Source organism: Nocardia sp. NPDC127606 (genome assembly GCF_042671725.1).
In the GTDB taxonomy this organism is placed as follows: Bacteria; Actinomycetota; Actinomycetes; order Mycobacteriales; family Mycobacteriaceae; genus Nocardia.
In genome coordinates this window covers 624,049-681,230 of record NZ_JBHXWQ010000002.1, presented here as the reverse complement: position 1 = coordinate 681,230, position 57,182 = coordinate 624,049, and the positions used below count along the sequence as shown (strand labels likewise).

Genomic DNA, 57,182 nt, shown 5'->3' with positions numbered 1-57,182 from the left:
CGGAGGTCCACATCGAGCCGGATGCCTTCAAACGGTCGACCCCTGAGACCCTCGGCCGGTCGGTCACCGAGGCGATCGCCGAAGTAGCCGCCCGAGCGGTCCAGACCCAACAGCAAGCCCTCGCCCCCCTGTCGGACCTGAGCGCGAACATGCCGGACCTCCCCGACCTGATCCCGGGCGCCCCCAGCATGAAAGACCTCATCGCCCAGCTGACGCCGCCACCGCCACCGGCCCCCGAACCGGTCGCGGACTCACCCCACAGCCTCGTCGATGACACCGACGACGAAGAAGGCGAATACTTCCGCAACCGCGGATACCTCCGATGAGCTCGCTGAAAGCCGACCCGCAAGCGCTGCGCGGCACTCAGCCGTCGTTCACCTCGGTCGCCGACACGATCACCACCGGCGCCCAGAAACTGGCGGCCGTGATCGCGGCGGAGGGTGAGTGCTGGGGCAGCGACGAGATCGGCCAGTCGTTCGCCAAGAACTACACCCCCGGCGTCGAGCCCGGCCAGAAGGCGGTGACCGGCCTGGCGACGGTGATGACCCAACTCGGCGAGAACATGGTCAAGGTCGCCGAAGCGCTACAGACCCAGGACACGACACGCGCCGGTGAGATCGACAAGGCCACAGGGTCGCTGTAGTGGGCATCGAGATCCCCGACGAGCTCGCCTGGGTAGCCAAATACATTCTCGGCGCGGGTGATTGGCCCGAAGGTGACGAAACGGCGATGCGCCGGGTCGCCGACGGGTGGACCGCCATGGCCAAAACCCTCGACACGGTCGACGACAGCGCCGCCCTCGCGCTGAACGCCGCCCTGACGGCGCTGTCCGAAGGCGAAACCCACACCGCCATCACCGCTTACCGCGACAAGCTGCTGTCGGGCGACGAAGCGACCTTCACCGCTGTTCGCAAGTGGTGTGCGAAACAGGCCGAACTACTCGAAGACGGCGCCAACGATATCGAGCACACCAAACTGGTGATCATCGCGACGATGGTCATCGCCGCGGTGGAGATCGGTGCGGCGATCGCGACCTCGTGGACAGGTGTCGGCGCCGTAGCCGGTGTCGCCGCCCGGGTGGCCGCCCAGGTCGCGGTGCGGGTGGCGATCAAGCAGCTCATCGCCCGCATGCTCACCCGCGGCGCCGCGAAGGCAGCCGCCCGGTTGGCTCTGCGCGGCGCCGCGTTCGAGGCACTCGAGGAAGGCGGCACCGATCTCGGCGCACGGCTGATCCAGGTAGCCAAGGGAGACCGCTCCGCCGACAAGTTCGGCTGGACCGATCTGGGCCTCGCCACTTTCGGCGGCGCGGTCGGCGGTGCGGCAGGCGGCCTGCTCGGCGGCGGCACCGGCGCGCTCGGCGATGTCGCCTCTTCTACCGCGGGCAAACTCGCGGGCAAGGTCGTCGGCGGCACCGTCACCGAACTGGGCGCCGACCTCTCCGCCCAGGTCGCCACCGCAGGAGTCGGTGCGGCCTTCCTCGGCCAGGAATTCAAGCTGGATGTAGGCGTGGACACCTTCACCAGCGCTGGAGCGGGTGGCGTCCAGAGCGCGCTGGAGTCCAGCAGCCACGGCGGAAACAGCACGGCCCCCACCGTTCCCGATCTGGGCACCGACGTTCCCGGGTCCACCACGCCCGCGGGGACCGATACCCCCTCCGGTGATCAGAGCCCGAACGCATCCGACAACACCGGCCCGAACGCGCCGGCAACGCCGAGCAACGGCGACACCGGCGGATCAACGAACCCAGCATCCACCGCTCCCACCGGAGACGGCGCAACCCCACAAAATGGTTCGCCCAACCCCTCGACACCGGGAGAATCCACACCTTCGAGCCCCAATGGCAACGGCGCGAACGAAACTCCGCCCACTGGCGACTCCGCACCGTCGAACCCGAACAACAACGGATCCACCGACGCCGGGCAAACCGCACCTTCGTCCAACGGATCCCCCTCCCCCGGCGACACGACACCGTCCAGCCCGAACGGCAACGGGTCCAACCCGACCCCACCGACCGGCGACACCACACCGTCGAGCCCGAGCAGCGACACCCCCACCGCGACACCCCAGACCGGCGAGTCACCATCGGCCCCGAACAGCAACGCCCCCACCGAAACACCGTCTACCGGCGACACCTCGCCCTCGAACAACCCCACGAACACATCGCCCACAGGCGACACCCCAACGCCCAACCCCACAGGCTCGTCGCTGGACCTCCCGAACCAGGATTCCTCGACCCAGCCGAACGCCCCCATTGATACGGCCCCGAATGCCGCTACCGGACAACAGAACCCGACTCCGAGCGACAATGCGCGAGCCGACACCACCCCCACATCACCGGCGAATCCCCAACCCACGACACCAGCCCCCACCAACACACCGGATTCGACCACCCAACAACCGACCACATCGACACCCACCACTCAGGAGTCGGCCCCACAGCAATCACCGACTTCGACCCCCGCCGCAACCACCGGTTCGCCGCTGTCCACAACCTCCCAACCGGCAACCCCTTCGAACAACCCCACCCACACCCCGGCCGACACCACTCGGCCGACCACATCAGAAACATCGACGGCCACGGCCACAGCCTCGACTACGCCCACGGTTCAAACCGTAAATACCACGCCCACAACAACTCCCACCACAGCCAGCACACCGCCCATCGCCACTCCGACGTCCACGCCGACACCCCCGATCAGCCCGATTCCAGCATCAGCGCCGTCATCACCCAGATCGAACACCCCCACATCGACCTCCACAACAACTCCGGCACAGGTCACCTCGACGCCGACCACCCAGACTGCGCTGCCAACCGACCAGACCCCGTCTCCGCCTAGACCGACAACTCCGCCAGCGGCGTCTGAAACACACACAGCAACCAGTCCCGACAGCCGACCTGGCTCTACCCCGACCACCGACCTCACTCGGACAACACCGCAAACCCTCACGCCCACTCCAACTCCGACGAACCAGGTACCCGACGCAGGTCACAGCCCTGACGCCCGCCCGCTGCGCGAGGCACTGCGTAACCAACCGCCACACGACGGCCGCACAACCACCGTCGACCGCAACCCGTCTCAGCCACGGCCCTCATACCGAATTCGCCGCTTCCAGGTCGGCAGCCGATGGGTCTCGGTAGCCACTATCCGCGCCCACATCCCGAACGCGCACCTGATGACACCGGCCGAGCTGAATCTGGAAATGGAATACGCCCAGAGCGCGGTTGATGCCGCCTTCAACCACGGTCAGGATCTCCTGAGCCGCGCCCCGTCGGTCGGCGACCAGTTCCTGGTCGACCTCGAATTCACCACCGACCCGAACGCAGCCGATCTGCGCCTGAACACCCAGCAACACCAGTTCGACCTGGCCAACGATCTTCGCGAACACATGGGCTTGCCTCGAAGCACGCCGGACACCCCGCTGAGTCCGGATGACCTCCGCACGATCAGCAACGACATCGCCCGCGCCAACACGCCGGCCCGGTTCGCCAACCCCTCCGACACGCGGGTTATGGCCCCGGGTCGCCTCGAGCCCGTCGAGCAGGCGGCTCACCAGCAACGGGTTGAGGACCAACTCCGCGATGGCAGCAGATTCACGATCGGCGCCGACCCTCGAACGCACCCATACGGCACGTCGGTCAACGACGGCGGCCCGACACGGGGCGGCCGAAGCAATAACTGCCTCGACTGTTCCCTCTCAGCGTTGTCGTCGTTCTACGGTGTGCCTCAGGTCTCGGCGCCACGGTGGCCCGACCCATTGCCGAACGGCTCTCGAGACAACCGCAGTGGCGAACGATTCGGCACCGCACGAGCTGAAAACTGGCTCGGCCGGAGTTTGAGCCATTTCCCTGGACTACCGATCCAAGATCAGTTCCGCGAATTGCACAACCATATCGCCGGCCTCGGTCCAGGCTCGGCCGCGTTGGTCATCAACTGCTGGCACGCACGCGACAGCAATGGAAACCCTCGATTCAACGCCGACGGTTCCCCCCTGATCCTTGCCTCGCACGCAACAGTCATTGTCTACCCGCCCGGCGCAGCGGGGCCCGTATGGTGGGATCCGCAGTCGGGCGCCACCTCCGACGTCCCGCCCCCAGACATGGTCGCCCGCTCGGCCGCGCTGGACTTCATTCCCATCGACGCACACGGAGGTATCCAGAATGCCGGAGCCAATTCTCACGGCGGAACAGGCCAACCAGCTGCTGACCAAAGTGTTCGGACCGAACCAGAAGTTTCAGATGATGGAGACCAGACACGGCTGGGTGGCCCAAGCGATTCTCTCCCAGGAGGAATTGGATCAGGGCATGGGCTTGGGGCTGGGGAACTACGTACTGAACAAACAAACGGGAGTCGTGACAGCTCACCGGAGCCTGCCGCCGGACATGATCGGGGAGGAATTCGACCAGGCGATCGAAACGGGTCAACCGATCCAGGGGGGCCAGGTGTATCCCCCACTCCGTCGAATCCACCTGCTGAAAACCTTCGAGGATCCGCAGACAGTCCAGTATCAAGTCCACGTGACCGACCTGGATCAACCGAGCAACCCGGAGACGACCGAACTGATCACGATCAACAAGGAAACCCTGTACTTCCATCCGAGCGGGGGCCCGCTCTCAGAAGCGACAGCATGGGCCGAGATGCTCAGCCGGACAACGGGAATCTGGCCGATGGAGGAAACGATCGAACGGTAACCGGCGCCCCGGACACCGACCCGGCGACCGCTTCTCCCGTCGCCACAACGCCGCCGCCCGTAATCGATCACAACCTGGCTGCACCGTCGCCTACCGGGACGCCGACCGCCGACCCCACCCCGGCGTCAGATATCGCTTCACCCGCGGAGCGATCACCGTACGTCGAGGCCGGTGGCGCGAGACGCCCTCGCAACGTCTACGACACCGAGGCGCAGGATGCCTGGGCCAACAACGCTTACGACCACATCCGCAGTACAGACAATGACATCGACGGAATGGTCGCGGCACTCGCCGGCGTTCAGCGCCACGATGGCTCCGTGGGATTCGATCGGGCCGAGCTGGAGCGGATCAAAGACCATCTCTTCAGAGAAGAGCATCCGCTGAGCATTACCGACGACGACGGTAATGACGTCGGGATCGAATATCGGCGATACGACGCGTACGCCGATATCGCCGAAGCCTGGATGCGGATGTCCCTCGGCCGAGCAACTCCCGACGACATCGTCTTGCTGGAGCACGAGCTGGCCGAAGCGCAATATTATGAAAGCCATCCAGGGGCGCCGTATCAGGAAGCTCACCAGTTCGCCAATCTGAGCTTCAACTGGGAAGCGATGCAGCACTCTCGTACCGGCGAGAACATCGATGAATGGAGTTCGATCTATGGCAATGTATCTGGTGTTCCGGCTGGAGTCGGAGACCGACCAGGAAGTGACGTACCGGTTCGGCGGGGCGGATCACAATCTCAATCGGTCCCTGACAATCAACAAGGCGGACTACTCGGTGAAGGTCGCGGACGGGAAGGAGGACGCGATGGCCGTGAGAACAGCAGGCACAGCGATGACTCGCCACCGGCAGGACGGAGTCTGGATCAAGGCGGGCAACTTCCAAGCCTGAACAACCCCCAGCCACGCCAATCCGGCGGTCACAACAACGCAAGCAATCAACCACCGAATTTCCCGTCGAGTCCCCCTGCGTCATCGCCGGATTCGGCGCCACGTCAGCGTCCAGCCGCTGTTCCACCTGCGACGGACAGCACAGGTGCCACTCCGGCTCAGCAGGGCCCAGTGAGGGTGACATCGCCCGCGCAACAAGCCGCGCTACCCCAACCAGTCGCCCCGCCCCAATCCTCCCCAACTACAGGCCTGTCCGCCGACACCTCCCCGCACGCGGTATCTACCAATACCGCGACCGCGCAATCGGCGAACTCAGCAGGGCGGCCACCGACCGATACCAGCGCGGAGCAGTCTCCTCGACCGACCCCGCCGCAGACATCACCGACACCGCAGCAGGTGCACGAAGCCAACCGATCGCGAGCCGCTCGCGAGAATTTGCGTCGCCAACGGCCCGATGGAGGAGTTCGGCCGGTCACCGACGCACGTGGCAACCGTCGCTTCACCCTGGGCAGATTCACTACCGCGTTCAGTCAGCCCGTGTCGATGCTCCGGATCGGCCTACACATATCCGGCGGCGGCAGCATCGATCCGGCACTCGTCCAGGCGCTGATCGAACGCGCCCAGTTCGCGGTCGACCTTCGCTTCAACCGAGGAAGCCGGCTTCCATCCGGCGATTGGATGATGTTCGATCTCGTCCCGGTCAGCGACCCCTCCGCGGCAGATATGAGCATCGATCTCGACCAGGCGAATCCGCACAGCACGCCGATCGACGCCGACCTCGACGCCCTCACCGCAACGTTGCGAGAACAGCTCGGGCTGGATCCGGCTACGGAGAACGAACTTTCACCCAGCGACGTTCAGCGGATCAACAACGAAATCGACCAGGCCGTGCCGACATCGCCGACTACGTCCTCACGAACCGCTCCCGGCCCTGTCACAAACGATTCGTCCCTGGATCTTCCCTCACAGCCCGCGAACCCGGCGAACCGTCCTGATTCAACGGTGAGCGCGCCCAACGTCGCGTCTCCTCATCCGACGTCTCCACGGACAGAATCGCCGAATCAGAGCCACCCCCAGCATGCTCCGACGGCAGCGAACAACCGCACCCAAATCCCTCCTCTGGCACCGGATCATCGCGCACCTGAATCAACCGCGAACCCACCCGGCTCGATGTCGCCGACAGGCGCCTCGAACCCCTCCGCCGACTCGAACAATCCTGATTTCACCCCCCAGACTCCCCAGTGGCATCAATCATGGGGAGCACCACACCCCGACCAGCGCTCGCCCGGAGCCATGCGACGAATTGTCCGCAAGCTCTTCGGAGTTCGGCCGCGTCGAACCATTCCGGCCATACCACCACCTACCCCGCCGATTCAGCGACCTCCCTCCGCTGCACCGAGAGCTCTTCCTGCCGAAAGCAGTCATCAACAATCGACGGCACCACAAGATTTTTCGGACCTTCCGTACAGTGTCGGTCCGCCGTATACGACGCAGGAAATGAATTCTACTTACCGAGGTGAGCACGAGGTCGGGAATTCCGTCTGGCCACACCCGCTACGAGTGGCGTATCTGGATGAATCCTTACGACAGAGAACCAGGCTCTATATAGTAGATGGAAAGATCTACACGGCCGACGGGAAATTGTTCGATACAAGTTCCGGCACTACCACATGGGGCGGTGCGGGTCGAGCGATTTTCGTCATGGACGAGCATGGCAATCTATATGCATCGAATTACCATGAGCCTGGACTTTTCCACCATTCCAGCTTCCTTGCTGGCGGAAATGTTGCCGCAGCGGGAGAGTTGGCGGCAATCGGCGGCGAACTCCAGATGCTCACCGACCGCAGCGGACATTACCGACCCTCTCGCGGGCATACGATGCAAGCCATCAATCTACTCAGAAACATGGGCATCCCAATTGCTCCAGGACAAGTCCATTTCGAAGCGCCACCACAATGAACGGAGCGACGTGAACCACTGGCAGGGTGTCATTAATTCGATACTGTACTCAGTGCAGTTCGAGCAGAAACTCGACAACAGCGTTGTCGACAGGATCGCGTATGCACTGGTAACCGAACCCCTCTCCACATTGACCCAGGATGAGGAGTATCAGGTGCTGTCCAATGGCCTAGCGAGCGACTCACCTATTCCGACAGTTGTACCGATGCGCCAAGAACCCGCGGAGCTGCGCGAATTCATCAGCAGAGTTCTGGCACGCATGGACAGTATGCGCCCCTGGCCCGCGTTGCCCTATCATCGATTGCCCGAAGACAGCATATCAGCCTTCAAGAATGCGACACCGATCGCACGAATTTCGTCGAGCGTCAACGACGTCGAGAGCAGCATATCCCGCGGATTCTATTGGGGAACCGAATTCGGCACCTTCATTCCATTGCGGATGAGATCCGGCAGAGTCATCGGCATGTTCACTCCATTTTGGGACGATAGTGATGACATTGTTCTGGTCGATGCCACGCACGAGCCCGACCGAAGCGATGTCATCGATGAATTACTGTCGGTAACGCGAATAGACCCCAGCACAGTAACACGCTTGACAGCTGAAGATTTAGAGACATTTACAGACGAGTATGCAACAACCCCGATTCAATCCAATTTTAGCGACGAGAACATACCTGGCAATTCCGTATGGGACGGCAAGCAGGTAGCCTACTTGACATCCGAAGAGCGGGAGGCCTATCGCCTTACTGTCCGCGATGGATTGCTCTATGACACAAGAGGCCAGTTGTACGATACAAGCAACGCTCGTACATTATGGTCACCGGAAGGCGGGCGGGCGATTTTCGTCATGGATAGCGGCGGCACCCTCTACTCCTCACCGCATCACGTCCTAGGCGAATTTCATCACTCCAGTTTCCTCGCGGGAGAACCTGCGGCCGGCGCCGGTGAGCTCGATGTCAGGGCGGGGCGCACCCGGCTGATCAGCGATCAGAGCAGCCATTACCGCCCAGCGCGACGGTTCACCGAACAAGTTGTCGACAGCCTCGCTCGGCAGGGCGTTCAGGTCGACGACTTGCAGATCGAATATCATTCACCTCCAGACCGGATCTAGACGATATACCGCAAATTGCAGCTGGGCCGACCGGAAGCCTCTACGCCCCAAACGGTGGACTTGCTCCCCGACGGCACTGTGCCAATCTTCTTTGTTCAGATTCATGACGATTGACCAGCAGGGAGCAACGAATGGCGCCGCCACAGCTGCGAACAGTGGAACAAGTGCGGGACTACTTGGCGCAGATATTCCCGGCGCGGGAATTCAGCCTCCTTCAGAGCCGACATGCCTGGATCTGCCGCGAGATTCTGACCCCGGCGGAGATCGCGGAGGGGACGGGTTCAGGCCTGGCGAGCTACGCGGTGGACAAGGAGACCGGAGTAGTCACCACACAGTCGAAGCTTGGCACTGACAACGATCGGCGAGATGTACGACTCGGCGATCGAGTCCAGGACTCCGATCCAAACCGAACAGATCTATCCCCCGCTGAATCGACTGACGCTCCAACAGATCCGGCAAGACCCGGAGACGGTCGAGTACCTGGTGACGGTCGAATCGACAGCGACAATCCCGCCGACCAGAGAAGACCTCAATCTGATCATCGACAAGGTGACCCTGGAAACCACTCCGTACACACCGTTGGCACCGATGGTGGCCGCGAGGGCGGCGTGACGTCGGCAGCGCAACGGCACGTGGCCGACAACGGAGACATTCGAGGTGTAGTCGGTACGTCGGACGCGACCCGCCTGGCCACCGCACAACCTGACCAGCGGGTCGGTCGAACTCTGGTCGATGCCCGTCGATACCCAAGGAGTAGCCAATGCCGGTTCCACCGCTGGTCACCAAGGAACAAGTGCGGGAATTCCTAGCGGAAGCGTTTCCAACCCAGACCTTCTCGGTGATCGAGTTCAACCACGGGTGGGTGTGCCGACCGGAGCTGAGCCCGGAACAGAAAGCAGCGGGCCAGGGACTCGGCCAGACGAGCTACGTCCTGAACAAACAGACCGGGATAGTGACAGTGCACCCCAGCCTGCACCCGTGGACGATCGGCGAGACGTACGACCAGGCGATCGAGACCGGTCAGCCGGTGAACGGGCGTCAGATCTATCCCAAACGCCGACGGGCGGCATTCCAGCGACTGACGGAGAACAGCGAAACGATCACATACCAAGTGACAGTGACGTCGTTGATCAATCCGCCGGAACCAACCGAGACGTACCAGCTGACATTCAACAAGCGAACCCTGAAACCGGACCGACGCGGATCGATGGACTCACTGGTGATCTCGAAAGCCCAATGGCTCAGCCGCAGGCAACAGAGTTGGCCGACGGACGGGACGATCGAGGACTAGTCAGTCCGACCGGATGCGGGAGACCCCGACACAGGTCGTTCAGACGATGACCTCGAACGCGAGCCCAGGTTGTGACGTACATACAAGATATTGCCCGACCGCTGACGGAATCCGGTCTCGTCGCCCCCGAAGCCATCAAAGGATGCACCCCGCAAGAGGTTGATTCCCTGATGGAGGCTCAACACGTATCGCACATACCCGAATCCTATAGGGAATTCTTGTTATTCGGCGGCCGCGATCCGTACTGGCTCAACCGTGGTGGCGAGTGGGACTACGACTGGCTGCTCGAAGGAAAGGAAATTGCCCGCGAAATTGTCGAGGACGACTACCACGAAGATTTCACACCGTTTGCCGAGTCGTTCATTTTCCAAACCCACCAGGGCTACATGTTCAACTTTTTTCGCCAGGAGGACCTGGAAGAACCTGACCCATACTTCTGGATCTACACCGGCGACAGACCTCTCCGAAAGAGCACGACCCGTTTCACCGCTTGGATCAACATTCTCGCCGAGGAGCTCCCCCGGGCGATCGAGCTGAGAAATCGAATGCATGGCAACTGAGATGAACCGGATAGATGCCGAACTCCAGGCGTTGATTTCCGCGGGTGCGGGTGGCGGGGATGGCGATACGGGGGCATCGGGCCGATGGGGTCTGGCCCAAGTCTGGTATTCACCAGGCGTGAGGGGTCGGGTGCGGGCGTAGGGTCGCGTTCATGGCTTGCAAGATCACCGAACTCGTCATCGATTGCGCCGACCCGGAACTGCTGGCGGGCTTCTGGTGCGAAGTGCTCGGCTATGTCGTGCTCGACCGGGACGAGGGTGATGTCCAGATCGGCGCGCCGGGAACCGAATTCGGCGGGCCGCAGCCCACATTGCTGTTCAGCCTCAGCACCGACCCCCGGCGAGGGAAATTGCCGATGCACCTCGATGTGAACGCGACCGACCGCGATCAGGACGAAGAACTACAGCGTCTACTCGCCGCGGGCGCCCGCAAGGTCGACATCGGACAGACCGGCACCGAAACCTGGCACGTGCTGGCCGACCCCGAGGGCAACGAATTCTGCCTGCTGCGTCGGCGAGTGGGGACAGTGTGAGCCATCCGGCGGTCGGGTCTACCGGCCTGCTCCGGCCGGCGACCATCGCTCAGGCGGGGATCGGTTCGGATCCGTCGAAGGGTGGGTAGGTGTCGCCGGTGGTGCGTTCGGCGGCGGCGATGTAGACGGCCAGGGCCTCGCGGGATTGCGTGAGACGGTCGATTTGGTCGTCGAGGCGGTGGAGGCGGGTTCGCATGGCGGACAGCAGGTCTGGGCAGGCGGGGAGGGTGGGGGCTTCGCCTTCCGCGCAGGGTAGGAGGTAGGCGATGTCTTCGGAGGACAGGCCGGCGCCGAGCAGGTGGCGGATCTGTTTCACGCGCAGCGGGGCGGTGTCGTCGTATTCGCGGTAGCCGTTCGGGCTGCGGTCGGCGGCGATCAGGCCCTGGGCTTCGTAGTAGCGCAGTTGGTGGGCGTTGACGCCCGTGCGGGTACTCAGTTCGCCGATTCGCATCGCAACCTCACTTGACCTTCATACCGGTATCAACGTTGATGATGCTGCCATGCACAACGCAACCGAAACACCTGTGACTGTCATCGGACTCGGCCTCATGGGTCGATCGCTCGCCGGCGCGTTCCGCGCGGCCGGGCATCCCACCACCGTCTGGAATCGGACACCCGCCAAGGCCGACCGGCTGGTGGCCGAGGGCGCGCGACTCGCGCCGACCATCGGCGACGCCCTGCGGGCGAGCGCGATCACGATCGTCTGCGTCACCGACTACCCGGCCGTGCGCGAACTGTTCGCCACGAGCGATGTCGACGGCACGACGCTGCTCAATCTCACCTCGGGCGACTCGGCCCAGGCCCGCGAAACGGCCCGCTGGTTCGAGCAGCGCGGCGCCCACTACCTCGACGGCGCGATCATGGCCATCCCGCAGGCGATCGGAACTCCTGACGCGGTGATTCTGCACAGCGGTCCACAGGCGGACTTCGACACACACCGGAAAACCCTCGAAGCACTCGGCACCGTCACCTATCTCGGCGCCGACCACGGCCTGGCCGCCCTGTACGACGTCGCGGGTCTGACCATGATGTGGAGCGTGCTGAACGCGTGGCTCCAGGGCACCGCCATGCTCCGAACCGCCGGTGTCGACGCCGCGACGTTCGCCCCGTTCGCGCAGATGATGGCGACCGGGGTGGCCACCTGGCTGCCCGGCTATGCCGAGCAGATCGACAGCGGTTCCTATCCCGCCGAGGTGGCGGCCCTGGAGACCGACGCGCGAACGATGGCGCACCTGATCGAGGAGTGCGAGGCGCTCGGCGTCAACGCCGAGCTCCCGAAGCTGTTCAAGGCCATGGCAGACCGCTCTATCGCCGCAGGTCACGGCGGTGAACAGTATCCCGTGCTGATCGAAGAGTTCGCCAAGCCGCGCACCGACTGACGCGCACCGTGTGAGCGAGAGGCAGCCCGGCTGACTCCGCGTGCCAGAAACGACGATGCGGCCACGCAGCACCGGCATCGCCCAGCCTCGGTGTCCTACCCGTTCACCACGTCGGCGAGCGTGATGATGGTCTGCTCCCAGAGTTCAGCGAAGCGCGCGGCCTGGTCTTCGGTGAACAGGGACGCGCTCCAGCGGAAGTTGGTTGTCAGGGCCGGACCTTCGGGGGTGGTGCCGATGCCCGCGATGACGTCGACCGCGTAGCGCAGGGGTAGGTCTGGTTCCGGGTCCAGCGGAAGTGCTGTGTCGTGTTCGCCGACGAGCAGCGACCAGGGGTCGGATTCGTTGCCGCTGAGATCGATTCGGCCGAGGTAGTTGAATTCGACCTGGGGTTCGGCGGCGGACCGGAGTTCCGCCGCGCGGTTGACGTAGCGCAGCAGACCGTAATCCAATCCCTGGTTGGGGATTTCGCGCAGGTGCGTCGAGACGGAGTCGAGCAGAGCACGGGCGGCAGCCGGGTCCGCTTGCGCACGTGCGATATCCACCGCGTTGTCACCGACGCCGAGGCGGACGGGGAAGACGCTGGTGAACCAGCCGAGGGTGTTGGCCGTGTCGGTGCCGAGGGTGGTGTCGGCGCGGCCGTGACCCTCCATGGCGATCAAGGCGCCTGCGGCCGGGTCGTTTCCGTTGTCGGCGTGCAGCGAGGCCATGGTCATGGTGAGGGCGGTGAGCAGGAACTCGCGGACACCCTCGTCCTTGCCGACGCGGTCGAGGAGACGGTCGGTGACCGCGACCGGCGTCGCGACCGTGCTGACGCGCAGGCTGGACCAGGTGTCGGCGGCCGGTGCCGGGTGCCGCGAGCCGAGGGCGGCATCGGGCCCTCTGACCTGCGTGGCCCAGTAGTCGCGCTGGGCAAGGACTTCCGGTGCGGACGCACGCTGCCACATGGCCTCGGACCACTGCCGGTAGGAGGTGAACTCGGGCAGCATCTTCGGCGTCACGCCTGCTTGGATCTGCTGCCAGGCGGCGGCGAGGGCGTCGAGCATGATGTGCCAGGACACGACATCGACCGCTAGGTGGTGCACCGCGAGCAGCAGGATGTCGTCACCGGAGCCGGAGACCGGCACGTCGGCAGCCGCGCCTGCGATTTCGGCGACGTCGACGGCCGACTCGGCACCCGCGAACCACACTGCCCGAACCATTTCCCCGGCCCGCGGGTCGATCGCGTCATTGGCGATCCGCGCGTATTTCGTGATGGCCGTGTCGAGTTCGGTGCCGCGGAGCCCTCGGGGTGCTTCGATGACGAGGTCGGCGGCGTTCACCACTCCGGGCGCGCGCGTGACCATGCGCGGTCCGTCCGGTGTATCGGTGAGCACCGCGCGCAGCGTGTCGTGCGCGTCGAGCAGCGCCTGGAGAGTGGATTCCAGTGCCGCACGGTCGATTCCGGCCGGCAGACGCAGTAGCGCGGCCTGGGTGAAGCGGCGGTAGTTGCCGTATTCGTACATCCAGGAGACCACCGGCAGCGGCGGGACCACACCGTAGGCGTCGGCGCCGGACTGCGCGGCGGCGGCCGGTGCGTCATCGACGGCGGCGGCGAGTTCGCGAATGGTCGGGCAGGCCAGCACCATGCGCGGATTGAGGGCGAGGCCGCGGCGGCGGGCCTTGTTGACCAGCGAGATCGCGACGATGCTGTCTACGCCGAGTTCGTAGAAGTCGGCGTCGATGCTGGGGGCGCGGCCGTCGAAGAGTTCGGCGAACAGCTCGCTGAGCGCGATCTCGGTGGGCGTCTCGGCGGCCGCGTTGCTGTCGGCGACCGACAGCGACTGCTCGGCGAGCTCGTTCAGCGCGGGACTGTCGAGCTTGCCGTTGACGTTCACCGGCAGCTGGTCCATCACGACGATCCGCGCGGGAATCATGTACGCGGGCAGGCGTTGCGCGAGATCGGCACGCACCCGGCTGACGATCACGGCGCGACCGGCCTTGCCGACGACGAAGCCGACCAGCGACGCGCCACCGGCACGGCGCACCACGGTCACCGCGGCGGTGTCGATATCGGCCGAACGCCGCAGCGCGGTCTCGATCTCGCCGACCTCGATGCGATAGCCGCGCACCTTCACCTGGGCGTCGGCGCGGCCGAGGTAACCGAAGCGGCCACCCGGGAGTCGACGCACGAGGTCGCCGGTGCGGTACATGCGCGCACCGGGGCGCGTCGGGTCGGCGACGAAACGGTCCGCGGTGATGGCGGGTTTGCCGAGGTAGCCCCGGGCCAGCTGCACGCCGGACAGGTAGAGCTCGCCGACGATGCCCTGCGGGACCGGTCGTAGCCGGGAGTCGAGCACGTAGCCGACCATGCCGCCGTTGGCGGTGCCGATCGTGGGGATCTCCGAGGTGGCGACGGGCGCGACCACCGCTTCGACCGTCGTCTCGGTGGGTCCGTAGCAGTTGTACACAGCCGTGCCGGGGAGCGCGCGCAACCGCGCCCACAGGGCGGTGTCGATCGCCTCGCCGCCGAGGGCCAGCACCGACAGTTCGCGATCGAGCAGGCCCGCTGCCGCCAGCTGGGCGAGCATCGACGGGGTCGTGTCGATCATGTCGATGTCGAATTCGGCCATGCCGGAGACGATTCGGTGCGCGTCGCGCATCTCCTCGGCGTCGAACAGGTGCAGCGCCTGCCCGGCGAAGAACCCGACCATCGGCTGCCAGGAGGCATCGAAGCCCAGCGACCAGGCGTGCGCGATCCGCAGGGGGCGGCCGAGCTTTTCCATGGCCGGGCGGTAGAAGCGCGCGAGGTGATCGGCGAAGTAACCTGCCAGGGCGGCGTTCGTGCCGACGACACCCTTGGGTTCGCCGGTCGAGCCGGAGGTGAAGATGATGTAGGCGCTGTGGTCGAGTTCGCGGTTCACCGCGGGGGCCTGTGCGGGCCGGGCCGCGACCCGCGCGACGACGGCAGGCTCGTCGAGCGCCAGTACCGGCACCGATCGGTGTTCGGCCGTGGTGTCGGCGGCCGGCTCGGTGGAGTTGTCGAGCAGCGTCCGGTCTCTGTCGAGGACGACGGCGAGGACCGGATTCGACTGGCGCAGAATCGAGGCGATCCGGGCGGCCGGGAGCGTGATGTCGACCGGGACGTAGGCAGCGCCCGCGGCGAACGTCGCCAGGATGGTGATGATCGAGCGCGTGCCACGCGGGAGCATCAGGGCGACAACGGTTTCCGGGCCGACGCCGTGGGCGCTGAACTCCCCCGCCAACCGGCAGGCTTCGTCGTGCAGCGCGCGGTAGGTGAGAACCTCGCCAGAGGTGGTGGTGAGGGCGATCGCGTCCGGGGTCGCGGCGGTCTGCCGCTCGAACAGTTCCCACGGGGTTGCGGTCGGTGCCGCAGTGGTATCCGTTGCGGCGCTGCGGAGTTCGGCGTGCTCGGCCTCGGTGAGCAGGTCGATCGCATCGGTGGTCGCGGTGGCGTCGAGGGTCGGCAGGGTGCACAGGACGGTCAGCATCCGTGCGCCGAGGTCGGCGGGGTCGAGATGACCCAGGAGCGCGGGAATCGCTTCGACGAGGACGAGGAGTTCACCGTCGCTCAGGTGGGAGACGACCGTGAGCGGGTAGTGCGCGAGGCTTTCCATCTCGATCGGCCGGAACCGGGCGCCGTCGGGGGCGGTGACCGTCTGGATGGCGTCGTCGATGGGGGCGTTCTCGAAGACGAACAGGGTGTCGAACAGGGCGCCGTGACCGGCCGCGCGTTGCAGGGTCGACAGGCTGAGGTACCCGATGTCGCGCATGGTGGCCGAATCGCGTTGCAGGCGTGCGCATTGCGCGACGACCGGCTCGGCGGAGTCGAGGCGGTGCACGACCGGGACGGTGTTGATGAACAGCCCGACCATGCCTTCGACGCCCGCGAGCTTCTCGGGGCGGCCGGAGATGGTGGTGCCGTAGACCACGTCGCGACGGTCGGTGATGCGGCCGAGCAGCAGCGTCCAGGCGAACTGGACGGCGGTGTTCAGCGTCATTCCGTTGGTGCGCGCCCACTGCTGCAGTCGCTCGGTTTCGGTGGCGGACAGCCGCAGTCGCGTGGTCCGCGGAACGGCGGAGCCGCGATCGCCGGTGCCGTCGGCCAACACCAGCGGCGCGCTGACCTGCTGTAGGTACTCTGCCCAGCGGCGGGCGGCGGCGTCGTGGTCCTGCGCGCCGAGCCAGCCGATGTAGTCACGGTAGGGCCGGGGCGCGGGCAGACCGTCGAGGGTGCCGCCCGCCCGGTAGACGGCGAGCAGCTCGGTGAAGAACACCGCGACCGCCCAGCCGTCCATCAGGATGTGGTGCGCGGTAAGGATCATCCGCTTGCGCGGCTCGGGCGCGTCGGTGACGTCGAGCAGCAGCACACGCAGCGCGGGACCACGGCTCAGCACGAACGGGACACGCCGCTCGGATTCGGCGATCGCCTCGAATTCCGTGGTGAGCGCGTCGCGTTCGGCCCATGGCAAATCCGCGCGCGAGGGGATGATCTGCACCGGCTTGGGCACGTCGGTATCCCAGAACGCGGCACGCAGGTTCGGATGACGGTCCAGCATCGCCTGCGCGCTACGACGCAGCAGGTCGGTGTCGAGCGGACCGTCGATATCGACCACGAACTGCATCGTGTACAGGTCGATCTCGGTGCCCGTCAGCCGGGACAGGGAGAACAGCCCCTCCTGCAGCGGGCTCAGTGCGAGTACGTCTTCGATCTGCGGCGCACTCATGCTGCGTCCCTTCCTAACTGCTGGGTCATCGGCGACGTTCTGCTCATCCCTGCGCGGACCAGGCGGCCGTCAGCGCGGACAGGGCATCGGATTCCAGGCCCGACGCGCTCATCGGCGCATGCGAAACCTGTTCGGGCTCATCGGCTTGCGTCGCGTCACCGGCGGCGGCGGCGTCGACGGCAGCGGCCAGTTCGGTGATCGTGGCGCATTCGAACACCAGCTGCGGCGACAGCGGCAGGCCGAGGGCATCGGCGCGGGCCGACCACTGGATGGAGATGACGCTGTCTCCGCCGAGGGCGAAGAAGTTGTCCTCGCCGACGACGTCGTCGATTTCCAGCAGTTCCTCGATCAGCGCGATCAGGGTCCGCTCGGTGTCGGAGTCGGTCGCCGCACCGGTGGCGACGGCGCTCGCGGCCGCCGGGGCGGGGGTGGCCAGCAAGCGCTCGAGATCCGCGGCGGGCAGCACACACAGGTCGGCGACCGGCAGGTCCGGCGTTTCGGCGAAGGCGCGCAGCGTGGCGGCGAGCGCGTCAGCGATCAGCGCGGCCGTGGCCGGGTCGTACAGATCGGCGTTGACGACGACGCGGACGTCCATGCCGCCGTCGGCGGTCACGTTCAGGCTCATGTTCAGATCCAGGAACGAGACGTCGAAGTCGGCGGGCAGCACGGTGACGGTGCTCTCCCCCGAGGTCGCGAACGGGAGCGTGGTGGGCGCCCAGTCGGCGCCACGGAAGTGGATCATGCTCTGGAACAACGGGTTCCGCGAGCGCGAGCGACGCGGGTTGAGCGCTTCGACCAGGCGCTCGATCGGAAGCTCCTGGTGGGCGTTGGCGTCGAGCACCACGTTGCGTGCCCGAACCACGGTGTCGCGCAACGTCGGCGCGTTCGACAGGTCGTTGCGCAGCACGACCATGTTGGCGAACAACCCGATCAGGGCGGTCGTCGCCGGGTCGGTGCGCGCCGCGACGGGAGTGCCGAGGGTGATGTCGCTGCCACCACCGAGGGCGTGCAGCAGGGTGGCGACCGCGGCCTGGCACACCATGAATTCGGTGGCGCCACTGCGGACCGCGAGTGATTCGAGCCCGGAGCGCACGGCGGCGGACAACGAGAAGCTCACCACTTCGCCGCGCTTGCCGAGCACCGGCGGACGCTGCCGATCGTGGGCGACCGCGATCTCCTCGGGGACGTCCGCGAGCGTGGCCCGCCAGTAGGCGATCTGGTCGGTGGCGAACGCGCTCGGCGCGGCCTGGTCGAACAGTTCACGCTGCCACAGCGCGTAGTCGGCGAACTGGACCGGCAGTGGCGCCCAGTTCGGGGCGCCGCCCTGTTCGCCGCGAGCCCGGTAGGCGGCGGTGAGGTCGTCGAGCAGCACGCCGAAGGACGCGTGGTCGGCGACGATGTGGTGCACCAGCAGCGAGAGCACGTGGGCGTCCGTGTCGAGCACGAGCAGTTCGGCGCGGATCAGCGGCTCACCGTCGAGGGTGAAGTGGTAGTCGGCGATCTCGGCGAGTGCCTCGGTGAGCTGGTCGGCGGCGATCTCGCGCACCGGCAGCGGGACCGGAGCGGCGGGGTGCACCACCTGGTAGGGCACGCCGTCGTGTTCGGGGAAGGTGGTGCGCAGCGACTCGTGCCGGGCGACCACGTCATCGAGCGCGGCACGCAGGGCCGCGATGTCGAGCGCGCCGTCGAAGCGCAGGGCCAGCGGCAGGTTGCCGACGGAGCCCGCACCCTCCATCCGGTACTGGAACCACATCGCCAGCTGCGAGTACGACAGCGGAACACGCTCGCCGCGCGGGCGCCCACCGATCGCGGGGCGAGTGGACCGCACCGGTCCGGCGGTCGCGGTATCCGCCGTCGCGGTTTCCGCGGGCGCGCTCTCGGCGGGGGCGTCCTCGAAATCGTTGTCGACGGCGTCGAGGTCGATATCGAACTCCGCCAGGAAGCGGGCGACCAGGTTGGCGGCCAGGGCAGCGGGGGTCGGGCTGTCGAACACGACGCGCACGTCGAGTTCGATGCCGAACTCCGCGCGGACCTGGGCCACCAGGCGGGCCGCGAGCAGGGAGTGCCCGCCGAGTTCGAAGAAGGAGTCCTCCGCACTGACCTCGTCGAGGTTGAACAGGGCGCCGAACAGGGCGCACACCTTGCGTTCGGTGGCCGTGGCCGGGGCGCGGTGGGTGCGCACCACGGCGGGGGTCGCCGTGGGCAGGGCGCGCTTGTCGAGCTTGCCGTTGACGGTGAGCGGGATCTCGGGGATCACCGCGAACGCGCTGGGCACCATGTATTCCGGCAGTCCGCCTGCCGCGAACGCGTGGACCTGTTCGAGGTCGACGGTGCCCTCGGCGGGCACCACATAGGCGGCCAGCATCGCGCCGATGGCGGGGTCCTCGGTCACCACGACAACACAATGGGCGACGGCGGGATGCGCGGCGATCGCGGCCTCGACTTCGCCGAGTTCGATGCGGAAACCACGCACCTTCACCTGCTCGTCGGCGCGGCCGACGAACTCGAGCTCGCCGAAGGTGTTGCGGCGCACCAGGTCACCGGAGCGGTACATGCGGGCGCCCGCCGCGGGGCCGCCCTCGGCCGCCGCGAACGGGTCGGCGACGAAACGCTGCGCGCTCAGCGCGGGACGGTCCAGGTAGCCGCGGGCGAGCTGGTCGCCACCGAGGTAGAGCTCACCGACGACGCCGTCGGGCACCAGCTGCAATGCCTCGTCGAGGACGTAGGTGTACACGTTGCGGTTGGGGACGCCGATCGGCACCACGCCGGTGCCCTGCGGACCCGCGACCGGCATATGGGTCGAGCAGACCACGGCCTCGGTCGGTCCGTAGTGATTGCGGAGTTCGGCCTCGAGTGTGTTGAAGAACCGGTCGGCGACCTCGCCGGGCAGCGCCTCGCCACCGACGGGAATCTGGCGCAGCGATTGCCATTCGCTGATCTCGGGCAGCAACAGGAACGTGCTCAGCATCGACGGCACCATGTGCAGCACCGTCACCTGACGGCGGGTGATCAGATCGGCGACGTAGCGGATGTCGCGGAAAGCGTTGGGCTTGGGCACGATCAGCTGCGCGCCGACCGTCAGGGTGATCGCGATGTCGACCAGCGAGGCATCGAAGCTCACCGACGACGACTGCATCAGGCGGTCGGCGGCGGTCATGTTCCAGTCGGCGGTGAAGCAGACGATGTGTTCGGCGATCGCGTTGTGCGGCACCGGAACACCCTTGGGCTTGCCGGTGGAGCCGGAGGTGTAGATGACGTAGGCCAGGTTCGCGGGGAGCAGTGGACGCAGGCGCTCGGCATCGGTGGGCGCGGTCGCGGGGAGCGTGGCCGCCATCTCCTCGGCAGCGGCCAATTCGACTGCGCCGAGCAATAATCGAGGGTTCGCGTCCTCGACCAGGTACTCGATGCGATCCTCCGGGTAGGCCGGATCGATCGGGAGATAGGCGCCACCGGCCTTCAGCACGGCGAGCACGGCGACGATGAATTCCACCGAGGTGCCGAAGCGAAGACCGACGAGGTCCTCGGTACCGATGCCCTGCCCGATCAGCCAGTGGGCCAAGCGATTCGCGCGCGCGTGCAGCGCGGCGTAAGTGAGTTCGGTGTCGTCGGAGAGCACTGCGAGCGCGTCGGGCGCGTCGGCCGCGGCCGATTCCAGCAGCGCGACAAGGGTGGTCGCCGGTTCCGCCACGAGGGCGCCGTGCGAACGATCCAGCAGGGCCGCGCGGTCGGTGGCACCGAGCATGTCGAGGTTGGCGAGTCTGCGCCGCGGCTCGCGCAACGCACTGTCGAGGAGCTGACCGAAGTGCGCGAGCAACTGGTCGATGAGGGCCTCGGCGAGCACATCGGTCTGGTACTCGGCTTCCACCACCGCGGTGCCGTCGGCCTCGAGCACGATGGCCAGCGCCAACGGCACCTGCGCGCTCGCCGCGCCGAGTTCGAGCTGGGTGGAGCTCACGCCGTCGAGGGCGAAACCGTCGGCGCTCTTGCGCACCGAGAAACCGAGGCGGACCAGCTGATCCAAGCCGTCGCGGCCGGCCACCCGATCCGGGTTCGCCTCGCGGACGACACGATCGATACCGACACCGCGGTGCGCGAAGGCGCCGGTGCAGGTGTCGCGGACCGAGGCGACGAGCTGGGCGAAGTCGGCGTGGGCGCCCATGGTGGCGCGCAGCAGCAGGGTGTTGCCGAAGTAGCCGATGAGCTGCTCGGTGCCCGCGGGGCGGTCGGTCACCGGGATGGAGACGAGGAAGTCGTCGGCGGCGGTGTAGCGGTGGATCAGCGCGTCGAAACCGGCGAGCAGCACCATGAACGGGGTCGCGGCCTGTTCGCGGGCGAACTGTTCGGTGCGGGTGACGAGCTCGGCCGACAGACGGTGGGTGCGGCGCTGGGCGTTGCGGCCGGGGGTGGCCGAGGCAGAGCCGGGCAGTTCCAGGGGTTCGGGCAGCGGGCGCAGGGCCTCGCGCCAGAACGCCACGTCGGCCTCGGCGGGTTCGGCGGTCGAGGCGATGGCGGCGAACTGCACGGTGTCACGGCCGACGGCGGTGGCACCGCCTGCGGCGTTCGCTTCGTCGGGCGAGGCGCTCGGCTGCCCGGCCCGGTACGCGGCGTTCAGTTCGGCGAAGAACACCGCCCAGGAGTCGTCGTCCCAGGCGATGTGGTGGATGGCGAGGAGCACGACGTGCTCGTCGGTCCCGGTGCGGATCAGCGTCGCGCGCAGCGGGAGTTCGGTGCCGAGCGCGAAGGGACGACCGAACTCACGCTGGGCCAGCACCTCCACCCGCAGGTCACGGCCCGACTCCGCGAGCTCGGTGAGGTCGTGGGTCGACCATTCGGCCCGTGCGTCGGCGGCGAACGCCTGGTACGGAGTGCCGTCGACGTCCGCGCCGTAGGTGGTGCGCAGGATGTCGTGGCGCGCCACCACCTGGTCGAACGCCGCGTGCAGACGATCGGCGTCGAGCGGGCCGGTGAGGCGGTAGGCGACGCAGATGTTGAGAGCGGTGTCGTCGGCGTCGCGGGTCTGCAGGAACCACATGCGGCGCTGGCCGGGGGTGAGCGGACGCCGCTCCCCCACCGGAATACGCGGTACGGCCACGGGTTCGGCGTTCACCACGGCCATGCCGCGTTCGCGCAGCTTCTGCTGGAGCAGCAGTTTGCGGCGCTCGGCGACGGACAGGGTGGCTTCGGTGTCAGACATGTTCTTCGGCCCCTCAGCCCTGGTTGGTGTTGTGTGCCATGAGCAGCACGACATCGTCGAGCGATGCGCCGCCGAGAATCGCCGCGACCGGCAGATCGCGATCCAGTTCCGCTTTCACGCGCTTGCGGAAGTCCAAGGCCTGCAGGGAATCGAGGCCGAGTGCGACCAAGGGCATGGTGGCGTCGATGGATTCGGCGCTGTCACCGCCGATCACCTTGAGCAGTTCGGTGCGCATGCGCAGGTCGAGCGGGAAACTGTCGATGGGTGCGGCGGGCGCCGCGGCGGCCGTTGGAACCGCACTCACCGTCTCGGCGGGCGCCTGCGCCACCTGCGGTGCGGGCGTAGCGGATTCGAGCCCGGTGAGCACGCTGGCCTGGCCGAACGCGCCGAGCACCTCGCGCAGGAAATCCCAGTCGGCGGCGATGATCATGCCGTCGCGCACCGGCGCGGCGAGCCCGGCCTCGATCGCGTCGGCGGGCACCATCGGGAACACGCCTGCCTCTTCGACCCGGGCGAACCCGGCCTCGTCGAGCGGACCGGCCACGCTCCACAGTCCCCACTGCAGGCTCGCGGCGGCGATGCCACGGGCGCGCAGCCTGCGGGCCGCCACGTCGAGCATGCGGTTGGTCACCGCGTACAGGACCTGTCCGCGTCCGCCCAGCGTCGCCGCCATCGACGAGCACAGCAGGACCCGGCAATCCACGGTCAGCGCGACCGCGTCGATCAGGTTGTCCAGGCCGCGCAGCTTCGCGGCGGCGGCGGCGCGCACGGCGTCGTCGGTGATCTGGTCGAGTTCGGCGTCCACATAGTTGACCGCGGCGTGAATCACCAGGTCGACCGGGCGATCGGCGATCTCGGCACCGAACGCCTTCGCGGCGTCGACATCGCTGACATCGCACGACCGCACCACGATCTCGGTCGCGCCGATACCGCGCAGCCGAGCCAGTTCCGGTGCCAGCGCCTCGGTTTCGCCACTGCGGCTCAGCAGCGTGACGCGGCCCGCACCCGTGCGCGCCAGCTGATCGGCGAACCGCAGACCCAGCTGACCGGTACCACCGACGATCACCACGTGATCGAGACCTGTGCCGAGCGAACCGGTTTCACTCGTCGTATCGACGACCAGACGCTTGACGAACAGCTTGCCCGCGCGCAGCGCCAACTCGGCTTCCCCGCTGGAGTGCACCGCGCCGACGATCTTGGCGGCCTGAGCGGGAGCGGATTCGTTCGCGGCGAGATCGAGGTGCCGGAAGAGGATTCCCGGGTTCTCGATACCCACACTGCGGAATCCGGCGCTGACGCCCGACTGGAACAGCCCGGGAATCGGGTCGCCGTCGTGGACGGTCTCGCCGCCGACGGTCAGTAGCCAGCACTCGCCACCGGGACGCAGCGCGGACAACGCCGGGGCCCAGGCACGTTCGGCGTAGAACCGCGCCAGCGCGTCGATAGCACCGGCACTGTCGTCGTCGCCGGACGCGGGCAGCAACACGACCACCGAGTCAGCGGTCCCCACAGCTCGGTCCCGGTCGTCCTGGGCCGAAGGCGTGCCGGCGGCTCCGATCACGCGCGCGTCGGCGCCGTGGCGGTCCGCGGCGGCGACCAGGGCCGCGGCCAACTCGGCGCATTCGCCCGTGTGGTCGACGACGAGCAGACTGCGCGGCGCGGTCAGCGCGCGACGCTGCACCGGAATCCACTGTTCCACCAGCCGTTGCGGTTTCGGGGTGGTGACCACGAGTTCGGCGGGGGTTTCATTGGCGCCGAGGGGAGCCCACAGACGCTTGGCGTTCGTGACGGTGTGCGGGAAGTCGCGCAGCGGGAGGGTGACGGTGTCATCGACTCGCAGTGCGTCCCAGCGATAGTCGACGTCGAGGACGGCGACCTGGGCGAGATTGCGGGTGAACTCCGAGAGCCCGTCCGCGGTACGCAGCGAAGTACCGAGGACGCGGAAATCACGCGCGGGCAGACCGGGACGGTTCGGGACCAGGCTGAGGTTTTCCTGGATGGCCAGTTGCAGCACGGGGTGTTCGGCGACCTCGATCAGCAGGTCGACGCCATCGCTACCCGCGCTGACCACGGCCCGGTCGAACCGAACGCGGTTGCGCAGGTTCCAGAACCAGTACTCCTCCTGCTTGAGGTCAGGAGTGATCGGCTCGCCGAGCGTCGCGCCGTAGCAGGCGATCTCGGACGCGGTGAAGTTCGGCGTGCTCATCTCGTCACCGAGGAAGCCTTCGAAATCGGCCCGCACTTCGGCGACGATGGAGGTGTGCGCCGGGAAGGCGACCCGGATCTCCCTCGCGAACTGGCCGCGCGCGGTAGCGGCTGCCACCAGATCGACAACGGCGCCGCGTTCACCGGAGATGGCGATGATGTGCGGCGAGTTGACGACCGCGAGCTCGGCCCACCCCGAGTGCCGTGCCATCAGCGCTTCCACACTCTCGCGGTCCATCCCGAAGACCGCCATCGAATAGCCGCGCGGGGACAGCCGGTCCGCGAGCAGGGCGCGATGGGTCACCGCGAGCACCGAATCACGCAGCGTCATCACGCCGGAGACCGCGCCCGCGGCGAGCTCGCCCTGGCTGTGGCCGATGGTCGCGTGCGGATCCACCCCCGCCGCCCGCCACACCGCGGCCAGGCCCGTCATGTGGAACATCAACGCGGGCTGCACTTCCCACACCGTGTCCTCGTACTGTCCCTCGTCGCCGAGCAGATAGTGCAGCGGCTGAGAGTGCCCGAAGCGTTCGGCGTGGATGGCGGCGCATTCGTCGACCACCGCGCGGTAGTCGGCCGACAGCTCGTAGAACGTCGCGCCCATGCCGGGCCGCTGACTGCCCTGACCGGGGAAGACGAACCCGATCCGACGCGCGCTCGCCGGCACGTCGCCGTGCACGACGAGTGCGTGCTCGGAGCCGGTCGCGATCGCGTCGAGTGCGGACAACAGCTCATCGATCGCCCCCGTCGGCGGCGCCAGGATCAGCGCCCGACGACGACGGGGCACGCGGGTGCGGAACAGCATGTCCGACAACCGTTGCGCGCTCACCTCGGGGTGCGCGGCGACATAATCACGCAGGGCGGCCGCCTCGGCGCGCAGTCCGTCGACACTGTCGGAGGACAGCAGGACGGGAACGCTGCCGTCCGGCAAGCGGTACTCAGCCATGGTTGGTCTCCTCCAGCACCGGCAGGCCGACGATGGCGTGCGCGTTGGTTCCCGCGACGCCGAACGAGGACACCGCGGCATAGCGCAGGCCGTCCGCGCGCGGCGCCCAGTCGGTGAGTTCGGCCGCCAGACGCAAACTGGTCGCGTCCCAGTCGATCTCGGTGTTGGGCGCGTCTGCCCACAGGCTCGGTGCGATGGCGCCGTGCGCACCGCACAGCAGCACCTTGATCAGCCCGAGCATCCCCGATGCCGCCTGGGCGTGGCCGGTGTTGGACTTCACCGAGCCGAGCAGGGGTCCGTCGGTACGGTCCGGGTTGCCGTAAGTCGCTGCCAGCGCGGTCAATTCGAGCGGGTCGCCGACGGCGGTGCCGGTGCCGTGCCCTTCGATCAGGCCGATGTCGTCGGCGCTGATCCCGGCCGCGGCGACCGTGTCCTCGATCAGCCGCTGCTGCGCGCCCGCGCTCGGCACCGCGATCGGGGCGCCGGAACCGTTGTGGTTGACCCGCGAACCGAGCAGCTGCCCGTAGATCCGATGCCCCAGCGCCTTCGCCCGCGATTGCCGTTCCAGCACGATGACTCCCGCGCCCTCTGCCCAGAGGGTGCCGGTGGGGTCGGCGGCGTAGGAACGGCAGTGGCCGTCGGTGGCGAGGGCGTTATTCTTGGAGAACTCGTAGAACGCGCCGGGCGAACCCATCACGCACACACCGCCGGCCAGCGCCCACTCGCACTCGCCCGCCCGGATCGCCGAGGCCGCCTGATGCACGGCGGTCAGCGACGACGCGCACGCGGTGTCCACGCTGATCGACGGACCGACCAGGCCGAGGCCGTGCGAGATGCGCCCGGCCACCGCGCCGAGCGCGGTCCCTGTCGCGCGATAGCCGCTGTACTCGTTCACCGACCCCACCCGTGGCCCGTATTCGACGGTCGAGACACCCATCCACACACCGGCCGAATCACCGTCCAGCGCACCGGGATTGATGCCGGCGTGCTCGAGCGCACGCCAGGCCACACGCAGGGCCACCCGCTGCTGCGGATCCATCGCCACCGCTTCGCGCGGGGTGATACCGAAGAACTGCGCGTCGAACTCGGTCGCGCCGTCGAGGAACCCACCCGCGTCGCGGACCGGCGCCCAGCCCTCGAGCCTGCCGAGGGCGAACAGCTCGTCGAGCGGCCAGTCGCGGTCGCGCGGGAACGGGCCGATCAGCTCACGCCCCGCGGCGAGTGCGGACCAGAAGTCGGGCAGGGTCTCGACGCCGCCGGGGGCTTCGACACCCATCCCGACGATCACGATGGGATCGGAGTTCATCGCGCGAGCGCCTGGCCGACGAGCGCCTCGGCGATGCCGTCGATGTTCTCGTCGAGGTAGAAGTGGCCGCCCTCGAACAGGTTGACCTCGATGTCGGCGGTGGTGCTCTGGTCCCAGCCGTAGAGGTCGCGCGGCCCGACGAACGGGTCGTCGTCGCCACCGAGCACCAGCACAGGCGTCGCGACAGCCACGTCGGGGCCGCAGGAATAGGCGTCGAAAGCGCGGTAATCGGCTTTCAGGACCGGCAGCGCCATCCGCATCACCTCACGGCTGGCCATTACGTCGGCGCCGGTGCCGTTGAGCGTAGCCATGTGGTCGAGCAATTCGTCGTCCTCGGTGGGATGCGCGGGGAGCTCGGCGATTCGGTGCGGTGCGGCGGCCGCGGAGACCACCAGCAAACGCACGGGCAACCCCGCGGCCTCGGCCAGCCGGACGAATTCGAACGCGACGATGGAGCCCATGCTGTGGCCGAAGACGGTGAGCGGTGCGCCGGTGTTGTGGGCGGAGTCGCGGAACGCGGCGAAGGCGCCGGCGGCCAGCTCGGGCAGAGTCTGCGCGGCGGCTTCCCGCGCGCGGTCCTGACGGCCGGGATATTGGACGATCACGGTGTCGAAGTCGGCGGCTATACGCTTGGCGAACACCCGATATGCCGAGGCTCCCGCGCCCGCGTGCGGGAAGACGATCAGCGGCGGTAGGGAATCGGTCCTGGGGGCCTGAAATTGCCTGATCCAGCCGAGTTCTCTTGCCATGTCGCTCTCCCTCACCGGCCACGCGAAGCCGCGCGGCCGTTTCGCACTATCCAAACGCCGCGCTCACGCACGGGCCCGCCCGGCGCTGTCGTCCGGGACCGGGGCGAATCCTGTTGCATCCGAATCCGACCCGAATCGGGAACGGCCCGGCTATCACCGGGCGATCGGTCGGGCAACAGTAACACCCAGCCATTAGTATAGGCTAGCCTTACCAATCGAGGTGACCAAGGTTACGATTGAACGGAGCACCGAGTAGATGAACCCCGTCGGGACCCCCACCCCGCTGCCCCGCGAGCAGACCGATCTGCCCGCCGAAGTGGCCGCCGCGCCCGCCCCTGTGCTGCCCGTCTTCGCGGCGCCGTTCAGCCTGCGCCTTGCCGATCCCGACGGCACCGATCCCGAGCTGCTCGCCGAATGGATGGCCCGCCCGCACCTGCTCGAATCGTGGGAACAGGACTGGGACACCGAGCGCCGCCGCGAGAACTTCCGCGCCCAGCTGGCCGGAACCTATTCCCGCCCGTGCATTCTCAGCCTGGACTTCGCCGTCCTCGGCGAGCCCGAACTCGGTGTGCGCGATATCGCCTACCTGGAGTTCTACCGCGCCGCCAAAGACGAGATCGGCCGTTTCTACGACAGCGATCCCTATGACATCGGCTTCCACATCGCCACCGCCGACACCGCGGTGATCGGCAAGGGCATCATGTCGGCCTGGATCTCCACCATGACCACCGCCGTTTTCGCGGCCGATCCCGCGTGCCGCCGCGTCCTGGGCGATCCCGACCACCGCAACGTGGCGATCGCTCGCAGCCTGGCCAAGGCCGGGTTCCAGCCGATCGGCGAGATCGACGTCCGACCCGACCGGCGGATCGCGTTGCAGTACGTGCCGCGCACGCCGGAAGACGTAGTCGCACCACGCTGAGCGCAAGAACGCCGAGCACAAGGAAAGAGCCCCTCTCGTCGAGTTCTCGATCGGGAGGGGCTCTTTCGTGTGTACTCAGCGAGCGCCGGCGGTGGCGCGCGCCCGAGCGGGCACCGTCTGCAGCACCCGATCGGAAAGTTCGCCGAGGCAACTGAGGTTCGGGAACCCCGGCCCCTGCGCCATCGCGGCCATATTGGGGAGGTAGAGCTTGCCGCCGAGGCCGGTGACCGCCAGGTCGTAGCCGATCGACGATTCGATCCGTGACTGCGTCAGCGCACCGCCGACTGCGAGCTCGAGCAGATCCGCGGTCTGCTGATCGAACATCTCGAGGAACCACAGCGGCTGACCACCGGTGGCATCCACCACCAGGTCGAAGTTGTGAACCTGGTCGGCGCGCAACTCGTTGCTCAGCGTCAAGGCCAGCGATTCGCCCTGCGGCGCGATCTTGGTGACCCGCCCCTGCAGGTGATGAACGCGGTTGTCGCCCAACAGGCTTTCCTGCACACGCACCGAGAACACCCCGCGGTCGGTGCGCCGGATCACGTCGCGGCGTTCCTGGATGCTCAGCGCCGCCCACTTCACCGGGTCGCTGAACAGCGAGTTCTCGAAGAAACTCTCGCCACGGGTGTAGAGGGTGGCCAGCGGGGAGATCACCGAGATGGTGAGCATCTCGTGCCGCACCAGCTCGTCCAGCGCCGAACCGCCGGTCTCGCCGCCACCGATCACCGCGGCGCGCGAAGCGGCGGGCAACGTGCGCTTGCCCGCGCGGTCCCAGAATTCGGCGATGCTGAGCACGCGCGGATGGTCGAGGAGGGCACGGCTGCTGCGGCCGGGGCCGGTGATCATCAGGCCGTCGGCGGTGAGACTGCTGCGCGCACCGTCGGCATCGACCACGTCGACCTGCCACTGCTCGCCGTCGCCGTGACCGATCTTTTCCACGCGACCGAGCACCAGCTCGAGGTCGATGGACTTCGCGACCCACTGCAGGTACTTGGCCCACACATGGTGTTGCGGACTCGGCCTGCCGCGGTCGATCCATTCGGCATAGGTGCCGTGTTCGATCAGGAACGTGGTCCAGCTGAAGGCGGCCATCGCGTGATCGATATCGCGGTTGCGCCCGCGCGCCCAGGTGGAGTGGTACGGGAAGCCGATATCCTTCTCCGGGCTGGTGCCCAGACGGTGCTGTCCGTCGGTCCAGCCGCCGGTGGGCAGCCAGTTGCCGCCGACGGCATGCGCCTCGACCACGACCACGCGCGGAGCGGGCATCCCGAGCGAGCGCAGAACGTGCGATTTAGTCGCCACCGCAAGGGCTTTCGGCCCAGCGCCGACTACCAGGAGGGTTTCCACCGGTTCGTTCTCCACTCTCTCACGCACCAGCCCATATTTGCATAGGCTTACCTTATTTAACCACCGGAGCAGACAAACAAGTGTCGTTAGGCTAACCTAACGAACATGGGTAAGGGATTGAACGGTCTGATAACCAAGGCCTGGGGCGGCGCCGACTACCGGCTGACGGTGACCTCCAACGAGGAGATCACCGACAAGTTCATCCGCATCGGCTTCACCGCGGGCGGCCTGCTCGCCGACCACCCGGTGCACCCCACCCAGTGGATCCGCCTCTGGATCCCCGACGCGACCAGCGACAAGCTGCACCACCGCGGCTACACCCTGGTCGACCAGAACCCCGACGAAGACACCATGAGCATCGACTTCGCTCTGCACAACGGTCCGGCGGCCGACTGGGCCCGCCGCGCGAAGCCGGGCGATCTGCTCGACGCCACCGTGCTCGGCTCGGACTTCCAGCTTCCGGAGCAGACCCCCAGCGAGTACGTCATCTTCGGCGACACCGCCTCCCTGCCCGCCATCAACTCGCTGCTCGACGCCATCGGCGACACCCCCGCGCGAGTCTGGCTGGAATGGCAGTACGAGTCCGACCAGACCATCCCGGTCCACAACAAGCCCCACCACACCCTCACCTGGCTCCAGCGCGTCGACGACGGCCGCCTGCTGCGCGAGGCCGCCCAGGAAATCACCTGCGTCCCCGGCACTTACGGCTGGGTCACCTGCGACGGCCACACCACCCGCTCGATCGTGAAGACCCTCAAGACCCAGCACGCCCTGCCCAAGACCTCGATCAAGTCGCAGGCCTACTGGAAGTAGGCGGACCCGTTCCGCGAGGCGGGTGGCGGGCCGACCGGATTTCCGCGAGGGTAAGGGATGGAAGTTGTCCCCTGTCTGCGAGGAGAGCACCGTGTCCATTCTCGATGCCGCCACCCCCTTCGGTGAAGAGGTCGGCAAGCGGCTGGCCAAGGAACACGTGATCTGGTTGACCACCATCGGCGCGGACACCACCCCGCAGCCGAACCCGGTGTGGTTCCACTGGGAGAACGACGAGTTCCTCATCTTCACCATGCCCGAGGCGAAGAAGCTGCGGCACCTCGCGCGCAATCCTCGGGTCGCGCTGAACTTCAATGCCACCGAGAGCGGCGGCGAGGTCGCCGTCTTCACCGGTACGGCGCGCGTGGGCGAACCGGCCACCGAGGACGAAATCGCCCACTACGCACGGAAATACACCAGGGGCTTCGTCGACATCAAGATGACCGAATCGGAATTCTTCGCGGCCTACTCGGTGCCGATCCGCGTCGCCCCGGACCGCCTGCGCGGCTTCTGAACCGCCGCGGTGCGTGCGCCAGAACCCGGCGAGTACTGTGGCGAGCTCCGTCCGTATCACGGTGGGGAGCCGACATGCAGTTCAAACAGTCGAGCAAGCTCGCGAATGTTTCCTATGAGATCCGCGGCCCGATAGCCGAGCACGCCGCTCGACTCGAGGTCGAGGGACACCGGGTGATCAAGCTCAATACCGGTAACCCGATGCAGTTCGGGTTCGACGCACCGTCGGAGCTGCTGCGCGACATCATCGCCAACCTGCCGTCGTCGGCGGGCTACGCGACCTCCAAGGGGTTGCTGCCCGCCCGGCGCGCGGTGGTGCAGTACTACGAGGGCCGCGGAGTCGACGACCTCGACATCGAGAACGTCTTCCTCGGCAACGGCGCGTCCGAGCTCATCATGATGGCGATGACCGCGCTCATCGAGAACGGCGACGAAGTCCTCGTCCCCGCACCGGATTTCCCGCTGTGGACCGCCGCTGTGCATCTCAACGGCGGCAAGGCGGTGCACTATCTGTGCGACGAGAGCGCCGACTGGTATCCCGACATCGCCGACATCGCCGCCAAGATCACCGACCGCACCCGCGCCATCGTGATCATCAACCCGAACAATCCGACGGGCGCGGTGTATCCGACCGAGGTGCTCGAGCAGATGCTCGAACTCGCCCGCCAGCACAATCTGATCGTCTGCTCCGACGAGATCTACGACAAGATCCTCTACGACGACGTCGCCCACACCGTCACCGCCTCGCTCGCGCCCGACCTGCTGTGTCTGACGTTCAACGGTTTGTCCAAGGCCTACCGGCTCGCCGGTTTCCGGTCCGGCTGGCTCACCGTCTCCGGACCGACCCGCCACGCCGAGAGCTACCTCGAGGGCCTGACGATGCTGTCGGGATTGCGCCTGTGCGCGAATGTGCCCGCGCAGCAGGCTGTTCAGGCGGCACTGGGCGGACACCAGAGCATCCACGAACTCACTCTGCCCGGTGGTCGACTACTCGAACAGCGTGATCGCGCGTGGACCGCCCTCAACGCGATTCCGGGTGTGTCCTGTGTGAAGCCCAAGGGCGCGCTGTACGCCTTCCCCAAGCTCGACCGCGCGACCTACCGGATCGACAACGACGAGAAGTTCGTGCTCGACCTGTTGCTGGCCACCAAGATTCACGTCGTGCAGGGCACCGGCTTCAACTGGCCCTCCCCCGACCACTTCCGCATCGTCACCCTGCCGCAAGCCGATGAGCTCGACCAGATCATCGGCAAGATCGGCGATTTCCTCTCCACCTACCACCAGTGAACTCGACCTCGGCGGTGTCGCGACACCGCCGAGGCCCTGGCGTTTACGCGGAGACCGGCTCCAACCTCCAGCCTGTTGCCCGCTCCCGCTCGTTCCAGAACGCGGCGTAGCGACCGTTCAGCGCGAGCAGCTCCGCGTGCGTACCGCGTTCGGCGATACTGCCCTTGTCCAGGAACAGGATCTGGTCGGCATGGGCGATCGTCGAGAGACGGTGCGCCACGACGAGAACCGTTTTGTCCCTGGTGAGTTCGTGGATGCCACGGACCACGACGGCCTCGCTGTGCGGGTCCAACGCACTGGTCGCCTCGTCGAGCAGGACGATCGGAGCATCCTTGAGCAGGGCGCGAGCGATCGAAACTCGTTGACGCTCACCGCCCGACAGCGAGGTGCCGCCTTCGCCGACGGTGGTGTCGAAACCGTCGGGGAGGCGATCGACGATCTCGTCGACCCTGGCCGCCACCGCCGCGCGGTGCAGGTCGTCCTCGGTGGCGTCGGGCTTGCCGATGCGGATGTTGTCGGCGACCGAGCGGTTGAACAGGTAGACGTTCTGGAAGACCAGCGAGAGCTGGTCGAGCAGGGTGTCCGAAGGCTGCCGGCGCACATCGTGTTCGCCCACCGAGACCGCGCCGGAGTCCACGTCGTAGAAGCGGGCGGCCAGGCGCAGCAGGGTGGTCTTGCCCGAACCGCTGGGTCCGACGATGGCGGTGGTGGTGCCCGCCGGGACGGTGAAGGTCAGGTCCGACAGGACCGGTTCGCCGGGGCGGTAGCCGAAGCTCACCTCGTCGAAGACCACCGCGGGCGCACCGGCGGTGACCGGTTCGGTCGCGGCGGGCAGCGGCGATTCGGCGAGCAGGTCGGTGATGCGGTCGGCGGCCGCGGCGGCCGAGCGCAGGGCCGTACCCAGCTGGGCGGCCTGGTTCACCGGTTCGATGAAGCGCGCGCTCACCGCGATCAGCGCGATCGCCGCGGCGGCCGAGATCGCACCATCGGTCACCTGGACGACCGCGATATACGCGAGCACCAGGAACACGGCCTGCACGAACAGCGCGAACACGGTCAGCCCCGGCACGGTCGCGACCATCATCTTCAGCACGGCCGAACGTTGCCGCACCAGTGCCGAATCCAGCTTCTTGTTCCCCGCGCCGACCGCACCGAACGCGCGCAGCACCGGCTGGGCCTGCGCGAACTCCACCACCCGCGAGTCGGCCTCGGCCGCGGCGGCATGCAGCCGGGCGTCGGCGCCGGTGTAGGCGCGATTGGCGAGATTGTTCACCAGGTAGAGCACCGGTGCGGCGAGCAACATCGCCACACCCACGCGCCAGTCGATGAACAGCATCCCGATCGCGACGACCAGCGGCACGATGATGCCGGTGAGCACCTTGGTGAGCAGATAGGCGATCAGGCCCTGCATCTCGCGCACCTGCTCGACCATCACCCGCGAGAGCGGGCCAGCGTCACGATCTTCGAACCAGCCCAGCGGCAACGCGTTGAGCTGATCGCCGAGCCGGGTCTGCAGACCGCGCTGCATGCCGAGGCCGATCCGCAGACCGATCACGGCCTGCAGGTAACCGAAGACGACCACACCCGCCACGGCGGCGGCCATGCCGAGCGCCCACAGCCACGCGCCACTCAGATCGTCACCGAACAGCGCTTCCAGCACGGGAACCAGCAGCAGATACGCGATGGCCTGGCACAGCGCCTGCACCACGATCACGCCCAGCAGCCGCGAGATCAGGGGGGCGAACTCGTCGGGGACGAGCCGGAAAACCTTGCGAATCATCGTGTTTCCTCCACCAGGGCGAGCGCGCCGAGGGCAGCTTCGTTGATCTCCCACAGCCGCTGATACAGGCCACCGGCAGCTCGCAGTTCCGCGTGCGTGCCCTGTTCGACCAGAGTTCCGTTGTCCAGCACGAGGATTCGATCGACTCCGGTGATGGTGTGTAGTCGGTGCGCGATGACCAGCACCGTGCGACCGGCAATCAGGGCCGCCAGTGCGTCCTGTACGGCGGCCTCGGATTCGGGATCGGCGAAGGCGGTCGCCTCGTCGAGGACGAGCACCGGGGTGTCGGCCAGCAGTGCGCGGGCGATCGACAGCCGCTGCGCCTCGCCGCCGGACAGCGTGGCGTCGACGCCGATCTCGGAGTCGTAGCCGCGGGGCAGCGCCAGGATCCGGTCGTGGATCTGAGCGGCCCTGGTGGCGCGTTCGATGGCCTCGGTGTCCGCGTCGGGGCGGGCCAGCAGGAGGTTCTCGCGAACGGTGCCGCGGATCAGGCGGACGTCCTGGAAGACGAATCCGACTGTGCGGTAGAGCTCTTCGCTGGTGAATTCGCGAATGTCGCGGCCGTCGATGGTGATTCGGCCCGCGCCCACGTCGTAGAAGCGGGGCAGCAGCTTCGCCAGGGTCGACTTGCCGGAACCGCTCGGGCCGACCAGGGCGGTGATGGTGCCGGGGGTCAGTTCGAGGTCGATGCCGCGCAGCACGTCATGGCCGGTGCGGTAGGCGAACTCGACGCCCTCGAAGCGCACGATGCCGGTCTGCGCGCCCGCGGGCGTTTCGGCGATCTCCAGTTCCGGGGTCTGCAGGAGTTCGTGCAGGCGCAGGGCCGCGGCGCCACCGGCGCGCAGGGCCTGCGAACCGTAGCCGAGGCCGAGCAGCGAACTGCCGATACCCAGACCGACCAGCAGGAACGGCAGCAGATCGAGCGGGTCCACCCAGCCGAGGCCGACCCCGGCGAGACCACCGAGGACCACGACCAGCATGACGAACACGGGCATCACCACGATGTCGGAGGCCGCCTGCACGCGAATGATCGGCGTCTTCATCCGATGCGCCGCCTGGACCTGACCCTCGACGGCGTCCTGGAACTCCCTGTGCGCCTTGCCCGCCTGACCGAATGCCCGCACCACCTGGATACCGTCGACGAACTCGACCGTGGCGGCGGACAGACGACGCTCCCACCGGGTGTACACCGCGAGGCGATCGCGGCCGTCGCGGTCCATGATCTTGCTGAACAGGATCATGTAGGCGATCAGCGGAATCATCAGTACCAGCGTGAGTCGCCAGTCGACGGTGAACAGGTAGCCGAGGGTGACCAGCGGGACCACCAGCGCGCCGATGAAATCGAGGCGGGCGTGCGCGACCAGGAAGTGCAGTGCGTCGACATCGTCGCGCAGATAGCCCTTGACCTCACCGGAGCTGCGCTCGCCGAACCAGCCCAGCGGCACCCGGGTGAGTTTGGCCGCGAGCAGTCTGCGCAGGGTGAGCTGGTAGCCGGCGTCGACCGCGTGCGACCAGCTGAGCGCCACGACCTGCAGCAACGCCCGCACGACGAGCACGATCACGGCCGCGCCGAACAGCCACCACACCCGGTCGGTATCGACCGGGGAGTTCAGCAGTTCGCGGCAGGCCGCCACGATCAGCAGGAACGGGACCACCGAACACACCGAGGCGAGCGCGACGATCAGGCTCGCCACCGTCAGCATCCCCGATACCGGTGCCAGAATCTCCTTGCGCGCCAGCGCTTCCTGCTGCTTCTGCGCTTTCGCTGCCGCCTTGGGCAGCCGGTTCCCCGACTCCGCCCCCGGCGGCGGCGCTACCTGCACCGTCATATCGTTCTCGCCTCTCGACCTGTCCGCGGCAACTCCGCCGAGGGTAGGTTAGCCTAAGTTGAGTGGTTGTGGACGATCGGGGAAGGTTGCGTGAACTGCCCGTCAACCCGTCGGCAATTCACTCTTTCGGGCGTAATTTCCTCCCTACCTCTTGATCTCGTGTAGCGGTGGGAGAACGAAAATGTTTGTCACGTCAATCATTTCAGCAATCGCCGATTGCCATTCCGATCCTGGAAAGCTGTCGCCCGAACAGGCGCATCGGGCGATGCAGATACACCTCGAATGCAGCGTCGACCTGTGCCGGGTGCGACGGCGTGCGCGTCAAGTCCTCGTCGAAGCGAAACTGATGGTGCTCGATCAGCGAGCGGGTTAACGATTGAGCGACGGAATTGCGGGAATTCGTTTCCCATGTTCACTCCGCTGCCATCTTCGGCCGCCTGGTTACACCGTGACGCGCGTACCGGATTCGAGGTCACGTATTTCCGTGACGATGCGCGCGGAGTTCTCGTCGAAGGGTGTGCGACGGCCGTCGAGGACGGAATCACCTGGGTGATCGACTATCGGCTGCGGCTCGACGGGAGCTGGCACACCCGGTCGGCGCAGATCGTCGGGCGGTATCCCGAGGGCAGGCGGTCGGTGACCGTGCAGTCCGATGGGCTGGGGCGCTGGCAGATCGACGGCACGGTCGCGCCCGAGCTCGACGGGTGTCTCGATATCGATCTCGAGGCGTCCGCGTTCACCAACGCCTTGCCGGTGCATCGCCTCGGGCTCGTGGTCGGCGACAGCGCCGACGCGCCCGCCGCCTATGTTCGCGCCGCCGACCTCACCGCGGCCCGATTACCGCAGCACTATCGCCGGATCGCCGACGGGGTAGGTCAGCGCTACGACTATCGCGCGCCCGAATTCGACTTCCACGCCACCCTGGATTACGACGAGTCGGGTCTGATCATCGACTACCCCGGGCTGGCCACACGCACCGCGTGAGCCACGACGTCGAGCAGGTTCCGAGGGGCCGACAGCACCCGGCGCCACCGGCTCGACAACACTTCTTCCTATGCGACGTAGGCAGCAGCCGCCGCTGCCGAAACGGCACGGCCTCGATCCCGCCCGACTCCGGCTCCCGGAGGACGGGCAGTGGACGACCGTGCGCGATCACCTCGTCGAGCGGTTGCCGCGGGTGGATCCGGCCAGGATCGACGCGATGCTGGTGGCGGGCGAGATCGTGGATCTGGAAGGTCCGCTGACACCGGACGCACCGTTCGTGCCGGGCGGCGCGGTGTGGTTCCACCGCGATCTGCCCGTCGAGGCCGAGGTGCCGTTCGAGATCGGGATCGTGCATCGCGACGACGACATCCTCGTGATCGACAAGCCACACTTCCTTGCGACGATCCCGCGCGGTCAGCACATTCTCCAAACGGCGCTGGTGCGGTTGCGCAACGAGCTCGAACTGCCCGACCTGATCCCGGCGCACCGACTGGACCGGGTCACCGCGGGCCTGCTGCTGTTCGTGGTGAATCCGGCCCGGCGCGGCGCCTATCAGACGATGTTCCACCGCAAGACCGTGCGCAAGGAGTACGAGGCCATCGCGCCCTACGATCCCGCGCTCGAGCTGCCGCGGACCGTGCGCAGCCGGATCATCAAGGAGAAGCAGGTGCTCGCCGCTTTCGAGGTGGACGGCGAGCCCAACGCCGAGACCGAGGTCGAACTGGTCGAACACCGCGACGGGCTCGGGCGCTACCGCCTTCGCCCGCACACCGGGCGAACCCATCAGCTGCGCCTGCATATGAACGGGCTCGGCGTGCCGATTCTCGGCGACGACTTCTATCCGGTGATCACCGATAAATCGGTCGACGATTACACGCGGCCGTTGCAATTGCTGGCGGCCTCGCTCGAATTCACGGATCCGATCAGCGGGGTCCCCCGACGGTTCGAGACGCGGCGCGAGTTACAGGCCTGGACCGATATGGCCGGATGGTCCGGGTCGGCTGTCGAGTAGCTCACAGCACCGCGCCGACTGTCGATCTTGGTGGGCTCATTCCGGGCCGCTCAACGCGGGGGTAGCGGGTTTCGCGCATTCACCGGACCGTTTTCGTTTCGTGATATTTCCGTACACTCGGTCGGGTGCCCGTACCCGCCGTCGCCGATTCCCGGCCGAAGCTCCATGCCTACATCGATATCGCGGTGGTCGTCGTCGTGCTGGCGGGCACCAATCTGATCGCTCACTTCACGACCGCGTGGGCCAATATCGTCACCGTTCCCATCGCGGCGTTCGCGCTCTTGGCGCTGATGCGCAAGCGGGGGCTGGGCTGGGCGGAACTCGGGTTGTCACCCAGACACTGGAAGCGCGGGACGGTGTATGCCCTCGGCGCGGTCGGGATCGTGTTGACCGCGGTAGCGATCGGCGCCGCACTACCGCTCACCAGGCCGTTCTTTCTCGCCGATCGGTACGCGACGATTTCCGGTGCCCTCATCGCGTCGATGATCGTCATCCCGTTGCAGACGGTGATCCCCGAAGAACTCGCGTTCCGCGGGGTGCTGCACGGCACGCTCGACCGGGTCCTCGGCGTCCGCGGGCTCTTCGCGGCCGGTTCGCTGATGTTCGGCCTCTGGCACATCGCATCCTCGTTCGGCCTCACCTCCGGCAACAAGGGGCTGTCCAGCATCGTCGGCGGCGGGGTACTCGGCCAAATGGCCGGGATAGCACTCGCGGTAGCCGCCACCGCCGCCGCGGGCGTCGTGTTCACGTGGCTGCGCCGCCGCAGCGGTAGCCTCCTCGCACCCATCGCCCTGCACTGGTCGCTCAACGGAGCGGGCGCGCTCGCCGCCGCCGTCGTCTGGCACACCGCCCTGCGCTGAAGCCGACCCGTGCTGGGCGGTTGAGCTCCGCGCCGGCAGCCGAGCGTTGTGCATCAGTCGAACGCCGCAGGCGCCTGGTGATCGAGTGTCCAGAAGTCACCGCTGAGGCTATCGCCGCGTCGCGATGGCGTGGAATACTGGCGACAATTTCTGGCATGACAACATGCCAGATGTAGCGGTTTCCACCGAGAGGGCATTTCCGCCATGAAACGTACGCACACCGGAAGGGTCGTCGCGGTCACCGGCGGTGCCGCTGGGATCGGGCTGGAGATCGCGCGGCAGTTCGCGGTCGCGGGGGCTCGGGTGTGTCTCGGTGATCTGTCGGGCAGCGCGGCGCGCGAGGCCGCGGCCGGGCTGCCGGGAACCGTGCACGGGTGCGAGCTCGATGTGACCGATGAGCGGTCGTTTCATGATTTCCTCGCCGTCACCGAGGCGATACTCGGACCGATCGACGTGCTCGTCAACAACGCCGGGGTGATGTGGGTCGGGTCGTTCGATGCCGAACCGGACAATGCGACCGCGCGAATGCTCGCGGTGAATCTGCACGGAGTGATCCGTGGAGTGCGACTGGCGGCGCCGCCGATGCGGACACGCGGGCGCGGGCATATCGTCACCATCGCCTCGATCGCATCCAAGGTCTCCCCCGCCGGTGAAGCGACCTACGCCGCGACCAAACACGGAGTACTCGGTTATCTGACAGCCGTTCGTGAGGAATTGCGCGGCAGCGGCGTGCGGTTGACGGCGATCATGCCCGGGGTGGTCGATACCGAATTGGCGGTCGGAACCGATACGGGCGCAGCACGATTGCTCCAGCCCAGCGATGTCGCCGCGGCAGTGCTCGACGTTGTCGCCCGGCCGCGATTCGAGGTGACGTTACCCGCGCATCTCGGGCCACTGCTCGGCCTGTCCGGTGCGCTGCCACAGTGGCTGCGCGACTTCGTCTTGCGGCGAACGGTGCCGAATCAGGTTGCGGCGGTGGCCGGATCGTCGAGCCGCGCGTCGTATGAGAAACGGCTGCTCCGCGGCGAGACCGATTCCTGAATTCCGGCGTGTCGCCGCCGGGGATTCGGCGGAATCGACTCGTTGTCGTTGACCGGGGCACGGTCGGCGTTTACGCTCTCTGGCAATCACACATATGTTCGATAGTCCATATGTTCGAGTGGCGGAAGGCGCGACATGTCCGACGATCGGTTGAGCGAGAATGCCGCGATCGCGCCGAACACCGAGATCACGGCGCTCGCCCAGCAGGTCGCCACGGCCCGCGACAAGCTCCCCCTCCAACACGACACCGCCCTCTACGACGCGCTCTCCGACGACGAGATCCGCGCCGAACGGGAACTGGCCGAATGGATTCGCACGCAGCGACGCAAACAGCGTCGGCGCGCCGTGGGCGACGAGCTCGCCGCCGAACAACGCGACCGCCGCACCAGCGCCCTCATCCGCCGCACCGACGAAGCCGACGCGCGCTGGCATCGCAAGGCGCTGGCCGCACGACGACGGGTGTCGAGCGCCGACGCGCGCCTGGCCCAGTTGTACCGGCGGTCGGAATGGTCCTCGCGTGCGCTGATCGGGGTCGTCGTTCTCGGCATGGTGTGGGCCGGGGTCAACGTGCAACGCAATCTCGTGCCGAGCGGCGACATGAGCGACCCGCTGTACTGGCTCAGCTACGGCATCGAGGCGATGATCTCGATCCCGATCATCGTCATCATGGTCACCGCCACCACCGCGGCCCGCTGGGGGCGTGAGCTGGAGCGCGGCAAGGTGATCGTGTTTGAACTCGCCCTGCTCGGCACCACCATCGCCTTGAACGCGGGTCCCCACCTGGCCGCCGGCTCCTTCGGTCGCGCAGCCGAATTCGCCATCGCCCCGGTGATGGTGGGCGTGGTGATCTGGTTGCACGCGTGGGTCTCGGCCCGGTACGCGATGTTGATCGAGAGCGCGTCGGTCGAATTGCCCGGCGACACCGCCTATTCCACCGCCGAACGGATCACCGCACTGCCGCTGCAGCAGGCCGACTCGCTCGGTGACGACAGGAAAGCCCTCGGCCACACGGTGATGAACGGCGTTGCGCCCGAACTCCGATCGCCGCTCGACGATATGGCTGTTGTCGGCTCGACCGCTGTGCACGCCGCCGAGGCGCAGAACACCCAGACCTCCGCGATGCCCGGCCCCGTCGCGGCTGCCGGAACCAACGGACCTGACGTGGCAGATCGCCTCGCCACGAAGGCGGATTCGGTCTCAGCGGACGAGGATGTCGATTCGCCTGCCCAGCCGTTCGTCCCGGAGCCGGTGGTCCGCGATACCCCGGCACCGAGCGCTGAACCTCTCGCCGAAGCCGAGACCATCGCGGCAACGGCTGCCGAACGCGCCTTCCCGCACGGCCTTCGCCGGCCCTCCACCGACAAGCCGCACGCCCCCGGCACCCTCGAGTTGATCCACAAGGCCGCGGCCGACCACCGCCGCAACGGCGCCGAGCACTCGACCCGGACCCATGGCGCCGCCCCCACCTTGCGCCGAATACCGGTCACCACCGTCGCCCACGCCACCGCGGGCGACGCCACCGGTACCGACCCGGTTCCCGAGGCGACGATGCACGCCGGCACCGTCGCCCGTGACCCTGATGGCGACACTCCACCGATCACCGATCCGGTAGCGGTGCACAACGATCCACAGCCTCCCCCCGCGGAGCCGGAGCAGCTGACCCTCACCGCCGAACCTGCCGAGCAACTGATCTCGCAGCCAGAACCCTCGCAGCGCGAACCTTCGGCACCCGCGCAGACCGCCGAGCAGATGGCACCCGAGCCCACAGAACCCGCTCCCGACGTGACCCCCGAGCCGGTCCTGGTCGCCGCCGACGCCGACGCGGCCGAACCGGTCGATGTGGACCTCGACGACGACGAAGACCTCCCCGCCCCGGACGATTTCGACTTCGACGAAGACACCGAGGTCCGCGCCCTTGCCCGCCGTATCGCCCACCGCAGCCCCCTGCGCCTGACCCTCGACCAGATCGAAGAGATCCTCGAGCTCACCGACCAGTCCTGGTCGGCCCGCAGCATCGGCAGCGAAGTCGGCGTTCCCAGCAGCACGGTCACCAACATCGTCGAATTCGCCCACAAGATCCGCCAGCCGCCCTACGCCTTCACCGGCTGACCCGGCCCACACAGCAAAGGCCCGCCCCCACACCGGGAGCGGGCCTTTGTCATGTGACGACATCAGACCGTCGAACGACGAAGGCCCGCTTCCCCAGAGGGAAACGGGCCTTCGCAGAAAACGATCTCGATGGATCGAGGAGGGACCTTACTTGGCCTTCTCCAGGACCTCGACCAGACGCCAGCGCTTGGTGGCCGACAGCGGACGGGTCTCCATCAGCTGAACGTGGTCGCCGACGTGGGCGATCTCGTTCTCGTCATGCGCCTTCACCTTGGAGGTGGTGCGAATGATCTTGCCGTAGAGCTTGTGCCGGTGACGGTCTTCCAGCTCGACGACGATCGTCTTGTTCATCTTGTCGGAGACAACGTAGCCGCTGCGTACCTTGCGGCTGTTGCGCTCTTCGGTGTTCTCGCTCATGCCGCATCTCCCTTGCCAGCGGGCGCCGTGGCCAGGCCGAGCTCGCGCTCACGCATGACCGTGTAAATGCGCGCGATCTCGTGGCGGACGACGCGCAGTCGACGGTTGTTGTCGAGCTGACCCGTCGCCATCTGGAAGCGCAGGTTGAACAGCTCTTCCTTCGACTCGCGCAGGCGTGCCACGAGCTCTTCTTCGTTGAGCTCACGGAGCTCTGCGGCCGGTGTTTCGGTAGCCATCAGAACTGCTCCTCCCTGGTCACGATCCTGCATTTCATCGGGAGCTTGTGCATCGCGCGGCGCAGGGCCTCACGAGCGGTCTCCTCGTTGGGGTAAGACATCTCGAACATGACCCGACCGGGCTTCACGTTCGCGACCCACCACTCCGGCGAACCCTTACCGGAACCCATGCGGGTTTCGGCCGGCTTCTTCGTGAGCGGACGGTCGGGGTAGATGTTGATCCAGATCTTGCCGCCACGCTTGATGTGGCGGGTCATCGCGATACGCGCCGACTCGATCTGACGGTTGGTGACGTAGGCGGGCTCGAGAGCCTGGATGCCGTACTCACCGAAGGCCACCGCGGTGCCGCCCTTGGACATGCCCGAGCGACCGGGGTGGTGCTGCTTGCGGTGCTTGACGCGACGGGGCATCAGCATGCGTCAGCCCTCCTTGTTCTCTGCCGGAGCCTCCGCCACTGCAGTGGCGGCGCGACCGACCTCGGTGCTGGTCGCGGTGGTGCCAGTGGCGCCGGACCGACGAGGGCGGCTCGGACGCTCGCGACGCGGGCGTTCCGGAGCAGCGGCGGCGGCGGTCAGTTCACGACGACCACCGACGATGTCACCCTTGTAGATCCAGACCTTCACACCGATGCGACCGAAGGTGGTCTTGGCCTCGTAGAGGCCGTAGTCGATGTCCGCACGCAGCGTGTGCAGCGGAACACGACCTTCACGGTAGAACTCCGAGCGCGACATTTCGGCGCCACCGAGGCGGCCCGAGCACTGCACACGGATGCCCTTGACGTTCGGCGAACGCATGGCCGACTGAATGGCCTTACGCATCGCACGACGGAACGCCACACGGTTGGACAGCTGCTCGGCAACACCCTGAGCAACCAGCTGCGCATCCGATTCGGGGTTCTTGACCTCGAGGATGTTCAGCTGAACCTGCTTCTTGGTGAGCTTCTCCAGCTCGGCGCGGATGCGGTCGGCTTCCGCGCCACGACGACCGATCACGATGCCGGGACGCGCGGTGTGGATATCCACACGGACGCGATCACGGGTGCGCTCGATCTCGACCTTCGAGATGCCTGCCCGCTCCATGCCAGTGGCGAGGAGCTTGCGGATCTGAACGTCTTCCTTCACGTATTCCGCGTACTGCTTGTCCGCGTACCAACGCGACTTCCAGTCGGTGGTGATACCGAGGCGGAAGCCATGGGGGTTAATTTTCTGTCCCATTTACTTTGCCCCTCCCTTCCGGCGGCTACGAGTGGCAGCGCCGGTGGTGGGCACGCTCTCGACCTCGATGGTGATGTGGCTGGTGCGCTTACGAATCCGGAACGCACGGCCCTGGGCCCGCGGCTGGAAACGCTTCATGGTGGCGCCCTCGTCGACAAAAGCAGTCGAGATGACCAGGGTGGCCGGGTTGAGGCCGAGGTTGTTCTCGGCGTTCGCCGCGGCCGAAGCCACGACCTTGGCCACGGGCTCGCTGGCAGCCTGCGGCGCGAACCGCAGGATCGCCAGCGCGTCCTCGACACTCTTGCCGCGGACCAGGTCCACGACTCGACGGGCCTTCATCGGGGTGACCCGAACGTGCTTGGCGGTTGCGCGTGCAGTCGGGTTCTGAATGGTTTCAGTCATCGCCGCTTGCTCTTCCGGTCGTCCTTGACGTGGCTCTTGAACGTCCTGGTCGGCGCGAACTCACCGAGCTTGTGGCCGACCATGTTGTCCGAGATGAACACCGGGACATGCTTGCGACCGTCGTGGACGGCGAAAGTGTGTCCGATGAAATCGGGGATGATGGTCGAGCGACGCGACCAGGTCTTGATGACCTGCTTCGTGCCCTTTTCGTTCTGCACGTCCACCTTCGCGAGGAGGTGGTCGTCGACGAACGGGCCCTTCTTGAGGCTGCGTGGCATTTCTTACCTCCTCCTTAGCGCTTCTTGCCGGTCTTACGACGGCGAACGATGAGCTTGTCGCTCGGGCGGTTGGGCTTGCGGGTGCGGCCCTCAGGCTGACCCCACGGGGAGACCGGGTGGCGACCACCGGAGGTCTTACCCTCACCACCACCGTGCGGGTGGTCGACCGGGTTCATCACGACACCACGGACGGTAGGACGACGGCCCTTCCAGCGCATACGGCCGGCCTTGCCCCAGTTGATGTTCGACTGCTCGGCGTTGCCGACCTCGCCGACAGTGGCGCGGCAGCGCACGTCGACACGGCGGATTTCACCCGAAGGCATACGAAGGGTCGCGTACGGCCCTTCCTTGCCCAGCAGCTGAATGCTCATTCCGGCGGAACGAGCCATCTTGGCGCCGCCGCCCGGACGCAGCTCCACGTTGTGAATCGTGGTACCGGTCGGGATGTTGCGCAGCGGCAGGTTGTTACCCGGCTTGATGTCGGCCGTGGGGCCGGACTCGATCGGGCTGCCCTGCTTGATGCCCTTCGGCGCGATGATGTAGCGCTTCTCGCCGTCGGCAAAGTGCAGCAGTGCGATGTTGGCGGTGCGGTTGGGGTCGTACTCGATGTGAGCGACCTTGGCCGGGATGCCGTCCTTGTCCAGCCGACGGAAGTCGATCAGACGGTAGGCACGCTTGTGACCGCCACCGCGGTGACGCGTGGTGATGCGACCGTGCGCGTTACGACCACCGGACTTGGTGAGCGGGCGCAGCAGCGACTTCTCCGGCGTCGACCGGGTGATCTCGGCGAAGTCCGAGACGCTGGAGCCACGACGGCCCGGCGTTGTCGGCTTGTATTTACGGATTGCCATGAGTTCTTCTCGCTTTCTGGAGTCCCAGGCGCTTACGCGACCGGTCCTCCGAAGATCTCGATGGGCTTGCTATCGGCCGAGAGGGTCACGAGTGCGCGCTTGGTGTCCTTGCGCTTTCCGTAACCGAATTTGGTCCGCTTGCGCTTGCCCTGACGGTTGGCGGTATTGACGCTGGTGACCGTGACGCCGAAAACCTTCTCGACGGCGATCTTGATCTGCGTCTTGTTCGAGTCCGGGTGCACCAGGAAGGTGTAGGTGCCTTCCTCGATCAGCCCGTAGGACTTCTCCGAGATGACCGGTGCGAGCAGGATGTCGCGGGGGTCGGCGATGGTGCTCACTTGCTCTCCTCCTGGGCCGCCTCGGCGGGACCGTGAACGAAAGCGTTCAGGGCCTCGACGCTGAACACCACGTCGTCGCTGTTGAGCACGTCGTAGGTGTTGAGCTGATCCGGGGCGATCGGCAGCACGTTCTGCAGGTTCGCCACGCTCTTCCACGCGGCGACGTCCTCGCGGCCGACGACGACCAGGAACTTCTTGCGGCCCGAGAGCTCGGCCAGGAAGTCCTTGGCAATCTTGGTCGACGGGTTCTGACCCGAGACCAGTTCGGTGATCACGTGGATGCGCTCGTTGCGGGCCCGGTCGGAGAGGGCACCGCGCAGGGCGGCGGCCTTCATCTTCTTGGGGGTCCGCTGGCTGTAGTCACGCGGCTGCGGGCCGTGGACGGTGCCACCGCCGGCGAACTGCGGCGCACGGGTCGAGCCCTGACGGGCGCGGCCGGTGCCCTTCTGGCGGTACGGCTTCTTGCCACCACCGGAGACCTCGCCACGAGTCTTCGTGGAGTGGGTGCCCTGGCGAGCGGCGGCCAGCTGAGCGATGACGACCTGGTGCATCAGCGCGACGTTGGCGGTCACGTCGAAGATCTCCGAGGGGAGTTCGACGGTGCCTTCGGTCTTGCCGCCTGCAGCCTTAACGGTCAGCGTCAGGTTGGCCTTCTTGTCGAGGCTGGTCATGCGTGCGCACCACCCTTCACGGCGCTCTTGACGATCACGACGTTGCCCTTGCGGCCAGGGATAGCACCCTTGACCAGGAGCAGGCCGTTCTCGGCGTCGACCTTGTGAACCGAGAGGTTCTGCGTGGTGACGCGGTCGTTACCCATACGACCCGACATGCGCATGCCCTTGAACACGCGGCCGGGAGTGGCACAGCCACCGATGGAACCCGGGCGACGGTGCACAGCCTGCGCACCGTGCGAGGCGCCCTGGCCCTTGAAGCCGTGACGCTTCATGGTGCCGGCGAAGCCCTTGCCCTTGCTGATTCCGGTCACGTCGACGTAGGTGCCCTCTTCGAAGACATCAGCCGAGAGTTCCTGGCCGATCTCGAAGGTGGAGGCATCCGCGACGCGGATCTCGGTGACGTGGCGGCGCGGAGTGACACCGGCCTTGGCGAACTGGCCGGAAGTCGGCTTGTTCACCTTGCGCGGGTCGATGGCGCCGAAAGCGATCTGCACGGCCGAATAGCCGTCGCGCTCCACGGTACGAATCTGGGTGACCACGTTCGGGCCCGCCTTGATGACGGTGACCGGGACTACGCGGTTCTTCTCGTCGAAGACCTGGGTCATGCCGAGCTTGGTGCCCAGGATTCCGGCCTGAGGCCGATTCTTGTTGTCAGTCATGTCTCGAGTCCCCGTCACTGAATGTTGACGTCGACGCTGGCCGGCAGGTCGATGCGCATCAGCGCGTCAACCGTCTTCGGCGTCGGGTCGAGGATGTCGATGAGGCGTTTGTGCGTGCGCATCTCGAAGTGTTCGCGCGAGTCCTTGTACTTGTGCGGCGAACGGATGACGCAGTAGATGTTCTTCTCGGTCGGCAACGGCACAGGCCCGACCACACGGGCGCCGGTGCGGGTCACCGTTTCCACGATCTTGCGCGCTGACGCGTCGATCGCCTCGTGGTCATAGGCCTTGAGCCTGATGCGGATCTTTTGTCCCGCCACGCTAAGTGTCCTTTTCTCCGCTTTCCTTCGTGGTCACAGGAGCTTGCTCCCGCACCACCCTCAATTTGCACAGCCCGAACACAAGAAAGACGCCTCAGCGTGGTTTCCCACTGAAGACCCGCAACCAGGGCGCACCAAAAGGCACTACCTAGTCCTCGCCGCTGTTCATCTGTCATGGTTCTCCGGTCCACGCGGTCGGGCGTGTCGCCCTAACTCTTATTCTCCGACCCGGGTCAGTGACTCACCATGGGCCGGAAGTGCGTGGTTCCGAACGTATCCGCGCCAGCGAACCGGCGAGATACAAACTACTGCTCCCCTCGCTCAGGTCATCCGCTCCGAGGAGTCGGTCGATCCTGCGCAAGGCAACCCGAACAGTATGCACCATGCCGACGACGTCCTTCAAATCGGGGGTCATGAGGTATCGATCACGCCCTCAGGGGGCTTCCACCTCGACCGCACCGCCGGCTGGGCTGTACCGATGAATGGTAGCTGGCTCGTCGCCCCGCCTGGTCACCGGAGGGCTACCACAGAACTTACTTTTGAGTAAGATAGTGCGTATGACACAGGAAACCGCGACCTACCGCGGCTGGAAGAAGCTGCCCGACAATCGCATCGGGCACGCGCTGTTCTCGCTCGGCATGGTCGCCCGGGTCCCCTACTTCGGCACCGTGCTCCCCCAGGTGGTTCGCCTCGAGCCCGGCGTCTGCGAGGTGACCTCCCCGAAGTGGTTCGGCATCCACAACCACCTCGGCACCTTCCACGCGATCGCGGCCTGCAACCTGGCCGAGGTGGCGATGGGCATGCTGAGCGAGGCCACCGTCCCCACCACCCACCGCTGGATCCCCAAGTCGATGAACGTCCAGTACCTGGCCAAGGCGGAATCCGGCCTGCGCGCGGTGGCCAAGCTCGACGAGATCCCCGACTTCGCCGCGATCACCAAGGGCCAGGAACTGACGGTCCCCGTCTCGGTCTACGACAAGGACGGCATCGAGGTCGTGCACGCCGACATCACCACCTGGGTGTCGCCGCGCTGATCACGGCCGCGTGAACCGCGGCACCGGTACGGTTGTGGGCCAGGCAACAAAGGACGGGGAGTTCGATGTTGGAAGTCGCCCATGTGACGCGCCGGTTCGGGGAGAACGTGGCGGTCGACGATGTGTCGTTCGCGGTCCCGCCCGGCGCGCTGACCGGGTTCGTCGGGGGCAACGGGGCGGGCAAGACCACCACGATGCGAATGATCATGGGCGTCTTGGCCGTTCAGTCCGGCGAGATCCGGTGGGACGGTCGGCCGGTGACCGAGCTGGATCGGCGCTCGTTCGGCTATATGCCCGAGGAGCGGGGGCTCTATCCCAAGCAGCCGGTGGCCGACCAGCTCGTGTACCTGGCGCGCTTGCGTGGACTGCCCGCCGACGCGGCCAAGGCGCGCACCGAAAGCCTGCTGGAGCGGTTCGATCTGGGCGCGCGCGGCAAGGACAAGCTCGAATCGTTGTCGCTGGGCAATCAGCAGCGCGTCCAGATCGCGGCGGCGGTGATCGCACAGCCGACGGCGCTGATCCTGGACGAACCGTTCTCCGGGCTCGACCCCCTCGCCGTGGATTCGATGGTGGAGTTGCTGCGCGAGTACGCCGATCAGGGTGTGCCGGTGCTGTTCTCCTCGCATCAGCTGGATCTGGTGGAGCGGCTGTGCGATCAGCTGGTTGTGCTCGCATCGGGCCGGGTGGTCGGGCAGGGCTCGGTCGACGAGTTGCGGTCCAGCGGTAACGGCTCACGGTATCGACTGGTGCTCGACGGTGACGCGGGATGGCTGCGGGGGTATCCAGGGGTTCGCGTGGTCGAGAGTGTCGGGCCGGGTGTGTTGTTCGAGGTCGACAGCGGCGGCACCGATGGGGTGCTGAAAGAGGCGTTGTCGCGAGGGTCGGTGCGGGAGTTCACCGAGGTCAGGCCGACGGTCGCCGAAATCTATCGGGAGGTGACGGCATGAGCGGCGTGTGGCGGATCGTTGCCGCGAGGGAGATCGCGGTGAAGCTGCGTGACCGCAACTTCGTCATCTCGACTGTGGTGACGCTCGTGGTGATCGTCGCGTCGCTGGTTCTCACCGGGTTCCTCAGCAGCAGGCCCGACAAGATCGACGTGGCGATCGCCGGGTCGGACACCTCGGTCGTACTCGAAACGGCGAACACCCTTGCCTCGAACGCGGGAACCGACACCAGCTTCATCGCGCGACCCGTCGCCGACCGGGCCGCGGTCGAGCAGTTGGTCCGCGAGGACGAGGTCGATGTGGGCCTGGTGCCCGCCGACCCCAGCGGATGGCAGCTGATCGGCAAGACCGCCGAGGACGACAACGCCACCACCTACATCACCGCCGCCGCACAGCAGATCGCGTTGCAGCGCAATGCCGCCGCCGCCGGCGTCTCGCTCGAAGAGCTGGCCCGCGGTGCGACCGTGAGCTACGACCTGCTCGAGAAGGGCTCGATCGACCCGGGCCTGGCCAAGATCGTCTCGTTCGTCTTCGCGTTCCTCTTCTATCTGGCGTCGGTGCTGTTCGGCATGTCCATCGCGCAGAGTGTGGTCGAGGAGAAGCAGAACCGCATCGTGGAGATCCTGGCCAGTGCGATGCCGTTGCGGCAGTTGCTGATCGGCAAGGTCGTGGGCAACGCGGCACTGGCGTTCGCGCAGTTGGCTCTGTTCGTCGGGGCGGGGTTGGTCGGGTTGGCGGCGACCGGCAAGGGTGCTCAGCTGGGCCGGATCGCCGGAGCCGCGGGCTGGTTCATCGTCTTCTTCCTCGTCGGCTTCCTCGCCCTGGCGAGCCTCTGGGCCGTCGCGGGCGCGCTCGCCACTCGCAGCGAAGACCTCCAGTCCACCTCGACTCCGCTCGGGCTGCTCATCATGATCGTGCTGTTCGCGGGCATCTTCCTCACCGGCACCGCCCGTGTCGTCGGCTCCTATATTCCGATCATGTCCATCGTCGCCATGCCCGCCCGCCTGGCCGACGGCACCGCTGCGTGGTGGGAACCCTTCATCGCCCTGGCCCTGATGGCGATCACCACCTACGCGATCGTCGTCATCGCCGAAAAGATCTACCGCAGGTCGCTGATGCAGACCCAAGCTCGCCTGACCATGCGCCAGGCCCTGGCCTTGGAGGACTAGGAATCGCCGCGTCGAGGCGGTGTGACGACCGGGTCACTGATGCTTGCGTGGTGATGGGTGGGGCCGATTGAATGCGGACGTGAGCGTTGTGCGGGAATTCGATATCTGTGTGGTCGGGCTGGGGCCGACCGGGCGGGGGCTGGCTCATCGGGCCGCGGTGGCCGGGTTGCGGGTGGCCGCGGTGGATCCGCGGCCGGAGCGGTTGTTCCCGCCGACATTCTCCTGCTGGATCGACGAGCTGCCGGAGTGGCTGCCCGTGAGTGCGATCGCGCAGCGCATCGCGGCGCCGACGGTGTGGACCAAGGGCGAGCATCGGATCGAGCGGCCGTATGGCGTGCTCTCCAAGGCTGGGCTGCACGCCGCGCTGGCCTTGGACGACGCCACCGTCTTCGCGGATCGGGCGCGGCGGGTGGACGCGCACGAGGTGGAACTCGCGGACGGGACGGTGATCTCGGCGGGCGCGGTGTTCGATACGCGGGGGCTGCCGACGTTGGGCAAGCGCAGGGCCGCCTCGGCGCACGGGATCTTCGTGGACGCGGAGACCGCGGCCCCGATGGTCGCGGAAGGTGAGGGGCTGCTGCTGGATTGGCGGCCGGAGAACGGGGCGGGCCCGGACGAGCCGCCGTCGTTCCTCTACGCGGTACCGCTCGGGGACGGGACGGTGATCTTCGAGGAGACGAGCCTCGGGCTACGTGGCGGGATGCCGCAGCACGAGTTACGCAAGCGCACGCTCAGCAGACTCGCGGCACACGGTATCGGGCTCACCGGCGACGAACCGCACGAAGCCGCCCACTATCCCCTGGATCAGCGGCCCCCGAAGAAGGGCACGGCGATCGCGGTGCCGTTCGGCTCGCGCGGCGGGATGATGCACCCGTGCACCGGCTACAGCGTGGCCGACTCCCTCGCGCTGGCCGACACCGCCGTCGCCGCGGTGCAGCGGGGCGAGGACCCGATCGGGGCCCTCTGGCCGTGGCAGGCCAGGGCCGTGTACTGGATGCGCATGCGTGGCCTGTGGGGTCTCGGCCGGCTCACCACCGATCAGTCGATCGCCATGTTCGACGCCTTCTTCACCGAGTCCGAACGCGGTCAGCGGGCCCTGCTCTCGGCCCACGACGACTACACCGCCCTCGGCGCCGTCCTGTTCAACACCGTGGCCCACACCTGGCCCTTCCGCTGGCGCTACGACCTCGTCGGCTGGACCAACCGCAACCGCTGGCTCGATTACCCCTTCGCTCCCGCCGACGCCGACTCCCCCAGCCGATAACGCACTGATCGCCGCCACGAAGTTCGCGGCGGCGATCAGAAACGAGGCGGACCGGGGCTCAGGACGACTCGGCGGCCTTCTTGTAGCCGACGATCGCCGGGTAGGCGAAGACCGCGACCATGCCGACCGTCCAGGCGACGGTCTTCAACAGCGGTTCAGCGACCGGCCCACCGTAGGACAGGCCCTTCATCGCGTCGATGGCACAGCTCATCGGCTGATTGGCGACCACGTCCTGCAACCAGGTCGGATAGGCGAACACGGGGACGAACCCGGTGTTGAAGAACATCAGCAGCGTGTTGAGGATGCCGATGAGGCTGATCAGCATCACGCCCTCGGTGATCGTGGCCAGCGCGGTGACCATCACCGCGAACCCGATGCCGAAGAGCACCGGAATCAGGACCAGCGCGATATTGGCGAACGGGTCCTCCATGAACAGGAACCCGAGCGGCACCGCGACGAGCAGCACGATCAGCGTGGTGAGCAGGATGCGCAGCATCTCGGCCAGTAGTCGGCCGGTCAGCAGCGAGGCCTTGTTGAGCGGCATCGTGTAGAACCGGCTGAGCAGCCCCGAGGCCTTCTCGCGCTTGAATCCGAGGGCACTCACCACCGCGCCGGTCATGGCCGCGACGAGGGTGAGCAGCGCGGCTTGGCCGTAGATGCTGGGGGCGCCGGTGGCCGCGGTGATCGAGTCACCGAGCACGATCCGGAACATCAGCAGGGTCACCGCCGGGTAGGCGATGGTCTGGATGGTCGTCGACGGGTCGCGCAACCACACCATCAGCAGACGCTTGGTCTGGATCAGGCTGTGGGTGAACCACACCGACACCGATCCCTCCGGCTTGGTGTGCACCACCGGAAGGTCGGCCGCGGCCTCCTCGACCGACGTCTTCTCGATTGTTGTCATGATCGCCTCACACTCGCCCACACAGCCAGTGGGAGGAAGAAAACAGCCAGTCCGCCGAGCCACGCCAGCGAGACCCAGGTGCCTGCCCAGCTCAGATGGCCCGCGGCCATATCGCTGAGCGTCTGGGCGAACTGGGAGATCGGCTGGTTGCGCGCGAACGGCCGCACCCACGCCGGGAAGCTGGCCTCGGGCACGAACCCGGTCGACATCATGCCGAAGATCAGAATCGGCAGCGTGAGGGCCTGACTGAGCGCCTCCGGGTTCTTGGTGAGGCTGCCGAGCGCGTCGGCGCCGAGCGTGAGCACCACGCCGACGATCAGCGCGAATCCGCAGAACGCGAGCGCCTGCCACCAGCCGCCGGTGAACCGGAAGCCGATCACATAGCCGTAGGCGACGGTCGCGATCAGCGAGACGATCGACCGCACCAGACCCGCGCAGATCCGCGACATCAGCGGAACCAGCGAACCGATCGGCATCGTCTGGAGTCGGGTGCTCAACCCGGTGAGCGCTTCGAACGCCGCGAGCTGCGCGTTCGACATCATCGTCATGGCCATCGTCTGCAGCACGACGATCGGCATCACGTACTGGGCGTAGTCGATGCCCTGGACCTTCATCACGTACCGCAACGGCAGGTAGAAGGCCACGGTGACCACCAGCGGGGTGAGCACCGCGACGATCAGCTCGCCCTTGGTGGCCATGGTGTGCACGATGCGCCCGGTCAGCGCGCGCCACTGCGCGAAACTGCTCGGGCGCACAGCGGGAAGCTCGGCGAACAGGCTGTTCGCCGCGGGGGTGGACACGCTCACTAGTGGCCGCCCGAGTGGCCGGTGATCGACAGGAACACGTCGTCGAGCGAGGGCCTGCGCAGCGCGATGTCGGCCAGGTCGATGCCCGCGGCGTCGAGCCTGCGCAGTGCCTCGGAGAGGGTGGCGGCGCCGTCGGGGGCCGGGATGGACACCTTGTCGGCGCCGTCGGTCTCGGCGGCGACAGCGGCCGGGACCAGGTCACCGAGGGCCTTGACGGTCTGCGGGACGCGGCTCGGATCGAGCGGAACGATCTCGCAGAAGCTGCCGCCGGTCTTGGCTTTGAGCTCGTCGGCGGTGCCCTCGGCGATGACGGTGCCCTTGTCGATGACGATGATGTTGTCGCTGAGCACGTCGGCCTCTTCGAGGTACTGCGTGGTCAGCAGCACCGTGATGCCCTGGTTCTTGAGCGCGGTCACCAGATCCCACACGCCCTGGCGGCTGCGCGGATCGAGGCCGGTGGTCGGCTCGTCGAGGAACACCACCTCGGGCCGCACGACCAGCCCGCAGGCGATGTCGACGCGACGGCGCATGCCGCCGGAGTAGTTGCGCACGGCCCGCTTGCCTGCGCTCACCAAGTCGAACTCCTCGAGCAGCACTTCGGCGCGCTTGCGGGCGGCCGACTTGGTCAGGCCCATCAGCCGACCGAACAGCTCGAGGTTCTCCCGGCCGGTCAGATTCTCGTCGAGCGCGGCGTACTGGCCGGTCATCATGATCGAGCGGCGCACGCCCGCGGCATCGGTGAGCACGTCGTGCCCCGCGACGACGGCGGTGCCGGAGTCGGGACGGAGCAGGGTCGACAGGACCTTGACCATGGTGGTCTTGCCCGCGCCGTTGGGTCCGAGAATACCCAGCACACTGGCCTTGTCGGCCTGGAAACTGATGCCCTGCAAAGCGTGCACATCGCCGAACGACTTGCGCACGTCGGACACCAGCACCGCGGGTTCACTGTCGCTCGACGCGACGCCACCTGCGGGCGAATCCACTGAGATCGAACTCGGCATCAACTCTCCACCATCGGCCGGTGCGCACGGCCCTGGAAGAGACGAGCGCACGCGGAATAAATTCTTCCCGGTAAGTGATCCATACCGTTCGGCGCGATGTTACCGGTCCGGCGGTTTTCCGGGCCCGGTCTGCGTCGATGCGCCCGGTTTGCCGGGCGCTGTCGGCGACGCGCTGTGGTGTTGCTCACCTGGGCAGTGCAAGGGCAGTGCGCGAACCTTGTCGGCCGGGCCGCGCCCCCATACGCTGACAGCGGGGAAACACTCGTCTCACCGGCCCGCGTGCGGGCGTGTTCGATCTTGGGGAGGTGACCATGGTCGAGTCGGCTTCTACCGCCGCCGCGCCCGCCGGTCGATCCGATGTGCTCACGGCTTTCGATCCGCGCACCGGTGAACAGCTCGCGCAGTATCCCGTACAGGGCACCGCCGAAGTCACCCGTGCTGTGCGCACCGCACGCGCCACCCAGAACTGGTGGGGGGAACTGGAGTTCAGCGAGCGCAAGCACCTGCTCCTCGACTGGCGTCGCGAGATCGCCAGGAACGCAGGCGAGTTGGTGGAGCTGCTGCGCAGCGAGACCGGCAAACCGGAGGCCGACGCCACCCTGGAAGTGATGCTGGCGGTGGAGAATCTGGACTGGGCCGCCCGCAACGCCGAACGCACGCTGGGCCGACAGCGCCTGTCCACCGGCTGGTTCACCCGCAATCAGCACGCCTCCGTCGGCTACCTGCCGCTGGGGGTGATCGGCGTGCTCGGCGCGTGGAACAACCCCGTGTTCACGCCGATGGGTTCGATCGCCTATGCCATGGCCGCGGGCAACACGGTGGTGTTCAATCCGCACGAACTCAGTACCGGCGTCGGCACCTGGCTGGCCGACAGCTGGGCCGCGGTCTCGCCCGAACAACCGGTGCTGCAAGCGGTTACCGGAAATTCGCGGACCGCTACCGCCCTGTGCAAGGCCGAGGTGGACAAGATCGCCTACGCCGGGCCGGAGGCGCGCGGACGCGAGGTGATCGCGCTGTGCGCCCAGTCGCTGACGCCGGTGGTGGTGGAGAACAGCGGCAAGGGCAGCATGATCGTGCACGTCGACGCGGTGCTCGACGCCGCCGCGGAGGCCGCGGTGTTCGGCGCGATGGCCAATGCCGGGCAGAACTCCTCGGGCATCCAGCGCTGTTATGTCGCCGATTCGGTGTTCGACGACTTCCTGGCCAAAGTGGCCGAGCGAGCGGCCAAACTGCGTCCCGGCGCCGACAATCGCGCCTCCTACGGGCCGATGATCAACGCCACCCAGGTCGACGTGGTGCGCAGACAGGTCCGTGACGCGCTCGCCCACGGCGGGCACGCGGTGCTCGGCGGGCTCGATTCGTTCCGCGACCCGTACGTGGAGCCGATCGTGCTGGCCGAGGTGCCGGAGGAGAGCATCGCGATCACCGGCGAGGGGATCGGCCCGGTGCTCGTGGTGAACCGGGTCGCCGACCTGGCCGACGCGGTCACCCGGGTGAACGCGGCGGGCAACGGCATCGCCGTCACCATCTTCACCCTCGATATCCCCAGCGCGGAGCTCATCGCCGAACAGCTGAAAGTGGGTGTGGTGACGGTGAATTCGTCGACCGCGTTCACCGGCATCCCGGCCCTGCCGTTCGGCGGTGTCGGCGAATACGGGCAGGGACACAGCCACGGTCAGCACGGGCTGTACGAATACAGCCGCACGATGTCGATCGCCCGCAGGCGCTATCGGGCCCCGGTCCGGCTGTCGACCTTCGACCGTCGGCCAGGGCACTTGCAGACAGCGAAAGCCCTGTTCCGCTTACGCCACGGCCGCGGCTGAGCGGCTAGTTCCCGCCCGCCGAGCCGCTGCCGAGTAGCACCGCGCCGGTCAGCGCGGCGAGGCGGGCGAGCTGTTCGGGACGGGAATCGAAACGCAGCAGCCGGCCGACATCGATGATCTGGCCGACGGCGGCGTGCACCCGGAAGCGGGCTTCGATCGGGTCGCCGTCGAGCAGGTTGGCCCATTCCAGGATGTTCTGCCGCTGGATGGCGCGCAGACGGTGCTGCTCGGCCTGCGGGAGGTTGCTGAACTCCGCGTAGTAGACCGGCGCGATCTCCGGCGTCGCGAAGGTGAGGCGCGCGTGCTGGTCGGCGATGCGGCGGGCGGCGTCGGCCCGGTTCTCGCTCTCCGCCAGCGCCTCGCCGATCGCGACCGCGAGCCGGTCGGCGGTGCGATGGAAGGCCGCCGCGAGCAGGTCGGCCTTGCTGTCGAAGTGGCGGTACACGCTGGAGGCGTTGATGCCGACGGCGGCGCCGATCTCCTCGATGCCGGATTCGTGATACCCGTTGCGGCCGAAGATCCGGATCGCCTCGGTGAGCAGCTGTTCACGTTTCGAGGTGACCGGCAGGCCACGGGGCTGCTTGTCGGGCTCGGCCGCGGCGGGGGTCGGCGGCAGCTCGGCGCGCACGATCGCCCAGGCCATCTCGAGCTGTACCGCGAGCATGCGGCCGTGCGAGAGGGTGGTGCGGTGCGCGGCGATGCTGGCCAGCGAACTCAGCGCACCGACGGCGAGCAGGATGACGTCGTCCGCGCCGGCCTCCGGCCGGACCTCGGCGATCCGCGCGGCGACATTCGCCTCGAGCTCGCGATAGAACGC

The 57,182-nt window shown here is 67.1% G+C and carries 54 protein-coding genes and 1 pseudogene (2 of these 55 only partly in view); 26 read left to right on the top strand and 29 right to left on the bottom strand.

The features are described from left to right. Together ACFVJ5_RS13885 and ACFVJ5_RS13880 are read left to right on the top strand one after the other, a co-directional pair. Positions 1–326, top strand: the 3' portion of a protein-coding gene (locus ACFVJ5_RS13885) for a YbaB/EbfC family nucleoid-associated protein (RefSeq protein WP_379220290.1). It extends 190 nt beyond the left edge of the window; 326 of the gene's 516 nt are visible here — the last part of the coding sequence; the start codon falls outside the window, past its left edge; its stop codon occupies positions 324–326. Next, a complete protein-coding gene (locus ACFVJ5_RS13880) occupies positions 323–643 on the top strand; it encodes a hypothetical protein (RefSeq protein ID WP_378656646.1) in 321 nt (106 codons plus the stop codon). The genes ACFVJ5_RS13885 and ACFVJ5_RS13880 overlap by 4 nt, the downstream gene beginning before the upstream one ends. Positions 644–936: 293 nt before the next feature. Here the strand turns inward: ACFVJ5_RS13880 and ACFVJ5_RS13875 are convergent, their stop codons facing one another. From ACFVJ5_RS13875 to ACFVJ5_RS13860, 4 genes are all read right to left on the bottom strand, one after another. Beyond that, positions 937–1,569: a hypothetical protein gene (locus tag ACFVJ5_RS13875; RefSeq protein ID WP_379220674.1), complete on the bottom strand. Its 633-nt coding sequence runs from the start codon at positions 1,567–1,569 to the stop codon at positions 937–939. Between the two features lie 92 nt (positions 1,570–1,661). Then, positions 1,662–2,390 (bottom strand): hypothetical protein, encoded by a 729-nt coding sequence (locus ACFVJ5_RS13870; RefSeq protein WP_379220673.1) that lies wholly within the window; start codon positions 2,388–2,390, stop codon positions 1,662–1,664. A gap of 216 nt (positions 2,391–2,606) precedes the next feature. Continuing rightward, entirely contained in the window at positions 2,607–2,795 is a 189-nt protein-coding gene (locus ACFVJ5_RS13865; protein ID WP_379220671.1) for a hypothetical protein, read from the bottom strand. A gap of 295 nt (positions 2,796–3,090) precedes the next feature. Beyond that, complete coding sequence (locus tag ACFVJ5_RS13860) at positions 3,091–3,621, bottom strand: hypothetical protein (protein ID WP_379220669.1); 531 nt, start codon at positions 3,619–3,621, stop codon at positions 3,091–3,093. Here ACFVJ5_RS13860 and ACFVJ5_RS13855 point away from each other — a divergent pair. Continuing rightward, positions 3,511–4,059 (top strand): annotated as a pseudogene (locus ACFVJ5_RS13855) (toxin glutamine deamidase domain-containing protein); the annotation flags it as partial. The gene ACFVJ5_RS13860 and the pseudogene ACFVJ5_RS13855 overlap by 111 nt on opposite strands. A gap of 100 nt (positions 4,060–4,159) precedes the next feature. Continuing rightward, complete coding sequence (locus ACFVJ5_RS13850; RefSeq protein WP_379220668.1) at positions 4,160–4,690, top strand: hypothetical protein; 531 nt, start codon at positions 4,160–4,162, stop codon at positions 4,688–4,690. Between the two features lie 152 nt (positions 4,691–4,842). Here ACFVJ5_RS13850 and ACFVJ5_RS13845 read toward each other — a convergent pair whose 3' ends face one another. Beyond that, positions 4,843–5,310 (bottom strand): hypothetical protein, encoded by a 468-nt coding sequence (locus ACFVJ5_RS13845; RefSeq protein ID WP_379220666.1) that lies wholly within the window; start codon positions 5,308–5,310, stop codon positions 4,843–4,845. Between the two features lie 40 nt (positions 5,311–5,350). Between ACFVJ5_RS13845 and ACFVJ5_RS13840 the strand changes: the two genes are divergently transcribed. The 7 genes from ACFVJ5_RS13840 (at position 5,351) to ACFVJ5_RS13810 (ending at position 11,037) form a co-directional block, all read left to right on the top strand. Beyond that, positions 5,351–5,584 (top strand): hypothetical protein, encoded by a 234-nt coding sequence (locus ACFVJ5_RS13840; RefSeq protein ID WP_245661592.1) that lies wholly within the window; start codon positions 5,351–5,353, stop codon positions 5,582–5,584. A 536-nt stretch (positions 5,585–6,120) separates the two neighbouring features. Continuing rightward, positions 6,121–7,542, top strand: a complete 1,422-nt coding sequence (locus tag ACFVJ5_RS13835) for a hypothetical protein (protein WP_379220664.1) — start codon at positions 6,121–6,123, stop codon at positions 7,540–7,542. A 52-nt stretch (positions 7,543–7,594) separates the two neighbouring features. Continuing rightward, complete coding sequence (locus ACFVJ5_RS13830) at positions 7,595–8,653, top strand: hypothetical protein (RefSeq protein WP_379220289.1); 1,059 nt, start codon at positions 7,595–7,597, stop codon at positions 8,651–8,653. Between the two features lie 342 nt (positions 8,654–8,995). Beyond that, entirely contained in the window at positions 8,996–9,265 is a 270-nt protein-coding gene (locus tag ACFVJ5_RS13825; RefSeq protein ID WP_379220288.1) for a hypothetical protein, read from the top strand. Positions 9,266–9,413: 148 nt separating this feature from the next. After that, positions 9,414–9,944: a hypothetical protein gene (locus tag ACFVJ5_RS13820; RefSeq protein ID WP_379220287.1), complete on the top strand. Its 531-nt coding sequence runs from the start codon at positions 9,414–9,416 to the stop codon at positions 9,942–9,944. A gap of 71 nt (positions 9,945–10,015) precedes the next feature. After that, a complete protein-coding gene (locus ACFVJ5_RS13815) occupies positions 10,016–10,504 on the top strand; it encodes an SMI1/KNR4 family protein (protein ID WP_379220286.1) in 489 nt (162 codons plus the stop codon). Positions 10,505–10,656: 152 nt separating this feature from the next. After that, positions 10,657–11,037, top strand: a complete 381-nt coding sequence (locus tag ACFVJ5_RS13810; protein WP_379220285.1) for a VOC family protein — start codon at positions 10,657–10,659, stop codon at positions 11,035–11,037. A gap of 49 nt (positions 11,038–11,086) precedes the next feature. Here ACFVJ5_RS13810 and ACFVJ5_RS13805 read toward each other — a convergent pair whose 3' ends face one another. After that, positions 11,087–11,488: a MerR family transcriptional regulator gene (locus tag ACFVJ5_RS13805; RefSeq protein WP_379220284.1), complete on the bottom strand. Its 402-nt coding sequence runs from the start codon at positions 11,486–11,488 to the stop codon at positions 11,087–11,089. Between the two features lie 73 nt (positions 11,489–11,561). On the opposite strand from ACFVJ5_RS13805, the gene ACFVJ5_RS13800 reads away from it, so the two are divergent. After that, the gene (locus tag ACFVJ5_RS13800) at positions 11,562–12,416 is read left to right on the top strand and encodes an NAD(P)-dependent oxidoreductase (RefSeq protein ID WP_379220283.1); all 855 of its coding nucleotides are present in this window, start codon (positions 11,562–11,564) and stop codon (positions 12,414–12,416) included. A gap of 95 nt (positions 12,417–12,511) precedes the next feature. On the opposite strand, the gene ACFVJ5_RS13795 is transcribed toward ACFVJ5_RS13800, so the two are convergent. From ACFVJ5_RS13795 to ACFVJ5_RS13775, 5 genes are read right to left on the bottom strand one after another with little or no spacing between them, the layout of a single operon-like run. Then, positions 12,512–17,140 (bottom strand): amino acid adenylation domain-containing protein, encoded by a 4,629-nt coding sequence (locus tag ACFVJ5_RS13795; RefSeq protein WP_379220282.1) that lies wholly within the window; start codon positions 17,138–17,140, stop codon positions 12,512–12,514. A gap of 43 nt (positions 17,141–17,183) precedes the next feature. After that, the gene (locus ACFVJ5_RS13790) at positions 17,184–22,334 is read right to left on the bottom strand and encodes an amino acid adenylation domain-containing protein (RefSeq protein WP_379220281.1); all 5,151 of its coding nucleotides are present in this window, start codon (positions 22,332–22,334) and stop codon (positions 17,184–17,186) included. 13 nt (positions 22,335–22,347) lie between these two features. Further along, a complete protein-coding gene (nbtC, locus tag ACFVJ5_RS13785; protein ID WP_379220280.1) occupies positions 22,348–25,485 on the bottom strand; it encodes a nocobactin polyketide synthase NbtC in 3,138 nt (1,045 codons plus the stop codon). Then, complete coding sequence (locus ACFVJ5_RS13780; RefSeq protein ID WP_379220279.1) at positions 25,478–26,791, bottom strand: polyketide synthase; 1,314 nt, start codon at positions 26,789–26,791, stop codon at positions 25,478–25,480. Before ACFVJ5_RS13780 ends, nbtC begins: the two co-directional genes overlap by 8 nt. Then, positions 26,788–27,540, bottom strand: coding sequence for a thioesterase II family protein (locus ACFVJ5_RS13775; protein WP_379220278.1), 753 nt, complete (start codon positions 27,538–27,540; stop codon positions 26,788–26,790). Before ACFVJ5_RS13775 ends, ACFVJ5_RS13780 begins: the two co-directional genes overlap by 4 nt. A 256-nt stretch (positions 27,541–27,796) precedes the next feature. Between ACFVJ5_RS13775 and ACFVJ5_RS13770 the strand changes: the two genes are divergently transcribed. Continuing rightward, positions 27,797–28,459: a GNAT family N-acetyltransferase gene (locus ACFVJ5_RS13770; protein WP_379220277.1), complete on the top strand. Its 663-nt coding sequence runs from the start codon at positions 27,797–27,799 to the stop codon at positions 28,457–28,459. A gap of 75 nt (positions 28,460–28,534) precedes the next feature. Here the strand turns inward: ACFVJ5_RS13770 and ACFVJ5_RS13765 are convergent, their stop codons facing one another. Continuing rightward, a complete protein-coding gene (locus tag ACFVJ5_RS13765; RefSeq protein WP_379220638.1) occupies positions 28,535–29,806 on the bottom strand; it encodes a SidA/IucD/PvdA family monooxygenase in 1,272 nt (423 codons plus the stop codon). A 105-nt stretch (positions 29,807–29,911) separates the two neighbouring features. Between ACFVJ5_RS13765 and ACFVJ5_RS13760 the strand changes: the two genes are divergently transcribed. The 3 genes from ACFVJ5_RS13760 to ACFVJ5_RS13750 all read left to right on the top strand — a co-directional run bounded on the left by ACFVJ5_RS13760 (position 29,912) and on the right by ACFVJ5_RS13750 (position 32,416). After that, on the top strand, positions 29,912–30,619 hold the full coding sequence (locus ACFVJ5_RS13760; RefSeq protein ID WP_379220276.1) for a siderophore-interacting protein: 708 nt from the start codon (positions 29,912–29,914) through the stop codon (positions 30,617–30,619). 91 nt (positions 30,620–30,710) lie between these two features. Beyond that, positions 30,711–31,130 (top strand): TIGR03667 family PPOX class F420-dependent oxidoreductase, encoded by a 420-nt coding sequence (locus tag ACFVJ5_RS13755; RefSeq protein WP_379220275.1) that lies wholly within the window; start codon positions 30,711–30,713, stop codon positions 31,128–31,130. A gap of 74 nt (positions 31,131–31,204) precedes the next feature. Continuing rightward, on the top strand, positions 31,205–32,416 hold the full coding sequence (locus ACFVJ5_RS13750; protein ID WP_378656604.1) for a pyridoxal phosphate-dependent aminotransferase: 1,212 nt from the start codon (positions 31,205–31,207) through the stop codon (positions 32,414–32,416). Positions 32,417–32,459: 43 nt separating this feature from the next. On the opposite strand, the gene ACFVJ5_RS13745 is transcribed toward ACFVJ5_RS13750, so the two are convergent. Both ACFVJ5_RS13745 and ACFVJ5_RS13740 read right to left on the bottom strand, forming a co-directional pair. Continuing rightward, positions 32,460–34,196 (bottom strand): ABC transporter ATP-binding protein, encoded by a 1,737-nt coding sequence (locus ACFVJ5_RS13745; protein WP_379220274.1) that lies wholly within the window; start codon positions 34,194–34,196, stop codon positions 32,460–32,462. After that, the gene (locus ACFVJ5_RS13740) at positions 34,193–36,025 is read right to left on the bottom strand and encodes an ABC transporter ATP-binding protein (RefSeq protein WP_379220273.1); all 1,833 of its coding nucleotides are present in this window, start codon (positions 36,023–36,025) and stop codon (positions 34,193–34,195) included. The genes ACFVJ5_RS13745 and ACFVJ5_RS13740 overlap by 4 nt, the downstream gene beginning before the upstream one ends. Before the next feature lie 408 nt (positions 36,026–36,433). On the opposite strand from ACFVJ5_RS13740, the gene ACFVJ5_RS13735 reads away from it, so the two are divergent. From ACFVJ5_RS13735 to ACFVJ5_RS13715, 5 genes are all read left to right on the top strand, one after another. After that, positions 36,434–37,009, top strand: coding sequence for a putative glycolipid-binding domain-containing protein (locus ACFVJ5_RS13735; RefSeq protein WP_379220272.1), 576 nt, complete (start codon positions 36,434–36,436; stop codon positions 37,007–37,009). A gap of 70 nt (positions 37,010–37,079) precedes the next feature. Then, positions 37,080–38,021, top strand: coding sequence for an RluA family pseudouridine synthase (locus tag ACFVJ5_RS13730; protein ID WP_379220271.1), 942 nt, complete (start codon positions 37,080–37,082; stop codon positions 38,019–38,021). A 125-nt stretch (positions 38,022–38,146) separates the two neighbouring features. Continuing rightward, positions 38,147–38,881, top strand: a complete 735-nt coding sequence (locus ACFVJ5_RS13725) for a CPBP family intramembrane glutamic endopeptidase (protein ID WP_379220270.1) — start codon at positions 38,147–38,149, stop codon at positions 38,879–38,881. Between the two features lie 204 nt (positions 38,882–39,085). Next, positions 39,086–39,922, top strand: a complete 837-nt coding sequence (locus ACFVJ5_RS13720; protein ID WP_379220269.1) for an SDR family oxidoreductase — start codon at positions 39,086–39,088, stop codon at positions 39,920–39,922. Positions 39,923–40,057: 135 nt separating this feature from the next. Further along, positions 40,058–42,031 carry a hypothetical protein gene (locus tag ACFVJ5_RS13715; protein WP_379220268.1) on the top strand — a complete coding sequence of 658 codons (1,974 nt, stop codon included), beginning with the start codon at positions 40,058–40,060 and terminating at the stop codon, positions 42,029–42,031. Between the two features lie 147 nt (positions 42,032–42,178). Here ACFVJ5_RS13715 and rpsQ read toward each other — a convergent pair whose 3' ends face one another. The 11 genes from rpsQ to rpsJ are packed head-to-tail and all read right to left on the bottom strand — an operon-like array spanning position 42,179 to position 47,420. Next, on the bottom strand, positions 42,179–42,448 hold the full coding sequence (rpsQ, locus tag ACFVJ5_RS13710; protein WP_056818470.1) for a 30S ribosomal protein S17: 270 nt from the start codon (positions 42,446–42,448) through the stop codon (positions 42,179–42,181). Further along, positions 42,445–42,684 carry a 50S ribosomal protein L29 gene (gene rpmC, locus ACFVJ5_RS13705; RefSeq protein WP_056818473.1) on the bottom strand — a complete coding sequence of 80 codons (240 nt, stop codon included), beginning with the start codon at positions 42,682–42,684 and terminating at the stop codon, positions 42,445–42,447. The genes rpsQ and rpmC overlap by 4 nt, the downstream gene beginning before the upstream one ends. Continuing rightward, positions 42,684–43,100, bottom strand: a complete 417-nt coding sequence (rplP, locus tag ACFVJ5_RS13700) for a 50S ribosomal protein L16 (protein WP_266296839.1) — start codon at positions 43,098–43,100, stop codon at positions 42,684–42,686. Before rplP ends, rpmC begins: the two co-directional genes overlap by 1 nt. Positions 43,101–43,103: 3 nt before the next feature. Next, the gene (gene rpsC, locus ACFVJ5_RS13695; protein ID WP_266296840.1) at positions 43,104–43,898 is read right to left on the bottom strand and encodes a 30S ribosomal protein S3; all 795 of its coding nucleotides are present in this window, start codon (positions 43,896–43,898) and stop codon (positions 43,104–43,106) included. Next, a complete protein-coding gene (rplV, locus tag ACFVJ5_RS13690; RefSeq protein ID WP_067448312.1) occupies positions 43,899–44,300 on the bottom strand; it encodes a 50S ribosomal protein L22 in 402 nt (133 codons plus the stop codon). Continuing rightward, a complete protein-coding gene (gene rpsS / locus ACFVJ5_RS13685) occupies positions 44,297–44,578 on the bottom strand; it encodes a 30S ribosomal protein S19 (RefSeq protein WP_056818481.1) in 282 nt (93 codons plus the stop codon). The genes rplV and rpsS overlap by 4 nt, the downstream gene beginning before the upstream one ends. A 14-nt stretch (positions 44,579–44,592) precedes the next feature. Next, positions 44,593–45,429 (bottom strand): 50S ribosomal protein L2, encoded by an 837-nt coding sequence (gene rplB, locus ACFVJ5_RS13680; protein ID WP_056818484.1) that lies wholly within the window; start codon positions 45,427–45,429, stop codon positions 44,593–44,595. A 32-nt stretch (positions 45,430–45,461) separates the two neighbouring features. Further along, positions 45,462–45,767, bottom strand: coding sequence for a 50S ribosomal protein L23 (gene rplW / locus ACFVJ5_RS13675; RefSeq protein WP_056818486.1), 306 nt, complete (start codon positions 45,765–45,767; stop codon positions 45,462–45,464). Continuing rightward, a complete protein-coding gene (gene rplD / locus ACFVJ5_RS13670) occupies positions 45,764–46,438 on the bottom strand; it encodes a 50S ribosomal protein L4 (protein ID WP_101464455.1) in 675 nt (224 codons plus the stop codon). Before rplD ends, rplW begins: the two co-directional genes overlap by 4 nt. Next, positions 46,435–47,100, bottom strand: coding sequence for a 50S ribosomal protein L3 (gene rplC, locus ACFVJ5_RS13665; protein ID WP_379220267.1), 666 nt, complete (start codon positions 47,098–47,100; stop codon positions 46,435–46,437). Before rplC ends, rplD begins: the two co-directional genes overlap by 4 nt. Before the next feature lie 14 nt (positions 47,101–47,114). Beyond that, positions 47,115–47,420, bottom strand: a complete 306-nt coding sequence (gene rpsJ / locus ACFVJ5_RS13660; protein ID WP_040804197.1) for a 30S ribosomal protein S10 — start codon at positions 47,418–47,420, stop codon at positions 47,115–47,117. Between the two features lie 557 nt (positions 47,421–47,977). Here rpsJ and ACFVJ5_RS13655 point away from each other — a divergent pair. The 4 genes from ACFVJ5_RS13655 to ACFVJ5_RS13640 all read left to right on the top strand — a co-directional run bounded on the left by ACFVJ5_RS13655 (position 47,978) and on the right by ACFVJ5_RS13640 (position 51,831). Next, positions 47,978–48,454 carry a hotdog fold domain-containing protein gene (locus tag ACFVJ5_RS13655; RefSeq protein ID WP_379220266.1) on the top strand — a complete coding sequence of 159 codons (477 nt, stop codon included), beginning with the start codon at positions 47,978–47,980 and terminating at the stop codon, positions 48,452–48,454. 65 nt (positions 48,455–48,519) lie between these two features. Further along, positions 48,520–49,401 (top strand): ABC transporter ATP-binding protein, encoded by an 882-nt coding sequence (locus tag ACFVJ5_RS13650; RefSeq protein ID WP_379220265.1) that lies wholly within the window; start codon positions 48,520–48,522, stop codon positions 49,399–49,401. Next, positions 49,398–50,567, top strand: coding sequence for an ABC transporter permease (locus ACFVJ5_RS13645; RefSeq protein ID WP_379220264.1), 1,170 nt, complete (start codon positions 49,398–49,400; stop codon positions 50,565–50,567). The genes ACFVJ5_RS13650 and ACFVJ5_RS13645 overlap by 4 nt, the downstream gene beginning before the upstream one ends. Positions 50,568–50,646: 79 nt before the next feature. Further along, positions 50,647–51,831 carry a lycopene cyclase family protein gene (locus tag ACFVJ5_RS13640; RefSeq protein ID WP_379220263.1) on the top strand — a complete coding sequence of 395 codons (1,185 nt, stop codon included), beginning with the start codon at positions 50,647–50,649 and terminating at the stop codon, positions 51,829–51,831. 58 nt (positions 51,832–51,889) lie between these two features. On the opposite strand, the gene ACFVJ5_RS13635 is transcribed toward ACFVJ5_RS13640, so the two are convergent. The 3 genes from ACFVJ5_RS13635 to ACFVJ5_RS13625 are packed head-to-tail and all read right to left on the bottom strand — an operon-like array spanning position 51,890 to position 54,542. Continuing rightward, positions 51,890–52,735, bottom strand: coding sequence for an ABC transporter permease (locus ACFVJ5_RS13635; protein WP_379220262.1), 846 nt, complete (start codon positions 52,733–52,735; stop codon positions 51,890–51,892). After that, entirely contained in the window at positions 52,732–53,535 is an 804-nt protein-coding gene (locus ACFVJ5_RS13630; protein WP_379220261.1) for an ABC transporter permease, read from the bottom strand. The genes ACFVJ5_RS13635 and ACFVJ5_RS13630 overlap by 4 nt, the downstream gene beginning before the upstream one ends. 5 nt (positions 53,536–53,540) lie before the next feature. Beyond that, positions 53,541–54,542, bottom strand: a complete 1,002-nt coding sequence (locus ACFVJ5_RS13625; protein WP_379220260.1) for an ATP-binding cassette domain-containing protein — start codon at positions 54,540–54,542, stop codon at positions 53,541–53,543. A 311-nt stretch (positions 54,543–54,853) separates the two neighbouring features. On the opposite strand from ACFVJ5_RS13625, the gene ACFVJ5_RS13620 reads away from it, so the two are divergent. Beyond that, on the top strand, positions 54,854–56,365 hold the full coding sequence (locus tag ACFVJ5_RS13620) for an aldehyde dehydrogenase family protein (RefSeq protein ID WP_379220259.1): 1,512 nt from the start codon (positions 54,854–54,856) through the stop codon (positions 56,363–56,365). Positions 56,366–56,369: 4 nt separating this feature from the next. Here ACFVJ5_RS13620 and ACFVJ5_RS13615 read toward each other — a convergent pair whose 3' ends face one another. After that, a protein-coding gene (locus ACFVJ5_RS13615; RefSeq protein ID WP_379220258.1) for a TetR/AcrR family transcriptional regulator crosses the window boundary here: on the bottom strand, positions 56,370–57,182 show its 3' portion. It continues 426 nt past the right edge of the window; only the last 813 of its 1,239 coding nucleotides appear in the window; its start codon lies off the right edge, out of view; its stop codon occupies positions 56,370–56,372.

Excerpts from the sequence above, each read along its gene's own strand:
- ACFVJ5_RS13880 (WP_378656646.1), top strand. The coding sequence starts at position 323 with ATGAGCTCGCTGAAAGCCGACCCGCAAGCGCTGCGCGGCACTCAGCCG.
- ACFVJ5_RS13850 (WP_379220668.1), top strand. The coding sequence starts at position 4,160 with ATGCCGGAGCCAATTCTCACGGCGGAACAGGCCAACCAGCTGCTGACC.
- ACFVJ5_RS13840 (WP_245661592.1), top strand. The coding sequence starts at position 5,351 with ATGGCAATGTATCTGGTGTTCCGGCTGGAGTCGGAGACCGACCAGGAA.
- ACFVJ5_RS13820 (WP_379220287.1), top strand. The coding sequence starts at position 9,414 with ATGCCGGTTCCACCGCTGGTCACCAAGGAACAAGTGCGGGAATTCCTA.
- ACFVJ5_RS13810 (WP_379220285.1), top strand. The coding sequence starts at position 10,657 with ATGGCTTGCAAGATCACCGAACTCGTCATCGATTGCGCCGACCCGGAA.
- ACFVJ5_RS13805 (WP_379220284.1), bottom strand. The coding sequence starts at position 11,488 with ATGCGAATCGGCGAACTGAGTACCCGCACGGGCGTCAACGCCCACCAA.
- ACFVJ5_RS13795 (WP_379220282.1), bottom strand. The coding sequence starts at position 17,140 with ATGAGTGCGCCGCAGATCGAAGACGTACTCGCACTGAGCCCGCTGCAG.
- ACFVJ5_RS13790 (WP_379220281.1), bottom strand. The coding sequence starts at position 22,334 with ATGTCTGACACCGAAGCCACCCTGTCCGTCGCCGAGCGCCGCAAACTG.
- nbtC (WP_379220280.1), bottom strand. The coding sequence starts at position 25,485 with ATGGCTGAGTACCGCTTGCCGGACGGCAGCGTTCCCGTCCTGCTGTCC.
- ACFVJ5_RS13780 (WP_379220279.1), bottom strand. The coding sequence starts at position 26,791 with ATGAACTCCGATCCCATCGTGATCGTCGGGATGGGTGTCGAAGCCCCC.
- ACFVJ5_RS13775 (WP_379220278.1), bottom strand. The coding sequence starts at position 27,540 with ATGGCAAGAGAACTCGGCTGGATCAGGCAATTTCAGGCCCCCAGGACC.
- ACFVJ5_RS13770 (WP_379220277.1), top strand. The coding sequence starts at position 27,797 with ATGAACCCCGTCGGGACCCCCACCCCGCTGCCCCGCGAGCAGACCGAT.
- ACFVJ5_RS13760 (WP_379220276.1), top strand. The coding sequence starts at position 29,912 with ATGGGTAAGGGATTGAACGGTCTGATAACCAAGGCCTGGGGCGGCGCC.
- ACFVJ5_RS13750 (WP_378656604.1), top strand. The coding sequence starts at position 31,205 with ATGCAGTTCAAACAGTCGAGCAAGCTCGCGAATGTTTCCTATGAGATC.
- ACFVJ5_RS13745 (WP_379220274.1), bottom strand. The coding sequence starts at position 34,196 with ATGATTCGCAAGGTTTTCCGGCTCGTCCCCGACGAGTTCGCCCCCCTG.
- ACFVJ5_RS13740 (WP_379220273.1), bottom strand. The coding sequence starts at position 36,025 with ATGACGGTGCAGGTAGCGCCGCCGCCGGGGGCGGAGTCGGGGAACCGG.
- ACFVJ5_RS13735 (WP_379220272.1), top strand. The coding sequence starts at position 36,434 with ATGTTCACTCCGCTGCCATCTTCGGCCGCCTGGTTACACCGTGACGCG.
- ACFVJ5_RS13730 (WP_379220271.1), top strand. The coding sequence starts at position 37,080 with ATGCGACGTAGGCAGCAGCCGCCGCTGCCGAAACGGCACGGCCTCGAT.
- ACFVJ5_RS13720 (WP_379220269.1), top strand. The coding sequence starts at position 39,086 with ATGAAACGTACGCACACCGGAAGGGTCGTCGCGGTCACCGGCGGTGCC.
- ACFVJ5_RS13715 (WP_379220268.1), top strand. The coding sequence starts at position 40,058 with ATGTCCGACGATCGGTTGAGCGAGAATGCCGCGATCGCGCCGAACACC.
- rpsQ (WP_056818470.1), bottom strand. The coding sequence starts at position 42,448 with ATGAGCGAGAACACCGAAGAGCGCAACAGCCGCAAGGTACGCAGCGGC.
- rpmC (WP_056818473.1), bottom strand. The coding sequence starts at position 42,684 with ATGGCTACCGAAACACCGGCCGCAGAGCTCCGTGAGCTCAACGAAGAA.
- rplP (WP_266296839.1), bottom strand. The coding sequence starts at position 43,100 with ATGCTGATGCCCCGTCGCGTCAAGCACCGCAAGCAGCACCACCCCGGT.
- rpsC (WP_266296840.1), bottom strand. The coding sequence starts at position 43,898 with ATGGGACAGAAAATTAACCCCCATGGCTTCCGCCTCGGTATCACCACC.
- rplV (WP_067448312.1), bottom strand. The coding sequence starts at position 44,300 with ATGACTGAAACCATTCAGAACCCGACTGCACGCGCAACCGCCAAGCAC.
- rpsS (WP_056818481.1), bottom strand. The coding sequence starts at position 44,578 with ATGCCACGCAGCCTCAAGAAGGGCCCGTTCGTCGACGACCACCTCCTC.
- rplB (WP_056818484.1), bottom strand. The coding sequence starts at position 45,429 with ATGGCAATCCGTAAATACAAGCCGACAACGCCGGGCCGTCGTGGCTCC.
- rplD (WP_101464455.1), bottom strand. The coding sequence starts at position 46,438 with ATGACCAGCCTCGACAAGAAGGCCAACCTGACGCTGACCGTTAAGGCT.
- rplC (WP_379220267.1), bottom strand. The coding sequence starts at position 47,100 with ATGACTGACAACAAGAATCGGCCTCAGGCCGGAATCCTGGGCACCAAG.
- ACFVJ5_RS13655 (WP_379220266.1), top strand. The coding sequence starts at position 47,978 with ATGACACAGGAAACCGCGACCTACCGCGGCTGGAAGAAGCTGCCCGAC.
- ACFVJ5_RS13650 (WP_379220265.1), top strand. The coding sequence starts at position 48,520 with ATGTTGGAAGTCGCCCATGTGACGCGCCGGTTCGGGGAGAACGTGGCG.
- ACFVJ5_RS13645 (WP_379220264.1), top strand. The coding sequence starts at position 49,398 with ATGAGCGGCGTGTGGCGGATCGTTGCCGCGAGGGAGATCGCGGTGAAG.
- ACFVJ5_RS13635 (WP_379220262.1), bottom strand. The coding sequence starts at position 52,735 with ATGACAACAATCGAGAAGACGTCGGTCGAGGAGGCCGCGGCCGACCTT.
- ACFVJ5_RS13625 (WP_379220260.1), bottom strand. The coding sequence starts at position 54,542 with ATGCCGAGTTCGATCTCAGTGGATTCGCCCGCAGGTGGCGTCGCGTCG.
- ACFVJ5_RS13620 (WP_379220259.1), top strand. The coding sequence starts at position 54,854 with ATGGTCGAGTCGGCTTCTACCGCCGCCGCGCCCGCCGGTCGATCCGAT.